The sequence below is a fragment of the Blautia sp. DFI.6.71 genome, from assembly GCF_020593585.1.
GTDB classification, from domain to species: Bacteria; Bacillota; Clostridia; order Lachnospirales; family Lachnospiraceae; genus Blautia_A; species Blautia_A wexlerae.
In genome coordinates, this window is sequence record NZ_JAJDMJ010000001.1 from 1 (window position 1) to 57,671 (window position 57,671).

A 57,671-nucleotide genomic window follows, 5' to 3' on the forward strand; every position below is an offset into this window, starting at 1 on the left:
CCTAAGTTACAGGCGTATCCGCCGATATTTAGTCTGACGCCTAAAGCGTCTGGAAACACGCGACTTCAGTCGTGTGAGGATAAAGTTTTTAATTCACGGTATTTTTGTTTCTGATGAAATGCAGTCATGTGGTATAGGTAAACTTTTATTAGATTATATCAAGAATAAAAAAGTTAGATTACGATTAAATGTATACCAGAAAAATACCAGAGCTCTCTCTTTTTACCAAAGAGAAGAGTTTAATATCCAATGCGAAGGATTCGATGGTACTACTGGTGAAAAAGAATATCCAATGTTGTGGCAGCAGAAATAGAAAGCGATTTTGGGGAGAATTCCCATGGATATTGCCAATATGGTACTGTTTCTTTGCTCTGAAAAAGCAGGCTTTATCACAGGTGAAAACATCTGCATTGACGGTGGTATGACAAAACAAATGATTTATCATGGCGATTGTGGGTGGAGATTTGACATCTAAGTCACGTATTAGAAACACAGAATGTACAAAAGGAGAAGAACTATGAAATTTAAGATGATTCATGAAAATTACAATGTATCAGATTTGGACCGATCTATTAAATTTTACAACGAGGCCCTTGATCTGCACGAAGTGAGAAGAAAGACTACAGATGATTTTATTATTGTGTATCTGAGCAACGATGTAAGTGATTTTGAGTTGGAACTTACCTGGCTTAAAGATCATCCACAGCCGTATAATCTGGGTGAATGCGAATTCCACTTGGCATTCAAGGCAGAGGATTATGAGGCAGCGCACAAGAAGCACGAAGAGATGGGGTGCATTTGCTTCGAAAATGAAGCGATGGGAATCTATTTCATTGTAGATCCAGATGGATACTGGCTTGAGATTCTACCGTAAAGCTGGCTGAGAAATCGTAGAAATCATGTTGATCAGATTTTCAGAGGACTTTAAGGGGGATGTGTTGTCATGAGAACTATAGGTAATATCCTTTGGTTTATATTTGGAGGATTGCTGGGTGGACTAGCATGGGTTTTTGCAGGATGTATATGGTGTATTACAATTATTGGAATTCCGATAGGCCTGCAATGCTTTAAATTTGCAACTTTGGCATTCTGGCCGTTTGGAAAAGAAATCGTGTATGGAACTGGTATGTTTTCATTCTTGGTAAATCTCATATGGATTGTATTTTTTGGCTGGGAAATGGCACTTGGAAATCTGATAGTTGGTTGTATATGGTGTATTACGATAGTTGGAATTCCGTTTGGAAAGCAGTTTTTCAAGATGGCAAGACTTTCTTTCATGCCATTTGGTGCCAGTGTGATAGGGTAGAATACAAAAATTTAAGGAGTCATTTGAGAGAATGATTCAAATGCTATTGGGAATCATAAGTAAAGTTATTAATACATAATAAGAAAAAACAATAGTATTTGTAAGGCGTCAGTGGAGTATTCTACTGGCGTTTTATTTAACATATTGGATTTACGAAGAATGCCTATCAAAGCGAAAAATTGTTAGAACAAGCTGAAATTCCAGAATCTTATTTATGACAAGTGTATTACAAGCACTTGCTGCAAAGCAGATTGAAGTAGAAACAAGAAAACAGCAGAGCCACGAACAGAAGAGTGGAAGAAAGCATTATGAATTTTCCTTATAATTATATGTATTTCGAAGAATTACTTCCGGAAAGTTTTCCCACCGAATTATGAGTCTGTGTAGTATAATTAATAATAATAGTATATTCTGACTTACATTGTTGTAAATAGGAATGATACATAACAAGGAGATGGGTTTAATGTTAAAAAATGGGATATACGAACAGATTGTTAATACGAGAATAAATAAAGAACTGCAGCAGCTTGATCGTGAAAAATATGATATAGAATTAGAAAAACTTGATGGAGAGGATGCAAGACGTATTCTTACCATATACATATCATATGTCATAAATCAGGCTTTGCAATACTTAAGAGACAGTTTCCCGTCATCTAAAGAAAATGAATCGTTACTGGCACAAATTCGTTTATGTAATGAAATCGTTCAGGAAATAGCAGAGCATACGAATGAACCTGAATTTGAGGATAATATCATTCTTGAAAAAGGAGAAGTATTGACCTCATTATATGAAAAAATGAATTCAGCAAGAAGCATTAATACAATCAAAGCTGTGCATCCGGAAACGTCAATTGTAGAGAATGCCTTGTTTACAGGATCTAAAAATGAGCCAAGTATGCTTTCGGAATTGAAGAAAGAAATCTTGTCCTCTGATTCTATTGATCTTTTGGTTTCATTTATTAAGTGGAGTGCAATACGTCCACTTCTTGTGGAATTGACTGCATTCACGAAACGAGAGGGCGTTCGTTTACGTGTGATTGCAACGACTTATACACAGGCTACAGATTATAAAGCGATTGTTGCTCTTGCAGAGCTTCCAAATACGGAAGTGAAGATTAATTATGAAACGAATCATGCACGTATGCATGCAAAATCTTATTTGTTTAAAAGAGACACTGGATTTTCAACTGCATATATTGGCTCATCAAATCTTTCAAATCCAGCTTTGACTGGGGGATTGGAGTGGAATGTGAAGGTGACTGAGAAAGAGTCATTTGATATTGTGAAAAAGTTTTCGGTTTCCTTTGAGAGCTACTGGAATGATGCCTCTTTTGAAACCTTTGACCCTGAAAACCCAGACTGTCATGAAAAGCTGAAAAAAGAATTAACGAGGGCTGCATTTGATAGAAAGTCAAAACGTAGTCTTCAGATTTCGATTCGACCATATGCATATCAGCAGGAAATTTTGGATAATCTTGCTGCAGAACGAGAAGTATACGGACATTATCGTAATCTGGTTTCTGCAGCGACAGGTGTTGGAAAAACAATTATTGCGGCATTTGATTATAAAGCTTTTAAGGAGAAGAACCCAAGAGCACGCTTGTTATTTGTGGCTCACAGAAAGGAGATTCTCGAACAGAGCATTCAGAAATTCCAGGAAGTTTTGAATGACTTTAATTTTGGTGAGTTGTACGTAGATGGTTATAAACCAACGGATATTGAGCATCTGTTTATCAGTATCCAGTCATTCAATTCTGCAAAGCTTTCTCAGTGGACAAGCAAGGACTATTATGACTTTATCATAGTGGATGAATTCCACCATGCAGCAGCTGATTCTTATCAGGAATTACTGGCATACTATGAGCCGAAGATTCTATTAGGATTGACTGCTACTCCTGACCGAATGGATGGTAAGGATATCCTGAAGTATTTTGATGGACGTATTGCATCAAAATTACTGTTGGGTGAAGCGATTGATCGAAATCTGTTAAGTTCTTTTCAGTATTTTGGTGTAACAGATGACACAGATTATAGGAATTTCAAATGGACGCGTGGTAAATATGATGTGTCAGAGCTGGAAAAAGTATATACGGCAGATACAAGACGTTGCGCTTTGATTTTAAACAGTGTAAAAAAATATGTGACAGATATTTCGTCTGTGAAAGGTCTTGGATTTTGTGTCAGTGTTGCTCACGCAAATTACATGGCGAAATATTTTAATGATAAAGGAATCCCGTCCATTGCATTATCTTCGAAAAGTGCAGACGATATTCGAAATGATGCAAAAACAGATTTGTTAAGTGGAAAGATAAACTTTATTTTCGTTGTGGATTTGTATAATGAGGGCGTGGATATCCCGGCTATAGACACCGTCTTATTCTTGAGACCAACAGAAAGTGCGACTGTATTTTTACAGCAGCTAGGACGAGGGTTACGTTTAAGTCCAGGGAAAGATTGCCTTACGGTTCTTGATTTTATTGGACAGGCAAACAAAAAGTATAATTTTGCAATGAAATTTGAGGCAATTGTAGGGAAAGGCCGAAAATCCATTCGCAAACAGGTGGAGGATGGATTCAGCAATCTGCCAAGAGGTTGCTATATCGAACTTGAAAAGTATGCAAAAGAATATATTCTGGAGAACCTGAAGCAGACAGATAATAACAAAAGAGCACTGATTGAAATGGTGAGAACCTTTGAAGAAGATAACGGATTACCGCTTAATCTGGAAAACTTTTTGCTGGAATATAATATGTCTCTGTATGATTTCTATCAGAATACAGGTGCCAGATCTTTGTTCCGCTTAAAAAAGTGGGCCGGCATTATTGAAGATGACAGAGATGTAGATGATAAAATTTACAGTATGATGACCGGATTTTTCCATGTGAACTCAGCCAGACTACTGGATTATTGGATCAGATATATTGACGGTAATAAAGTTGCAAATAGCGAAGAAGAACGCATCATGCGAAATATGCTTTATTATACATTTTATAAAAAGCATCCGGCTAAATGCGGTTTCCAAAGTATCGATGAAGGAATTGAGTCAGTCCTAAAGGAAACTTTTGTAAGAGATGAAGTTCTGCAGATTTTAAAATACAATCGTAAGCATATCAGTTTTGTTGCTGGGAGAAATGAATACTCTTATCTTTGTCCTCTGGATTTACACTGCCGTTATAACACAAATCAGATTATGGCTGCATTTGGATTATTTACAGAGACAGAATCGCCGGAATTCAGAGAGGGTGTAAAACGTTTTGAAAATAAAAAAACAGATATCTTTTTTATTAATCTGAACAAATCAGAGAAGGATTTCTCTCCATCTACTATGTATGAGGATTATGCAATTAACGATAAGTTCTTTCATTGGCAAAGCCAAAGTCAGGATAGGCAAGCGAGTGCAAAAATACAGAGATATATTAATCACAAGAATACAGGTGATATCATATCATTATTTGTTCGTGAATTTAAAAGGATTGGTTCATATACAGCACCATATACTTTTTTAGGAAATGCAGATTATGTGAAGCATGAAGGAGAGAGACCTGTCAGTTTCGTATGGAAGCTGCATAATTCGATTCCTGCGGATATGCTGCCAAAGGCAAACAAGAGCATTGCTTTGTAATTCTATGTGATTAGAAATAAAAAGATGTGCGTACTCTCTTGACAAATTCGGGAACAGGAAAGATATATGCATCCGCACTTGCTATGCGTGAGCTTGGTTTCAAAAGAGTGTTGTTTCTGGTTCATCGTGTGACACTTGCGAAGCAGGCTAAAAAATCTTTTGAAAAAGTTTTTGATAAGAAAGTGACAATGGGATTGGTGGGAGCCAGAAATGCCCGGAAAGAAGATAATCGCGGACGTATGTAGCCGATCACGAAAGTAACGCTGAAAATGCATCATCCAGTGAGAGAAGATTTATTACGGTATTTACAGTCAAATATTACAGCATAAATGATTTGAGGTACGAAACAAATGAAGACAATAAAAGTAGTTGCAGCAGTTATCTGCGACAATATGAAAGAAAAGAATAAAATTTTTGCAACGGCTCGTGGTTACGGTGAGCTGAAAGGCGGCTGGGAGTTTCCTGGAGGAAAAATCGAAGCAGGTGAAACACCTCAGGAAGCATTAAAACGAGAAATCATGGAAGAACTGGATACAGAAATTAAGGTAGGGGATTTGATTGACACTATAGAGTATGATTATCCCACCTTTCACCTTTCCATGGATTGCTTCTGGGCAGAGGTCACAGCCGGTCACCTGGAACTAAAAGAAGCGGAAGCTGCAAAATGGCTTACGAAGGATCAACTGGACAGCGTTGCCTGGCTACCGGCAGATGTCACTTTGATAGAGAAAATTCGAAGGAACATGGAGAACTGATTTTTAATATTATTTTCGGAGGAATAGCTATGATATACACAGTAAAACGAATTGAGGAAGACCTGGACTTTGGTTGTGAAGAGCGACCGAAAGGCATGCCAGTCATGGCAATAGTGACGCTTACGAATTCTTCAGGAGAAGAAATAAGGATAAAAGCAGAGGATGCCATGCTTTATGAATGTAACATCAATGAAGGGGACAAGGTTTGCTTTGATGTGAATAATAAGTTGGAAAAAGTGGCACTTCCGAATTGATGGGAGTGCCGTTAAATGTTATTGATTATCGTTGTTTTTGGAAAGCTGTTTCTGCAATGCAGAAAGCTGAATATCAGGTTAATTCCACAATCATTGAAAGCTATTCGGCCGGAACAGAGACAAAGCCTCAGATTAATCAGGATGCCGTTCGTATCATGAAAGAGATTTATGGAATAGACATGGAAGCAAATGGTCAGTATAGTAAGCTGATTACTGATATCCCAGATGTTGATATCGCAATATCAATGGGCTGTAATGTGGGATGTCCTTTTATTGGAAGGGCATTTGATGATAACTGGGGACTTGATGATCCAACGGGGAAATCAGACGATGATTTTAAGGCTGTGATACGGCGGATTGAGGAGAATATCTTTGAGTTAAAGAAAAGATTGAGCGAGAACAAATAGAATACCTGCAGAACAAAATGGCAGCTTATCAGCTTTATGACACAGGACTTACTGTGACAAAGGAAGATGAGTTGCTTTCCTTATCTATCTGCAAGTATTCCAGTAGGATTCCTGTTTTGGGACGAATGTCCGGAAGGTGGATAACCACTTCCTGTCCTTGCTATTCTCTATCTTCAGCTGGTAAATACAAAAACGATTTAGGAAGTTTGGTCTTTTGGTTGTCGGGATTTTCGTACAGCCATTTGGTGTAAACTGATAACATTAGAAAAAGAAATCAAGGGGGAAGGTGAAGTCATATATATCCAGCGTATTTAAGAAAAGAACTTTCTTTGAGTTAAAGAACTTTCAGTTGGTGTCAGAGCAGAGATATCCTAAGAATCAGACGATTTGCATTTATATATGGAAAGATAAGAATGAGCAGTTATTCTGGCAGACTGGTACTTATAATCAGAAACTGAAACAATTCTCAGTTCGTTATGGAACAACGGTGTATGCCATTAATGAAGATAAAGTAATTGCCTGGAAAAAGATGAATGCAGATGCTGTAGCGTTAGAGATAATGGACCGCAGAAATCAGAAACAGTAATCAAAGGCGAGGGATAAAATGGGAAAAGAACAAATATTTTTGCAGGGACAGGTGATTGTGCAGAATGATAAGGATGTTTTACAGGAAAGATGCACTACAAGGGTTATATCTATGTTATACTTGAGGTGATATTGAAAGTGAAAAACTTACCAAAAGCTACATAACAATATGAATAATTCTTAAAGGCTGACACTTGAGGAGGACTATGGAAATTATGGAAATATCAAAAGCTGATTGGAAGTTATATCGTGAGCGTGTTTCAGACTGGCAGGAACATTATATGGAGCAGCTCATCAAGGAATATGTTGAATTGCTTACATCCCCGGGAAACGCTTCGGATCATTTTGGGGAACTTGAAAAGCGAATAAAACAGGATAAGAAACATCCAGGTGTTTTGATCGAACTTCGTAAGTCGACAGCATTATGGGATATTGCGTATTTTGTCAGAGATAAAGTAATAACGATGAATGAGCTTGAAGGATTCAGTGAGGATCTGATTGATGCTGTAAAACTAATTTTGAGTCGATGAAAAAGATTTCCGGTCAGGATAAATAAGAATTAGAAATAAAATATAGGAGAAAATAAATGGTAAAGCAAATAGTAAGAGACATTTTCTTTTTAGGCCAGCCATCCGAGCCGGCCACAAAAGCAGATATCCAGATTGGAAAGGATCTGCAGGACACACTGCAGGCGAACCGAGAACGTTGCGTTGGCATGGCTGCCAATATGATTGGTGTAAAGAAGAATATTATCATTGTGAATATGGGATTCATAGATGTAGTGATGTTCAATCCAGTGATTGTTTCAAAACGTGACATGTATGAGACGGAAGAAGGTTGTCTGTCGCTGGATGGTGTTCGCAAGACGACCAGATATCAGGAAATTGAAGTAGAATATTATGACTTCAACTGGAAAAAACAGCGGCAGAAGCTGTCTGGATGGACTGCACAGATCTGTCAGCATGAGATCGATCATTTGTCTGGGAAGATCATATAATCGAATGCGGATTGAGAATAGCTGCTTAACTCGACTCAAGTAATGAAGCGGATTGTGAGGTGACGGATATGCTGAAAAACGTACTGATCGTGGTGGACGATATAGAAAAATCCACAGAGTTTTATAAGGACTTATTTGGACTGCAAGTGATTCTTCAGAATGAAGGTAATGTGATCTTATCGGAGGGACTTGTTTTGCAGGATGCCGGTCTATGGGGGAAGACGCTGGATGAGACTTCTACACCATTCAATAACATGATGGAACTGTATTTCGAGGAATTTGATATAGATGGATTGATTGCAAAATATGAATCTGGTAAGTATTCCGTTCGATATGCCACAGAATTGACAGAACTTGCAGGTGGACAGAATCTTGTAAGGCTGTATGATCCGAGTGGTAATCTCATTGAGGTTCGCACTCCATTTATGTTTAATTAAAGGAGAAGATATGCAGATTTTTGTTGATGCAGATGCCTGTCCGGTAGTTGGTATTGTTGAAAAAGTTGCAAAAGAGCACAGTGTTCCTGTAACGTTGTTGTGTGATACCAATCATGTGTTATCATCTGATTACAGTGAAGTGATTGTAGTTGGAGCTGGAGCAGATGCCGTGGATTATAAACTAATCAGCATTTGCCATAAAGACGATATTGTTGTATCACAGGACTACGGTGTGGCTGCAATGGCATTAGGAAAAGGTGCTTATGCGATTCATCAGTCTGGGAAATGGTATACGAATGAGAATATTGACCAGATGCTTATGGAACGGCACTTGAACAAGAAAGCACGAAGGGCATCCGGAAAGAATCATTTAAAAGGACCAAGAAAAAGAACAGCAGAAGATGATGAGCATTTCAGAGAATCCTTCGAGAAAATGATACATATGGCAATGGATAAGGAGAAATAATCACAAACGGAACACAGGAGAATTGGGAGGTGCAGAATGACGGAAAAGAAAAGAACCTATATTGCAATTGATCTTAAGTCATTCTATGCATCTGTGGAATGTAAAGAACGAAATCGGGATCCTTTGACTACCAATCTTGTGGTTGCGGATAAAAGCAGAACAGAAAAAACAATCTGTCTTGCGGTATCTCCAGCCTTAAAGTGTTATGGGATACCCGGAAGGGCCCGTTTATTTGAGGTTGTTCAAAAAGTAAAAGAAGCCAATAGTGCCCGCAGGTGGAAAGCACCGAACAGAACATTTATTGGTTCTTCTGATGACAGCACAGAATTAAATATCAATCCTGCACTGGAGATTGATTATATTGTTGCTCCTCCCCGGATGGCTCTCTATCTGGAATACAGCACCAGAATTTACAGCATTTATCTGAAATATATTGCACCGGAAGATATTTTCCCGTATTCGATTGACGAAGTATTTATGGATGTAACGAATTATCTGCATACTTATAATATGACAGCAAGAGAACTTGCAATGACCATGATACAGGATGTGCTGAAAACGACAGGTATAACGGCAACTGCCGGAATTGGAACGAATATGTATTTATGCAAGATTGCGATGGATATCGTGGCAAAGCATATTAAAGCAGATAAAGATGGCGTACGAATTGCAGAATTGGATGAAATGTCATACCGAAGGAAACTCTGGAGCCACAGACCTCTTACTGATTTCTGGAGAGTCGGAAAGGGATATGCAAAGAAGTTGGAAGAATATGGCCTTTATACGATGGGTGATATTGCCAGATGTTCCATCGGAAAAGAGAATGAATTATATAACGAAGATTTGCTATATAAACTGTTTGGCGTTAATGCAGAGCTTCTGATCGATCATGCCTGGGGATATGAGCCCTGTACCATGGAAATGGTCAAGTCTTACAAACCGGAAACGAACAGTGTTTGTTCCGGGCAGGTACTTCATTGTCCTTATGACTTTGAAAAAGCAAAATTAGTCGTCAAAGAGATGACGGACCAGATGGTTTTGGATCTGGTGGATAAGAAGCTTGTGACGGACCAGATTGTATTGACGGTTGGTTATGATATTGAGAATCTGAATAATGCCGACAGGAAAAAGCAGTATCATGGAGAGGTTACAATCGACCGTTATGGAAGAAGAATTCCGAAACACGCACATGGAACGACCAATCTGAAACGGCAGACTTCCTCAACAAAACTGATAATGGATGCAGTAATAGAGCTATATGACAGGATCGTTGACAGAAACCTGCTTATCAGAAGAATCAATATCACAGCGAACAGGCTTGTGGATGAAAGCTCTGTAGAGAGAGAAGAAGTGTATGAGCAGTTGGATCTTTTTACGGATTATGAGGTGCAAAGGAAAAAGCAGGAAGAGGAAGAGGCTGCGCTGGATCGTGAGAAACGTATGCAGGAGGCAATGCTCAGTATCAAGAAGAAATTTGGAAAAAACGCTGTACTGAAGGGAATGAATCTTCAGGAAGGTGCAACCGCCAAGGACAGAAATGAACAAATTGGCGGACATAAGGCGTAAAGGAGTTGAAAGAGGATGAAAAATAATTCTTATGACGATATCATCAATTTACCGCATCCGGTCTCTAAGAATCATCCGCAAATGCCTCTTCGGGATCGGGCAGCGCAGTTTGCTCCTTTTGCAGCCTTGACTGGACATGATGCTGCGATAAAAGAAACAGCAAGATTAACCGATGAAAGATTGGAACTGAGCGAGGAAGTGATTGCTCAGCTGAATGAAAAAATCAATATAATCAGAAATAATATCGGTATAGAACAGAATGTATCCATAACTTATTTTATTCCCGATGAAAAAAAAGCCGGTGGATCCTATGTTATGTGCTCCGGTATTGTAAAAAAGGTAGACGAATACGAGCATACCATAATCATGACGGATCAAACGGTCATTCCAATCGAACAGATAAGTGATATTAAATGTGAAGAGTGGTAAATGTGAAAAATGTTTCACTGGGAAAAGTGAAAACAGAAAAAATTATTCTGAAAAGTCAGAAAAAAGCTTTTCTATTATCGTATTACATGGTATACTGAATACCGAAATGAATGATATGCAAAATAGGATTTTATGCGTCAAGTGTTCGGTGAATGGGGAGTTGTCACTGAAACGAAAAGTGCGTCTTACGGTATATTATCCGCACCCGTTGCAAACAATATAAGAGGATATCTCATATTGTGTTAGGGAATGTTTTCGACATACATTCTATCACAATTGGAGATATCCTTTTTAATTTGGTCAAAAGGATAATCTCCATTTCAAAAATACAAAGGAGGTTATTTTTTAATGGTTGACAAAGTGAAAATTGAGCAGGCAGTCCGTCTGCTTCTGGAAGGTATCGGTGAAGATATCACACGGGAAGGTCTGATTGATACTCCTGACAGGATTGCCCGCATGTGTGAAGAAATTTACGGAGGTCTTGGTCATGAAGCGGACCAGCATCTGTTAAAGCAGTTTCCTGTAGAAAATAATGAAATCGTGCTGGAAAAAGACATCACCTTTTACTCCATGTGTGAGCATCATTTGATGCCTTTTTATGGAAAAGCTCATCTTGCATACATCCCCAACGGCAAAGTTACCGGTTTAAGCAAACTGGCACGTACAGTAGAGGTTTATTCCAGAAGACCACAGATCCAGGAACGGCTTACCGTTCAGATCGCAGATGCTTTGGAGCGTACTCTGGATCCAAAAGGAATTATGGTAATGCTGGAAGCGGAACATACCTGTATGACCATGCGCGGAATAAAAAAACCAGGAAGCAAAACAATCACTACTGTAACCCGTGGTGCGTTTACAGAAGATAAGGAACTGCAGAAAATGTTCCTTTCTATGGTAAAAGGATGAATAACAATTTTTCAGATATGGATCGTGTCAATCAGATCTGGAGGCATCCGGTTTATCAGGAACATTATAAAAAAATACAGGAACTTGAGAGTGAACGGATCTTCTGCCGTCATACGCCTGAACATTTTCTGGATGTTGCACGGTTGATGTACATTTATGCATTGGAGGAACATCTGGAGCTGCCCAAAGAGCTTATCTATGTAGCAGCACTTCTTCATGATATCGGACGTGCACAGCAATATCAGTACAACATTCCCCATGATATTGCAGGAGTAGAAATCGCACGGGAAATCCTGACAGATCTGCACTTTACAGAACAGGAAAAAGAACTGATTCTGTCTTCCATTGGACATCACCGAAAAGGAGATTCCTGCAGTACGCTGGCAGCACTTCTTTATAAAGCGGATAAGCAGTCCAGAAATTGTTTTTTATGTTCCGCTGCTTCTGAATGCTATTGGTCTGATGATAAAAAAAATATGAAAATTGAATACTGATCTTCTTCATAAGCATAAAAGAAAGGATGGGCTCTGCTCATGAAAATTGGAAACCGTTTTTTTGATACTAAGAATCATACTTACATAATGGGAATTTTAAATGTTACTCCTGATTCCTTTTCAGACGGCGGCAAATGGAATCATATGGATGAAGCTTTGAAACATACAGAGGCAATGATTGCTGATGGTGCAGATATTATTGATATCGGAGGCGAATCTACACGTCCCGGTCATACTCCTGTCAGTGCTGATGAGGAAGCACAGAGAGTTCTTCCTGTTATTGAAGCGGTCAAAAAACATTTTGATATTCCTGTTTCTGTAGATACTTTTAAGAGCAGTGTTGCTGAAAGCTCTATCCAGGCAGGAGCTGACCTGGTTAACGATATCTGGGGATTAAAATATGATCCGAAAATGGCAGCTGTGATCGCAAAATATGATGTGGCCTGTTGTCTGATGCACAACAAATCTAATACAGAATATCAAAACTTTCTCATTGATATGCTCGCCGAAACACAGGAATGTGTTAATCTTGCAAGACAGGCTGGAATTAAAGATGAAAAAATCATGCTTGACCCGGGAATTGGTTTTGGAAAAACATTTGAAATGAATCTGGAAGCAATGAATCACCTGGAGCTTTTTCAGAATCTGGGATTTCCGGTTCTCCTTGGTACATCACGCAAATCCATGATTGGACTGGCGCTGGAGCTTCCGGTAGATCAGCGCGTGGAGGGGACTTTGGCTACCAGTGTAATTGGCGTAATGAAGGGATGCTCTTTTGTCCGTGTCCACGATGTTAAAGAAAACAAGCGTGTGATCCAGATGACAGAAGCAATCCTGGGACGCAGATAAATTACTGGCACAAAACAGATGGTAAATATAAATAACATACAGAAAGGATTTGCTGTTATGGATGAGACCAGATTAGATAAAATAGAAATTAAAGAGTTGGAGGTTTTTGCAAACCATGGTGTATATCCCGAAGAAAATGTTCTGGGACAGAAGTTTGTTATTTCTGCTACACTTTTTACCAGAACACGTCTGGCGGGATTAACCGATGAGTTGTCTGCTTCCATAAACTATGGCGAAGTCAGCCATATGATCACTGATTTCACTAGAAAACATACTTATAAACTTCTGGAATCTCTTGCAGAGAATCTTGCAGAAATGCTTCTTTGCTCTCTTTCCGGACTTGAAAAAATAACTCTGAAGATCGAAAAGCCCTGGGCACCGGTTGGTCTTCCTCTGAAAACCGTATCTGTGGAAATTACACGGAAATGGCATACTGCTTACATTGCTTTTGGCTCTAATATGGGTGATAAAAAGATGTATATAGATAATGGAATCCGTGGTCTGGCAGAGACAAAAGGATGCCGTATAGAGGCAATTTCCGATTATCTTATCACAGAACCTTACGGAGTTACTGATCAGGATGAATTTTTAAATGGAGTTCTGAAAATGCGGACACTTCTTACTCCTGGAGAATTGCTTGTGCGACTGCATCAGTTAGAACAGGAGGCAAACAGGGAACGTATCATCCACTGGGGACCAAGGACACTGGATCTGGATATCCTGTTTTATGATCAGGAAATTATTGATATGCCAGATCTTCATATTCCTCATATTGATCTGCACAACCGCGATTTTGTTCTTATACCAATGAATCAGATTGCTCCGTATCTGCGACATCCTGTGTTAAATCAGACCATTTCGCAGCTTCTGGACAGCCTTCTGAACAAATCTGAAAATACTGCAAAATAAAGTGAACAGTAACCAGTAACGATATTTTGTTGAATGTTCCATTGATATTTACTTTGCCATTTTTTACAAACAGTGCTATGATATATTCAATGGAAATTCTATAAAAGAGAAAACACCTACAGGAGGGCAAAAAATTATGAGAATCAGACGCGAAGAACACATGGCAGGTGGAAATGGTCACGTAATTATCAAAGAAATCCTTGACGCAGAGCAGTTGAACGGTAAATGTGGACTGTATGCACAGGTAACCCTGGAGCCGGGATGTTCACTGGGATATCATGAACATCATGGAGAAAGTGAAACCTATTATATTTTACAGGGACAGGGCGAATACAATGACAACGGTACCTATCGTCCGGTAAAAGCCGGAGATATTACATTCACACCGGACAATCATGGACATGCACTTGCAAATACAGGAAATACAGATCTGGTTTTTATGGCTCTGATCATTAAAGACTGATATAAAAGCAGCAGCACATATTTCTTATGGAAATAATGACTGCTGTTTTTATTACCAGGACAGACTGATTATAATAAAAAATAGTATAAATCAGGTAGCATTTTAGCCGAATCAAGTAAGTCCCCTGCTTCAATTGCGAAAAGTAATAAGCAGTGGGTGGGGACTTGCTTGTATCAGGAGGAGTGCAAGCTCCTTCTGATAAACTGCGAAGCAGTTATTCGATTATGAGCAAGTAGCGAAGCGGATTGCGAATATCCGCTTGATTAATCATTCAAATGGAGAATCAAACTATGTACAGAAAAACAGCAAAGAAGTTACTGAAATTCATAGAGAAAAGCCCCACTGCATTTCAGGCAGTGACGGAGATGACCAAAAGGCTTGACAAAGAAGGCTTTGAAGAATTGAAAGAGGAGGATCACTGGAAGCTTAAAAAAGGCGGAAATTATTATGTGACCAGAAATCATTCTGCGATCATAGCTTTTTCCATTCCGCAGAAGCCTGTGTGGAAGTTTCATATTATGGCAAGCCACAGTGATTCCCCTTCCCTTAAGATCAAGGAGAATCCTGAAATAGAGGTGGAGAATGCTTATATCAAACTGAATGTGGAGCGTTACGGTGGAATGATTCTGTCTCCGTGGTTTGACAGACCTCTGTCGGTAGCAGGAAGGCTGATTGTCCGCCAGGATGGAAAAATCAGAGAGAAGATGGTGGCTGTGGACAGAGATCTGCTGGTCATTCCCAATCTTGCCATTCATATGAACAGGGAAGTAAATGACGGATATAAATATAATGTGCAGAAGGATATGCTGCCTCTTTTCAGCGGTAAGGAAGGAAAGGGTAGATTTATGGAAACTGTGGCTGAGGCCGCAGAAGTAAAGACAGAAGATATTCTGGGACATGATCTGTTTCTTTATGACAGAACTCCGGGTACTCTGTGGGGAGTAAATGAGGAATTTGTCTCTGCACCCAGACTGGATGATCTGCAGTGTGCATTCTCTTCTATGGAGGGATTCCTGCAGGGAAATCGTGAAGAAAGCATTTCTGTACATTGTGTGCTGGATAATGAAGAAGTGGGAAGCAGTACAAGACAGGGCGCTGCTTCCACATTCCTTAAGGATACTCTGATGCGGATCAATATGGGACTGGGACGTACTCAGGAGGAATACTATATGGCACTTGCAGACAGCTTTATGATCTCTGCAGATAATGCCCATGCCCTCCATCCAAACCATACAGATAAGACAGATCCGGTAAATCGTCCGGTGCTGAATGAGGGAATCGTGATCAAGTACAATGCAAACCAGAAATATTGTACAGACGGAGTGTCCGCTGCAATTTTCAAGGATATCTGTGACAGGGCAAAGGTGCCGTACCAGACCTTTGTGAACCGTTCGGATATGGCAGGCGGATCCACGCTGGGAAATATTTCCAATACCCAGGTTCCTGTGAAAACAGTGGATATCGGTCTGGCACAGCTTGCCATGCACTCTGTATATGAAACCACAGGTGCGAAAGATACAGAGAGCCTGGTTAAGGCAGCGACAGTATTTTTTGCATAGCTTGTCGGCACACTGGAAGATAAACGTAAATATAAAAATCAGGAGATAAGAAAGTGAACAGAAAAGCAGTGTTTTTTGATGCAGACGGAACACTCTGCGATATGGAAAAGGGTGTACCCCAGAGCACAAAGGAGGCATTGAAGAAATTAAGAGAAAACGGTCATGACGCATGGCTTTGCACAGGCAGGAGCAGGGCCTTTGTTTCCTGGTATCTGGAAGAGCTTCCATTTACCGGTATGATCAGTGCCTGCGGGGCTACCATTGAAAAAGATGGAGAACGTCTTTTTAATAAAGAGATGCCCCCGGAAGTTGCAAAAAAATCAGTGGAAATCCTGCGCAGATATGGTCTGGTCCCGGTTATGGAAGGTGCAGATTTCATGTATTATGATAAGGATGAATATAATACAGATGTGAACTGGTATACGGATCTGATCACAGAATCTTTAGGATCTAAATGGCGTCCCATCAGGGGAAATGAAGATTGTATGCGCATTAATAAGATCAGTGCCAAAATGATAAAAGGCTGTGATGCAGAAGAGCTGCCTGCAGGGAACTGAGTGAGTATTATGACATTATCCGTCATGAGAGTGGTTCAGGGATTGCGGGAACCACCATTGAACTTGTCCCAAAGGGCTTTAACAAGGCAGTGGGGATCTCGGCAGTGTGCAGACTCTTTGATATTCCATGGGAGGATACGATCGTGTTTGGAGACAGCAATAATGATCTCGCCATGTTTGAATATGCGGCGGTGAAGGTTGCCATGGGAAATGGTTCGGAGAAAATAAAAGCTCTGGCTGATCATATTACACAGGATATGTTCCATTATGGAATCAGAAACGGACTGGAATATCTGAAGCTGATATAAACATAAAAAGCCTGGGCTCAGATCAGTCCCAGGCTTTTGCATATATAGAGCCAGATTGTCATGGTAAAGGAGCTTAACAGAGTGGTAGTCATAACCACACCGGAAGTAAAATCGCCGTCATAATCCATGTTTTTGGCCATGATATAACAGCTTACAGTAGTGGCAGAGCCAAGCATGATAATGATCGCAACCAGCATATCATGGGAAAATCCCAGAAGCACAGCCAGTGGAAGAAATACAGCTTCATATCCCACAAGCTTCAGAAAGCTACATGCGATCAGTGGTTTCGGCCTTGCGAATGCCTTGCCGAATTTCAGTGCGCCACCCATGGCCATCAGCCCAAGAGGAGTCGCTGTTTTTCCGAGATTATCTACGGCAGTATTCAGAATTGTTGGCATTGGCAGATGAAGCAGCGACCATACCATACCTGTCAGGATACCAAGGATAATAGGGTTCGTGGCGATTCCTTTCAGGGTTCGGATAAGCTTTGCGGTATCAAGTTTACCGCCGCCGGGAGCGAACAGTGACAGTGTTATAACTGCCATCACATTATAAAGCGGCACACTTCCGATGATCATAAGCGGTGCCATTCCTGCGTTTCCGTAAAGATTCTGGATAATTGCAATTCCAAGGATCGCAGCGCTGCTCCGGTAAGAAGCCTGGATAAATTCGCCCTGGATATTTCGCGGTTTCAGCAGATAGGAAAGTCCTGTGGAAATTCCGATACTGATCAGTGTGACAAAGAAGCAGAACAATACAAATTTCGTATTCCACACACTGTAGAAATCTGACTTTGCAATATCCAGAAACAAAAGCGCAGGCAGAGCTGCATTAAATACGAACTTATTCAGACGGCTGACAAAGGTGTCATCAAAGAGTCCGATCTTCCGAAAAAAGAGCCCGAGCATCAGGGTGAGAAAAATCGGGATTGTAGCATTAAGACAGAAAATAAGATTCTCCATTTTCATAAATCCTTTCAAAAAAATGATTTCTGTACAAAAAGTACGGTTCATAAGGTGACTGCTATATCACAATAACACCATGATTATAAACGTTTGACAGGAATTGTCAAATTCCGATTTCTGTGTTATTCTGAAAAAAATAGTTGCTGTTCAGTATGCCTTGCAGATTGCGGGAATGATTTTTCAGACACGCTCTAAGAGCAGAGTGAACAATAATAAAATTGCAGACAGTGGAGTGGTGGATCATGAAGTATGGAAAGATAAGGATAGAAGATGGATTTCTGGTTTTTACCAGACATATGATGATAAACAATCTTCCATGTAAAGACATTGTATGGGCATATATGCGAAAAGAGGGAGCAGATGAAGGTGATGACAGACAGCTGAGTGTAAATTATCTTGTAATTGTTACCAGACGTAAGAAGAGATACAAGTTCGATATGACAGAAAAAGAGATTCATGAGTGTATCCGCATTCTTAAGATATTAAACCCGGATATGGCAACAGGTTTCCCGAAGGGCGGCAGGATATCTCTTCATAGTCTGCCGAATACCAGAGATCTGGGTGCGATCGTTACAGCTGATGACAGACACATCCTGCCGAGGAGGCTTCTGAGAAGCGGGGAACTTTATCACATTTCAGAGAGCGATAAGAACAGACTCAGAGAAGAATACAATCTGAAGACGGTGATCGACCTGCGTTCGGCAGAAGAGAGAAAATGTAAACCGGATACTATTATAGCAGAAGTAGAATACTACCATGTACCGGTTGTGGATGAGGATGTGCAGGTTATCAGCAACAGAGAACAGTTTGTGAAAATGCTTGCAGGACTCCCGGATGATATGGAAGAATATATGATCAGACAGTACAGGAATTTATGCATGGATCAGCTGGTGTTGAAACAGTATGCGAAGTTTATCGATATTCTTTTCAGGCAGGAAAAAGGTGCTGTTTTGTGGCATTGCGGAACTGGAAAGGACCGTACAGGGATCGGGACTGCTTTTCTGCTCAGTCTGCTGGGGGTGGAGGAAGATGTGATATATGAAGACTATCTGCGCACAAACCGTTATATGGAGCCCAAACTGGTATATATGCAGAGACTTGTACAGACCTGGCCGGAGGCAGATGAGAAAATGACCGAGAAGCTTCCAATTATATATAATGTAAAAGAGGAGTATCTGGCTGCTGTTTTTGAAACAGTGAAAAAGACTTATGGTTCTATGGAAAAGTTTTTCCAGACCGTATTTTATCTGAAACCGAAAATGATCGAAGAGTTCAGAAATAAATATCTGATATAGGCAGTTGATTTGATGTTTTTACAAAAGTTATCATAGAGATACTATTCACTGGTAATATCCCGCGAAGCGTGTTGCTGGGAACGAAGTGAACAGTAACGTCACAGAAAGACATTTGTTTTTGTGCGAAAAATTTATTGACAAAATCACGATTATTGATATAATGGTAACCATACGAGCTATTTATTATATTAACGTGGTGAAAATGTACACGTTGAAAGCAGGTGGGACATGCAGAAGAGAGTATTATCCCTGTTAGTAGATAATACTGCAGGTGTAACAACCAGAGTATCTGGATTATTCAGCCGCAGAGGCTATAACATCGACAGCATTACCGGAGGTGTAACAGCGGACGAGCGTTTTTCCAGAATTACCGTTGTGTGCAGCGGGGATGAACTGATTCTGGAGCAGATCACGAATCAGCTTGCCAAGCTTGTAGATGTAAGAGATATTAAGATCCTGGAGCCGGACAACAGCGTATGCCATGAATTAATGATGATCAAGGTGGCTGCGAAACCGGAGCAGAGACAGGGACTCATTTCCATAGCGGATGTTTTCCATGCGAAAGTTGCAGACGTAAGTGTGGATTCCATGATATTGGAGATGACAGGCAACCATAATAAATTGGAAGCATTTCTTGAGCTGATGGGTGATTACGAGATTCTCGAACTTGCACGTACAGGAATGACCGGTTTATCAAGAGGTTCGCAGGATGTAACCTATTTCTGATGAAAGACCGGAAGGCTTTTCGGAATGCAGAAAATGGAAGAATATCTCAGAAACAGTACATATTATAGTTTGCTAGGGGAGCATCCCTTAACGATAAATTTTTTTACGATTAGCAGGAGGAAAATAAAATGGCTAACAAGATTTTTTATCAGGAAGATTGTAATTTAAGCTTACTGGATGGTAAAAAAATTGCAATTATTGGATACGGAAGCCAGGGACATGCACATGCTCTGAACTTAAAGGATTCCGGATGTGATGTCATTATCGGTCTTTATGAAGGCAGCAAATCCTGGAAGAGAGCTGAAGAGCAGGGCTTTAAGGTATATACAGCAGCTGAAGCAGCTAAACAGGCAGATATCATCATGATTCTTATCAATGATGAATTACAGGCTAAACTTTACAAAGAATCCATCGAGCCAAACCTTGAAGAAGGCAACATGTTAATGTTTGCTCATGGTTTCAATATCCATTTCGGATGCATCAAACCACCAAAGAATGTTGATGTTACAATGATCGCTCCTAAAGCACCTGGTCACACAGTAAGAAGTGAGTATCAGGCTGGAAAAGGAACACCTTGTCTTATCGCTGTAGAGCAGGATTACACAGGAAAAGCTCAGGATCTTGCACTGGCATATGGTCTTGGAATCGGCGGAGCAAGAGCTGGTCTTCTTGAAACTACATTCCGTGTAGAGACAGAGACAGACCTCTTTGGTGAGCAGGCTGTACTTTGCGGTGGTGTTTGCGCACTTATGCAGGCAGGTTTCGAAACACTTGTTGAAGCTGGTTATGATCCAAGAAATGCATACTTTGAATGTATTCATGAAATGAAGCTGATCGTAGACCTGATTTATCAGTCAGGATTCGCAGGAATGAGATATTCTATCTCCAACACTGCTGAATATGGTGATTACATCACAGGACCTAAGATCATCACAGAAGATACAAAGAAAGCTATGAAGAAAATTCTTTCTGATATCCAGGATGGTACATTTGCAAAAGACTTCTTACTTGATATGTCTGATGCAGGTGCACAGGTTCACTTCAAAGCTATGAGAAAGAAAGCTTCCGAGCATCAGTCTGAGAAAGTTGGCGAAGAAATTCGTAAACTTTACAGCTGGAATGGTGAAGACAAACTCATCAACAACTAATCTGAATATGATTAAATTAAAATCCCCTGCTGAATGGCAGGGGATTTTTTATGTTATAGGAAATTACTCCGTAATGTTCCTATAACATAAAAAAGCCCTCCGGGCAGGATCGCACTGCGACGGAGAGGAATTATGTCGCTGAAGCGACCCGCCGCAGGCGGAGAATCCTGCAAGCAGGATTCTTTCTTGCATGTACTGACTCAATGATGGTTGTTTGTTTTGTATTATGCAATTCTTAAGATTATGCATAATATAACAAGATGCAAATCAATCTCAGCATTTTATAATTCGACAATCTGTCCTTTTTCTACGTCATATCTGCAGTACTTACCATTTCCGGAAATAAATGGCTGATATGTATCTGTCCTGTTATCTTTAAGATATACAATTCCGGTAGCGATCATCTCCACTAATGAAAAGCGTTCGCTGAGACTGGAAATCCACTTATATGTTTTGTTCTTAGATGAACTTGCCATAACCATATTGTAGGCATGTCCGTCTTCGGTGGCTTCCAGAGAAAAATATACTTTCTCTGCCTTATCAGGAGCATCAAAGACCTGACTTGTAATATAGGAAGAAAAATTGGTGCTTACAAAATTTCGGAAAGATTTTATATCATAAGTAATTCCGGATACTTCGTCTGTGATTTTATCTCCGCGTTCCAGACGTGTTTTAATAATCTTTAGTACCTCTACAGTCCAGTTGATAAAAGAGATACTACTGTAATTCATACTTTCCATCAACTGTTCGATTAGTTTGCGTGACAGGATATTGGAGCGTATTGCCTCATCATAAAGTTCTTTGTTCATGACATTTTCCCTCTTTTTTGATTATTTGTAACTATTCAGCAGTCTACTATCCCGCGAGGTGTTTTGGCATGAACATGCCAAAATCCCGAGACATACAAGTCAAAATCCCATCGCCGAAGGCGATTTTTAATGGATTTTGACTCGTAACTGTGAAGGTACTGAACAGTTACGATTATTTTATGTTTGTTATAGTGTTTCCGCACATTTCTATGTTATACTGATTATAAATCTGTTTGTTGTAAAATGCAACAAAAAACGGACGAATAAATAAAAATATTTGTGAACAGTAACGAATATATTGTTGCCTGTATTTTTGTTTCTCGGAAGGATAATGAGATATAAGGAAAATTGAGGAGGATAAAATGGAGATAGAAGAAGAGTTTATTTCGGGATTTTGCAGAACATGTAATGGAGGGCAGACTGTCTGCTGCGAATATACGATGGAAGGAGATAAAAGAACCCTCACATTTATGGATTGTGCACATGACAGATGTGTGAATTATGCTGCCTGTGAAATCTACAAACAGGCACATGAAATGGAACGATAAGAATATGTGAGGGTGTACGAAAAGCAGTGAACTGCGAAATGTATTGCTGAGAACGGAGGGGATAGTAACCCGCAAATGCTGTAATTATCGGATTAACCGGAGTTAGAATCAAACATATATGAAAAATAGGCATCTTTGAATGCAGAATAGTTATTTCTGGAAATAGGGACAGAGGAAATGCCGGTAGTGACCATAGTTCTTGTGAACTGTTTTATGTGCGACAGGTTTACAATATAGCTTCGGTGACATTTAAAGAATCCTTTTGCCGGAGTAAAGACCCCTTCACACTTTGCAAATAATTCGCGGATTTTTAAAGTAGTTCCATTTGAAAGGCAGACCAGAACCTGTTTATTCTGAGCTTCCAGATAATCTACATCATTGAGCGTAATTGAGCAGAATCCGTCTGTAGTATGTGCGATGAAAGTTTCCGCCGGAACATGATAGGTTTTAAAAAAATCATCCATAACAGAAAAAAGTTTCAGAGTATTTACTGGTTTTAAAAGATAATGAAAAGCTTTTACATCATAGGAATCCAGGGCAAATTCTCTGGAAGAAGTCAGAAAAATCACAGGAACAGTCAGTCCCATGCTGCGTATTTCTCTTGCTGTATCTATGCCGTTTAATAATGGCATGATGATGTCGAGAAAGATCAGATCTACCGGAATTGTCCGGAGAGCTGTTAACAGATCATCACCGTTGGAATATGGATACAGGGTAAGTGAAAAATCATTTTTTTCCGCCCAGTGAGTCAGAAGTGAACTTAATTCCCGGGTAAAGAGTATTTCATCATCACAAATTGCAATATTCATAATTTTTATCAAAACCTTTCTGTGAATAAATGTATGTATTGTATCCGGCAGTGAAAATCCTGTGTCAGATGATGATTCGCAGGACAAAGCAATGGTCCACGATAGAAAAATGACACTGTCCATGCAATTGTTCCACATAATAAATAATACTCCTGACACCGATTCCATGCCCGTTTCTGGTAGAAACCGGAACTCCATCTACAAATGCCGGAATTTTTTCTACGGGATTTTCCAGTTGGAACAGAATGTGATTCTTTTTCTGTGAAAGAGTAAGCCGGGCCCATTTTGAAGGTGATTCCAGCTGCTCCAGTGCATGCATGGAGTTTTCCAGCGCATTGGACAGGATTGTACAGAGGGACAGATCGGAGCATGGAAGTTCTTTTCCTGTAGAAACATTGCATATAAGAGACAATCCTCTGTCTGCGAAACGGGAATGATAAATGGAAAGCACAGAGTTCAGCATTTCATTTCCGGAATAGGCGGCGATGATCGTATCGTCATATGCAGAATTAATTTCATGGATGTATTCCTGTGCTTTATCCGGATGTCCGTTTTGCAGCTGGGTCAGAATAATACTCAGATGGTGGCGCATATCATGCCGCAGGATCGCCAGTCTCTGGCTGCTGATCTTTACCTGTTCAATTTCGTTTTGCATGGATTGAAGCTGCATTTCACGAAGATTGCTGTATTGCGTTATCTCCTGTTTATTCTCATATTCCTGAAAGTAGATGATGAGAAATACCAGGTAGGCAATGCAGAATGCAAATCCCATGAACTCAACAACTGCTTTATTTCCGGAATAAAGTAAAGTTGAAAACTTGGTGGAAGCATAATCAAAAACGTAATATACAAATGGCAGGAAACCGATGATGGAAAGCTCACGTGCATTTTTTGTAAAAATTGTTTTTGTAGATCGAAATACATATCGATAAAGAAGGACAAAAGTTAAGGTTGTTGTTAAGATCCGCACAGAATAATAACACCACTGTAATCCTGTTATTGCCAAAGCGAATAATCCGGTCCAGTTGCTTATCTGGCAACACAGATAGGCAGAAAAGACAGAAACAGCGGAAGAAATCAGAGGATACTTATAATGAACGGAGAGGAATAAAACCAATGGAAAATGTACGATCAGAGGATAGGACATATTTGCAAGAGTTTCCCCAAATAATGCCAGATCAATTACATATAACAGTCCCTGCCCTGAAAATAACAGAAACATAGTCAGGATATTTTTTCTGATTGGTTTGATCCCAAGAAAAAATGCAGAACAGTAAATTCCAAAGAGCATGGTAGTGACACCATGAACAGCAGATAAAATCTGTTCAGACATAACAGCACCTCCGTCTGATAAGGATTAATAAAATTTATCATCAAAATGTTGTATATATATCAAGTATAAAAGATTTCAAATTTAAAGACAACCTTTTTCCATACCATTCACACCATATAATTACTGTTCGCGTGAAAGAGAAAAAATGTTGTTGTTCTGTGTTATAATCAGTCTATAAAGGAATATCGAAAAAAATTACGAGGAAGGAGATGAAAGAGACAGCATATTTAACGATATACCGGCGCTGGATGAAAAAAGAAAAACAGAAGAAAAACAGACCTGATGGAAAAGTACCATGCAGGTCTGTTTTTATATCATTCTTTCCTGTTTTTACTTATTTACATCAATATAACTGTACAATGTATATTTGGAGATTCCGAAATAATTTGCAACCTTATCTCCGGATTTGGTAATAAGGAAAGCACCTGCATCATTTAAGAACTGAATAGCAGTAACCTTATCCTCCTTATTCATTAAAGGAACAGGTTTGCCTACCAGAGCTACAGATTCTTCGATCAGATGATCAAGAAGATCATTGACATTATGAGTGATCTCTTTGGGCTTCTCTTCCTTATTTTCCGGAGTGACAAGAGAATGAAGGGCAGATTCGATCATAGTAAGCTTGGTAATGTCATAATTGATTCCGAAAACATAATGAAGGGTACCATCGTCATCATGAATGTAGGAAGTGCTGCACTTCAGGATCTTGCCGTCTGCTGTTTTCATCAGATAACCGGTATGGTCTTCGGGGGTTGCTCCTTTTTCCTGATTGCGGATCGCATCAAAAACAGCATTGGATGGTCCGTCTCCGATATCTCTGTTTGTAACATGACCATTTACGATGTAGACGATGGAATGTTCCGGCTCCGAAGTTTTCAGATCATGGATTACTACTTCACAGTCAGGTCCGAACTGGGAAGCAAGATCAGCAGCGATTTGTTTTAACACAGTAAGTCGTCCCATTTGATTTCCTCCTATTAATATAACTTTTAAACGGATCATAACCGAATCAGGCAGGGGCTTCTATAGTCTGAGCAGTAACAGTCATTCGATTATGAGCATGTAGTAAAGCGGATAAATTTATCCGTCAAAACGTTCAGTGCAGATACATGGAAACTGCACATTTTTTATATTCTATCATAAAAAAAAGGAAATAAAAAGAGCCTAAAAAAAATAAATGTGAATACCTTAAAAAATTTGTGATTATAATCATAAATCATTGAAGTGATATAGGAATCGTGGTATATTTTAAACATGAGAATTGCGATAAGTTAGAGCGTGTCTGAAAAAGGCTTTCTGCAAGATGTGCGTCACAATTTGTGGGATATTTTGCCCGGATGAGGGCGCCGTAGTGGGCTACGGCAACTGAATTCGGGTGAAATATCCCGCAAAGTGGGGCGTTCAGATTGTGGGAATGATTTTTCAGACACGCTCTAGGGGTAAAATACTTTTTGTCCCTAACTTATAATAAAGAAAGGGGTGTCAGAAACAGTGAAAACTTTACTGAAGAATGGTACAGTAGTATCGGGGGATATGTCTGTTATAGAAGATGTTCTTATAGATGGAGAGAAGATTGTAAAAGTAGGCCGGAATCTGGAAGCAGAGGATGCACAGGTAGTTGATGTAAACGGTAAGCTGCTTTTTCCGGGATTTATAGACGGACATACACATTTTGACCTGGAAGTGGCAGGAACAGTGACGGCAGATGATTTTGAAACAGGAACAAGAGCTGCCATTGCAGGAGGAACAACTCTGGTGATCGATTATGCGTCTCAGGATAAAGGTGGTCATACGCTGAAGGAAGGCCTTGAGAAGTGGCATAAGAAAGCAGATGGGAAATGTTCCTGTGATTATTCTTTCCATATGTCTGTTGTGGAATGGAATGAGGAAACTGAGAGAGAAATACAGGATATGATCAATGAAGGGATTACCAGTTTTAAGCTTTACATGACTTATCCGGCAATGATCGTAGATGACGGTGACCTTTATAAGATTATTAAGAAATTAAATGAATACGGATGTTTTGCAGGGGTACATTGTGAGAATGCAGGGGCAATCGATGCGTTGATCGCAGAAGCCAAAAAAGAGGGACGTCTGGGACCTGAGAATCACCCGTTGGTGCGTCCGGATATTATGGAGGCAGAGGCAGTTCACCGCCTTCTTGTGATCGCAGATGCAGCAGATGCTCCTGTAATGGTAGTACATCTTACCAACCGGAAAGCATTTGAAGAAGTGATGCGTGCCAGAATGAACGGACAAAAGGTATATGCGGAAACCTGTCCGCAGTATCTGCTTCTGGATGACAGTGTATATTCAAAACCGGATTTTGAAGGTGCCAAATACGTGTGTGCACCTCCAATCCGTAAGAAAGCAGATCAGGACTGCCTGTGGAAAGCACTGGCGAATGATCAGATCCAGACGGTTGCAACTGACCAGTGCAGCTTTACAATGGAGCAGAAAGCTCTTGGTAAAGATGATTTCACGAAGATTCCGGGAGGGCTGCCGGGAGTACAGACGAGAGGAACTCTGCTTTATACATACGGTGTACGCACAGGCAGGATCACGCAGGAACAGATGTGCCGTCTGTTAAGTGAGAATGCAGCTAAACTTTACGGAGTGTATCCCAATAAGGGCGTGATACGTGAGGGAAGTGATGCAGATATTGTTGTATTTGATCCTGAGAAGGAAAACGTTATCTCTGCAAAGACACATCTGTATCATACGGATAATAATCCATATGAGGGATTTAAGCTTCATGGAGATATTGACAGCGTATATTTAAGAGGAGCTCATGTGGTGCAGGATGGAAAAGTAATTCTGGAGAAAACAGGAAAATATATTAAACGCGGTAATAAGCAGTGAATATAAAGAATAACAAGAGGTGACAGAAAATGAAACATGAAGTAAATGCAATGGGAAAACAGTGCCCGATTCCGGTAGTGATGACAAAGAAGGTTATTGATAATGCGGCAGTCGGTGATGAGATTGAAATTCTGATCGATAATGAAACCGCAGTGAATAATCTGAGCAGACTTGCAAATAAAACAGGCTGTACGTTTGTATCTGAAAAACTGGGAGACAAAAAGTATCAGGTGAAGATGGCAGTAAAGACTGAACAGACAGGTGGTACCTTGGAAGAAGAGGAATTTGTCTGCGAAGCACCGCATAAAAAAGTGACGGTAGCGGTAATCTCCTCAAATGTTATGGGAAATGGTGATGATGAACTGGGAAAGATTTTGATCAAAGGATTTATCTATGCCCTTTCTCAGATGGAAACACATCCGGATACAATCCTTTTCTATAATGGAGGTGCAAAACTTACAACAGAAGACTCTGAAAGTCTGGAAGATCTGAAAAAGATGGAAGAAGAGGGCGTGGAAATCCTGACCTGCGGTACCTGCCTGAAGCATTATGGACTGATGGAGAAACTGATGGTTGGAAAAGTTACCGATATGTATACGATTGCAGAGCGTATGACAGGTGCAGATAAGGTGATTCGTCCGTAAGAAAATGAAGGCCATCATATCTGAGAAAAAAGACAGATATGATGGTATTTTGAACTTTTATTGCAATTTCTGTTCTCTGATATTGTGGTATCTGGCATATCCGGTAAGAATCAGAGTCAGGGCACCATCGCCTGTTACGTTACAGGCTGTCCCAAAACTGTCCTGAAGGGCAAAGATAGTCAGCATCAGAGCTGTAGCAGAATCGCCGAATTTCAGGATACCGGTGATAATACCGAGAGATGCCATAACAGTGCCTCCCGGTACACCCGGAGCACCAATGGCAAAAATTCCAAGCAGGACACAGAAAAGAACCATGGCCCCCGGCGCAGGAACTGCACCATAAAGAATTTTGGAGATTGCCATACAGAAGAATACTTCTGTGAGGACAGAACCACAGAGATGAATATTGGCAAACAGCGGAATACCAAAATCTACCAGATCCTTTCGGAGAGGTTTTGCCCTGTGTGCGCATTGGAGGGCGACCGGCAGTGTGGCAGCAGATGACATGGTACCTATGGCTGTGAGGTAGGCGGGACCATAATGTTTCACAACTTTCAGAGGATTTTCTCTGGAATAAATTCCTGCAAGTATATATAGAAGAGCTATCCAGATAAAATGTCCGATCAGAACAATGACGATTACCTGAAGGAATACAGGAAGCTGTCTGGTGATTGTTCCTTCGTATGCCAGTGAACAGAAAGTCAGTCCGATGAAGTATGGGAGAATCGGAATAATGACTCTTGATACAATAGCCAGTATGATCTTCTGGAATTCTTCAAGAAAAGAAGAAATCAGACTGGCTTTTGTCCATGCAGATGCAAGTCCCAGCATAATGGCCAGTACAAGTGCACTCATGACAGGCATTATCTGTGGAATGGAAAGTTCAAAAACTACATCCGGCAAAGCTTTGAGATGACTGGCAGTGGAGCTGAAGGATAAATGTGGGATCAGCAGGTATCCGGATAATGCAGAGAATAAAGCAGCTCCCAGTGAGGAAGCATAAGCAATACTGACTGCAACACCTAACATTCTGGAAGCATTGTTTCCGAGTCTGGTAATAGATGGTGCGATAAATCCAATGATGATCAGCGGAACAGAAAAGCTGATCAGCTGACCAAGAATATACTTCGATGTTACAACCACATTCAGTACTGCAGTCGTAATGGCAGATTCATCTATTATATTAAGAAGAAGTCCGATACAGATTCCAAAAGCCACGCCGACAAGCAGTCTGAAGGGCAGACTGTGTAGAAAAAAGTTTTTTTTCATAATAATCCCCCTTTTTCTGTCAATTATAATATATAATGATGTCATGGTCAAAAGGTATTTTATATCGAAACAGGAGAGAGTTATGTACAGAAAAATTTATCAAATTTTGGAAGAAACAGGAAAAGTAAAAACAGCAATGGTTTTAAACGGGAATCATAAGGGCGAAAAATGTCTGATAAAAGAAAACCATTGTTTATCATCCGATGAAAATACAGCAGATTTCTGGAAAAAATATGAAGCTGATCTGGCGGAGTGCCAGGAGACAAAAGTTGTTCATATGGGAGATGTAGATTTCTTTGTGGAAATTTATGTGAAAAATCCGCAGCTTATCATTTTTGGAGGCGGACATGTTTCGCAGCCTGTTGCAAAAATCGGAAAAATGCTGGGATTTCATGTGACTGTTATGGATGACAGAGAAGATTTTGTGACTTCAGAGAGATTTCCGGATGCCGATCGGCTGATCAAAGGCAGCTATGATAAACTTTCAGACAAAATACCGGCCTATGAAAATGCTTATTATGTGATCGTGACAAGAGGTCATCTCGGAGACAGTGCCTGTGCCAGACAGATCCTGAGACGCCCTTATACTTATCTGGGAATGATCGGCAGTAAAAATAAGGTAAAACTGACCAGAGAAAAATTACTCGGAGAAGGTTTCAGCGAAGAACAGCTCAACAGTATCCATGCACCGATTGGATTGCCGATCGGAGGACATATGCCGGCAGAGATTGCTGTAAGTATTGCTGCGGAGATCGTTCAGGAAAAGAACAGGTATGATGTTTCTTATATTGATGGAGCTGTGGAGGATGCTGTCAGGAAAAAAGAAAATGGAATTATGATCACGATCATATCCAAGAGTGGTTCTTCTCCAAGAGGGACAGGAAGTAAAATGTTTATTGATAAAGACGGGAATTCATATGGAAGCATCGGAGGCGGAAATGTAGAATTTCAGGCTTTGAAATATGCACCAGAAGCGCAGCATGGTGAAATCAGAAAATATAATCTGTCTAACCAGGGCGGTGCGAATCTGGGAATGATCTGTGGCGGCGAGGTGGAAGTCCTTTATGAATTGTTGTAGATAAACACAGAACCTACAGCGTTACTGTTCACATATCACTATCCTGCGAGGTGTTTTGGCATGAATATGCCAAAATCCCGAGACATACAAGCCAAAATTCCATTGCCACAGGCAATCTGGAATGAATTTTGGCTACGTTACTGAGAACGGAGTGAACAGTAACCCTGCAGCAATTCCGCGCAAATGGAAGAAAGCAGACAAAGCAGGACAAAACGCATACTTGAATTATCTGTAAGAATCGTGTATATTAATACATAAAGCGAACACAGAAAACACGAGGGGACAGAGCGTGTTTGATAAAGGAGGAAACTACTTATGAAGAAATCACTTTGGCTGGTTCTTGTACTGGGACTTGCATTTGCTGCTCAGGGATGCGGATTTGATCCTACTATTGATTCCAGCGTTATGATCGTTAAAGTAACACCAACACCGGAAGTCACACCTACTCCTGAGGCTTCAGAGGCAACACCAACACCGGAAGCAACACCGACGCCGGCAGCAGAGCAGACAGCCAGTGGTGTAAAAGTAGAAGTGAAATCCGATACCTATTATGCGTCATCAGAATTAAATCTTCGTTCTGATGCAAGTGCAGATGCAGATCTGATTTCAAGTGTGGCAGCCGGAACTCAGCTGAACAGTACAGGTGTATGCGAGAATGGATGGATTCGTGTGGATTATAATGGACAGACCTGTTATGCAAGCGGAGATTTTGTGACAACAACAGCTCCGGCAGCAGACGCAGGTGAGACTGCAGCAGATACATCAGCAGATACGTCTTATGATGAAAGTGCAGAATAATCTGATGATATAAAAATTTGTATCAGTCCTCTTTAAATATATTTCTATGAGAGGTACAATAAAGGCTTTTTTGGAAAAATGTTGACAGAAATGTATAAGTAAAAGCAGAAGCTGCAGAGGATAATGACCTGTCAGCTTCTGCTTTTTTTGTCTGAAAAATACGATAGAAATCTTTTTCGGTGTGTTGTTTATGAGGATTGCTATAATACTGTAGAATGTTACTGTGGATAAATAAGTCTGTCCGGCTTGATATCATAAAGAACCTCATCCAGAAATTTTTCTGCCAGATATTTTGCCATAGGCAGATTCATATCCAGATAATTTCCGCAGTCTTTTGCAGATGCTCCCGGAACTTCACCTTCAAAATCACGTATAAATTCAAAAGTCTCGATCATAAGCGGAACGATATCCTTGGACTCATAATCTCCATTTAAAAGAAGATAATTGCCTGTACGGCATCCCATCGGTCCCCAGTAGATCATTTTAGAGCCGAACTCTTTATGATTTCTCAGGAATGTTGCTGCCAGATGCTCGATCGTGTGAAGTTCAGCAGTATTCATCACAGGTTCTTCGTTAGGAGAAGTCATACGGATATCGAAGGTAGTGATCATACTGTCGCCAACCGGATCCTTACGTGAAACATAAATTCCAGGCTGTAATTTGATATGGTCAATGGTAAAACTTGTTATTTTTTCCATTTTGGATTCCTCGCTTTCTTTTGCAGATATATTCTGACTGTTCATCAGTCTGTTGTTCCGGTTTCACTGCAAAAAGGGAAGGTACAGAACTGAACAGCCATATACATTTTAACAGGCAATCAGAAAGAAGTAAACACAGGAAACATTCACAATCTGAACATTTTGTGAAAAGAGTTGTTTTTTTTCTGAGATAGGTTATAATCAGATTGTTGTAAATGATTTCGGAGGTAAAGGAAAATGAAAAGAAAATTACTGGCAGCACTTTGTGTTACAGCTATGTCAGCAGGTTTACTGGCAGGATGTGGCAGCAGTGATAAAACAGAAGAGAGTACAAAAACAGAGGAAACAGCGAAAGAGGAGACTTCTTCTCAGGAAGAGACGGAGACAAAAGCTGCTTCTTCTGACAGTGATAATGTAGCAAGTGAAGAAGAGGCAGAAAAAGCCGGATTTTCTGATGGTTCTGATGAAAAGAGTGATTCTGCTGATACAGATTCTGAAAATAAAGATTCTTCAGACAGCAGTACAACCAGTGTGCTTCTGGATACTTCCAAAGAATTGACAGGAATTCATCACGCAGAGATTGAAGTAAAGGATTACGGTACGATTGATGTGGAACTGGATGCAGATACAGCACCGATCACAGTGACAAATTTCGTGAAACTCGCACAGGAAGGTTTTTATGACGGACTGACATTCCACCGTATCATGGATGGATTCATGATCCAGGGTGGTGATCCCAACGGAGACGGAACAGGTGGATCAAAAGAGAATATTAAGGGTGAGTTCAGCAACAATGGAGTAGACAATGATATTTCCCACACAAGAGGGACTATTTCCATGGCAAGAGCCAGTGATCCGGACAGCGCAAGCTCGCAGTTCTTTATTGTTCAGGCAGACAGTACATTCCTGGACGGAGATTATGCAGGATTTGGCCATGTGACAGAAGGCATGGATATTGTTGATAAGATCTGCGAGGATGCAAAACCGACAGACGACAATGGAACAATCCCGTCAGATCAGCAGCCGGTTATTGAGAAGATTACCATTACAGATTAAGTAAAACAGAAATCGAAGTATAAGTGCCCGGAGAGCAAACTAAAATTGAAGAAAAGGCATAACAAGAAGCAGCAGGAGAGATATGAAAAATCTTTTCTGCTGCTTTTTGGAACAGATACAGTTAATTTTTAATTATCAGCACTGGTATCGGTGGGTTGTTGGGGCGATTATAATATTCGCTTTTGATTACCAGATATTGATGGGGATCAAGGTTTTTCAGCCAGTCAAGGATCTGATCCCGCTCTTCAAATCCGGAATCGCCGCCACTGTAGATGCAAAGAGAAATCATTCCGCCTTTTTTCAGAAGGGTTAAAGCCTGGGTCAATGCCTGAATGCTGGTTTCACCTCTGGTTGCAAGTGAATGATCTCCACCGGGAAGATAACCAAAATTAAATACAATGCAGCTTACACTGTCTGGTGTGGCATATTCTGCCATATTTGCGTGAGATTCCAGAAGCAGTCTGTAATTTTCCGGAACATGTCCGGCGTTCAGTCTCTTTTGGGTTGCAGTCAGTGCCTGCTCCTGAATATCAAAGGCAAGAACCTTTCCTGATTCTCCGCATAGCTGCGAAAGCAGAAGCGTATCATTTCCGTTTCCCATTGTAGCATCAATACAGAAGTCTCCTTCCTGTACCTGCTGTCTGATAAAAGCTGCGCACCATTGCGTGATCTGATAATTCTTCATATATTCCTATATTCCTCCACAAAGTCATACACCGGATTTATATGTTGATATCAGTATATTATAATAATCCGGTCTGTCAGTTAAGTCAGGTAGAGTCCAGCACAAATTATGGATATCTGACTGATTATTATTATAATGCAGGAAATCTTTATAAACAACGGTTAAGTGTAATCTTGCTGAGGTTCACCGTTACTGTTCACACACCACTATTCCGCGAGGTGTTTTGGCATGAATATGCCAAAATCCCGAGACATACGAGCCAAAATTCCATCCAGATTGTTTCGCAAATAAAACAAATCACTTATTGCATTTTTGATAATAATTAGTCTATAATAAATAGAATTGTAAAAGTCAGAATCCTGTTATCAAAGATGAATTATGATAGATTTTGACATGTAAGTATAAAGACGTAGAAACAGCCAGAAATAATATGGTTCGGAGAAAGAGGTAAAGGAAAATGACACTGGAAGGAAAAACAGTATTACTGGGAGTGACAGGCAGCATTGCGGCGTATAAGATTGCATATCTGGCAAGCGCGCTGAAGAAACGTCATGCAGATGTTCATGTGCTGATGACAGAGAACGCTACGAATTTTATCAATCCGATCACTTTTGAAACTCTCACAGGAAATAAATGTCTGGTGGATACCTTTGACCGGAATTTTCAGTTTCAGGTAGAACACGTATCGATTGCAAAGAAAGCAGATGCGGTGATGATCGCACCGGCAAGTGCCAATGTGATCGGTAAACTGGCACATGGGATCGCAGATGACATGCTTACTACCACGATCATGGCATGCAAATGTAAAAAATTCATTTCCCCGGCCATGAATACCAATATGTTTGAGAATCCTGTAGTACAGGATAATTTAAAGATTCTGGAGCATTACGGATATGAAGTGATCGCTCCGGCGTGCGGATATCTGGCATGTGGTGACACAGGAGCGGGAAAAATGCCGGAACCTGAGACATTACTTGCCTATATTGAGCGCGAAGCTGCCTGTGAGAAAGATCTGAAAGGAAAGAAAATCCTTGTAACTGCAGGTCCTACACAGGAATCTGTTGATCCTGTTCGTTATCTTACCAATCATTCTTCAGGAAAAATGGGCTATGCTATTGCGAAAGCTGCCATGCTCCGCGGTGCAGATGTCACGCTGGTCAGCGGACGTACTTCAATTGAACCTCCCATGTTTGTAAATCTGGTGCCTGTTGTGACTGCAAGGGATATGTATGAAGCTGTAACTTCTGTCAGCAACGAACAGGACATTATTGTTAAAGCTGCTGCTGTGGCAGATTACCGCCCTTCCAGGATCAGTGAAGAAAAAGTTAAGAAAAGTGACGGACAGATGTCCATAGAACTGGAAAGAACAGATGATATCCTGAAGTTTCTGGGAGAACACAAACGGGCCGGACAGTTTCTCTGCGGATTTTCCATGGAGACACAGAATGTGATCGACAATTCCAGAGCCAAGCTGGCAAAGAAAAATCTGGATATGGTGGCTGCCAACAATGTGAAAGTGGAGGGTGCCGGATTTCAGGGAGATACCAATGTGCTGACACTGATCACACAGGATGAAGAAATCTCTCTTCCGCTTATGAGCAAAGAAGACGCCGCTTTTAGAATCCTGGATAAAATCCTTTCGATGATGATGCAGGATTCTGTCTGTTAAAGGAACAGGACGATTAAGAAATTGGAGATAAATAATTATGATTTTAGCAATTGACGTTGGAAACACCAACATTGTAGTTGGATGTATTGATGACCTGAAAACATATTTTATAGAACGCCTTTCTACCAACCGTACAAAGACGGAACTGGAATATGCGGTGGATTTAAAGAATGTTCTTGATATCTATCATATAAAAAAAACAGAGATTGAGGGCTGTATTATTTCTTCTGTAGTGCCGCAGATCACAAATATTGTGAAACTTGCCGCAGAGAAAATTCTTAAGAAAAATGCAATTGTTCTCGGACCCGGTGTAAAGACAGGACTGAACATTATGATGGATAATCCGGGACAGCTTGGCGCAGATCAGGTTGCTGATGCAGTGGCAGGAATTGCCGGTTATCCGGTGCCGTTGATCCTTATCGATATGGGAACTGCAACCACAGCGTCTGTTGTCAACAGTAAGAAGCAGTATGTAGGCGGAATGATTCTTCCGGGTGTAGGGGTTTCCCTGGATGCACTTACTGCGAGGGCTTCCCAGCTCAGCGGAATCAGTATTGATGCGCCAAGACATGTGATCGGGAAAAACACGATCGAATGTATGAAGAGCGGGGTTCTTTACAGCAATGCAGCAGCTCTGGATGGAATTATTGACAGGATCGAAGAGGAACTGGGGGAGAAGGCAACTGTAGTGGCAACCGGTGGTCTGGCAAAGAAAATCGTTCCTCATTGTAAGAGAGAAATCATTCTGGACGAGGAACTTCTTCTGAGAGGTCTTCTGATCATTTATGAGAAAAATAAGTAAGAATGTATATGCATTCATATCAAAACAGTTCATCAGACATAAAACTGATGAACTGTTTTGTTTGCAGTAATTTATGGGATTGCTATAAATGCATTATTTTAGAGAATTGCTATAAAAGGCAGAAATAAAATCAATAGGAAGCGGAGCAGTAAAAAGCATGACCTTTCCGGTTATAGGATGAGTAAACTCCAACTGATAAGAATGAAGGGGCTGACGGTTTATCCGACGGTAATCAGGATTATATAAATAATCTCCGGGCAGAGGATGCCCGATATATTTCATATGCACACGTATCTGGTGTGTGCGCCCTGTTTCCAGATGAAGTTCGGCCAGAGAATATTCTTTTCCTGCCGCCAGCCGTTCATAATGAGTTATTGCAGACTCCCCGGTTCCGAAATTTACTTCTCTGGTGATCACGGAGCCTTCCATTCGTGCGATAGGAGCGTTGATCGTTCCGGAGTCAGGAAGAAGCCCGTCTACAAGTGCGAGATAAGTCCTGAGAATCTGACGTTTTTTCATCTGAACTGACAGAATCGCTGCGCTGAGGGGATTTTTGGCAAGGATCAGAGCACCGGTGGTATCCCGGTCCAGCCGGTTGATACAGCGGTAAACAAAATCCTCTCCTTTTTCTGCAAAATACCAGGCGATTCCATTTGCCAGAGTATTTTCATAATTTCCCGCAGAAGGGTGCACAGGCATATCTGCAGGCTTGTTTATCACAAGGATATCCTCATCTTCATAAATGATATTCAAATCCATCTTTGTACGGATAATGTTTTCTCCTGATTCGGTTTCAGGAACAGTGATGATCAGATGATCCTGCGGTTTAAGCACTGATCGTCCGAAACCACGTTCACCATTGAGAATGATGGTGTTGGGAGTGTTCTTCATTGAGCTTAATATGTGGCGGGAAAACCCCTCTTTTTTTAGAAAGTCCAGAATCGTGACCGGAGTTGTATTTTCGGAGATAATATATTTAAGGATTCTTTGCATATGATCTGTCTGCTTTCTTGATTTGTATAAGATTTAAGAATTGCGGGCTGATATGCCCTGCCTTATTTTTAACAGATTTACTGTATCAGATTTTGAAGAACATAACAAGAACAATTATCAGATTTCCTGAAAAATTACTGTTCACTCTGTTTACAGTAATGTAGCCAAAACTCATTCCAGATTGCCTGCGGCAATGGAATTTTGGCTTGTATGTCTCGGGATTTTGGCATATTCATGCCAAAACACCTCGCGGAATAGTGGCGGGTGAACAGTAACCCTGAAAACGTTAAAAAATACATTTTATTCTATTGCATCACAGAAAATTAAGCGTATAATCAAAAAAAGAAAATAGATTCAGGTGGAAAAAATGAAAGAACAGCAACATATTTTTACAAACAAAATGCTCCGAACCCTGTTGATACCGGTTATTTTTGAACAGGTACTGAATTCCCTGATGGGAACTGTGGATACCATGATGGTCAGCAATGTAGGCTCTGCTGCAATATCCGCAGTATCTCTGGTGGATTCCATCAATGTATTGGTGATCCAGGCGTTCTCAGCGCTGGCAGCAGGCGGTGCAATCCTCTGTTCACAGTACATAGGTCAGAAAAATCATGAAATGGCAAATAAATCAGCAAGACAGGTATTATTTATCATTACTGCCATATCCGTAGCAGTGACTGCTCTGTGCCTGCTGTTTCGTGTGCCGCTGTTAAAACTGATATTCGGAAAAGTAGAATCAGATGTTATGACTGCCTCTCAGGTGTATTTCTTCTATACGGCGTTGTCTTTTCCGTTTATAGCACTTTATGATGCGGGAGCATCCATATTCCGGTCCCAGGGAAATACCAGAGGGCCAATGACAGTATCGGTTATTTCAAATGTGATTAATATCGGCGGAAATGCGGCGCTGATCTGGGGATTCAATATGGGAGTGGCAGGAGCTGCCATCGCAACTCTTGCATCCAGAGTCTTCTGTGCTGTAGTGGTACTCTGGCAGCTTCGTATGGACAGACAGCCTATTGTAGTCAGAAATTACAGACAGATCCGTCCGGATGGAAAAATGATCAGAAGAGTTCTGGCTCTGGGAATCCCGTCCGGTATAGAGAACAGCATGTTTCAGCTTGGAAAGCTGGCAATACAGTCTTCCGTATCTACACTGGGGACGGTAGCCATTGCAGCTCAGGCAATGACGAATATCCTTGAGAACCTTAACGGTATTGCAGCTATCGGTGTAGGAATCGGTCTGATGACTGTAGTAGGACAGTGTCTGGGAGCGGGCAGAAAGGATGAGGCAGTTTACTATATTAAGAAATTAAGTGTCCTTGCAGAAATCATTGTTGTTGCAAGCTGTCTTTTGGTGTTTGCCTTAACCATTCCGGTCACAAAGCTGGGTGGTATGGAACCGGAAAGTGCAAGAATGTGTTTCCATATGATATCCTGGATAACGGTTGTCAAACCTATTGTATGGACCCTGGCGTTTATTCCTGCTTATGGCCTCAGAGCAGCCGGAGATGTAAAATTTTCCATGATCACATCCTGTATCACTATGTGGACATTCCGTTTTTGCCTTTGTGTATATCTGATCCGTTTCAGAGGCTTCGGCCCAATGGCTGTATGGCTTGGAATGTTTACTGACTGGACAGTGCGGGGAATCGTATTTTCTCTTCGCTTCCACAGCAGGAAATGGCTGAAGCATAAGGTAGTATAATAAGGTGGTATAGCCATGAAATGCGTTGACTTTTACTGCTCAAAATTATATAATGATTCTCGGAAATAATTCTGGAAAAGCATTACAGGAAGTCAGGTGAAATTCCTGCGCAAGTCCGTTACTGTAACAGCCAGATACTGTCTGCTTTTCATTGTAGAGAGGAAATATGATCTGCGGCAACCAGAGGATATTTCGGGAAAAGAACTTTCAGGAGGGATTTTGTTGCACACAGAAATCCCTCCTTTTTATGTAGATGTTATATAAATGACATTATAGTAATCTGCAGACAGGATGTGACAACAATGCAGCAAAGGAGGCGTCATGAAAAACGGACTGGAAGATTACTACGTGATACGTGGCAATAAAAAAATGAGGTTTGGCTATACAACAGGCTCCTGCGCAGCAGCTGCATGTAAGGGTGCTGCAAAGATCCTGCTGGGTGGTGTCATGCAGAAGGATGTCACCTTGATGACTCCTAAGGGAATCATGCTTACACTGGAACTGAAAGACATCCGGATTGAAGGAAATCAGGTGACCTGTGCAATTCAGAAGGATGCAGGAGATGATCCGGATACTACAAACGGAATACTGGTTTATGCTACGGTGCAGAAAACAAAAGAACCGGGAATCATCCTCGACGGAGGCGTTGGTGTGGGAAGGGTAACAAAAGCCGGGCTTTCCCAGAAAATCGGGGAAGCAGCCATCAATCCTGTGCCAAAGGCCATGATTTTGCGTGAAGCTACAGAAATTGCTGAGAAATATGATTATGAGGGCGGACTGAAGATCATCATCTCCGTTCCTGAAGGTGTGGAAATTGCAAAGAAAACCTTTAATCCACGTCTGGGAATTGTGGGAGGAATCTCCATTCTGGGAACTTCCGGGATTGTAGAGCCTATGAGCGAAGCTGCTCTTGTACAGAGTATCAATGTAGAGATGAAGCAGCATTTTTCCCAGGGAGAAGAATATCTTCTGGTAACACCGGGAAATTACGGGGCAGATTATCTGCGGGAGCATATGGATCTCCCTTATGAAAAAAATATCAAATGCAGCAATTATGTAGGTGAGACCATTGACATGGCAATTGATATGGGAGTTAAGGGAATCCTTTTCATTGCTCATATCGGAAAGTTTGTAAAAGTTGCAGCAGGGATCATGAATACCCATTCCCACAGTGCAGATGCCAGGATGGAAGTGCTGGCATCCAATGCGATCCGGGCAGGAGCATCGTTGGAGTGTGCAAAGGAAATCCTGAATGCATCTACTACAGATGAAGCAATAGACATTCTGGAAAAATATCAGATACTTCAGAAGACCATGAAAGAGATCCTGGACAGGATCCAGTTTTATTTAAATCACAGATCCTATGAGCAGATCCTTCTGGGGGCAGTGATCTTTAATAATACTTATGGGTATCTGGGACAGACTGCAGATGCAGAGAAGCTGATAAAGCTGATTAATGCACAGAATGATGAGGCACAGTAAAGATCCTATCGCAAAGGCGATTTTAACCGAATCAAGTAAGTCCCCTGCTTCAATTGCGAAAAGCAATAAGCAGTGGGTGGGGACTTGCTTGTATCAGGAGGAGTGCAAGCTCCTTCTGATAAACTGCGGAGCAGTTATTCGGTTATGAGCAAGTAGCGAAGCGGATTGCGAATATCCGCTTGAATGGATTTTGACTCACAACTGTGAAAGTATTGAACAGTTGGAATAAATTTATAATAAGGAGAATGACAGATTATGGTACATTTCGTAGGAGCAGGTCCGGGAGCACCGGATCTTATCACAGTAAGAGGAAAACAGTATCTGGAGGAAGCAGATGTGGTGATCTATGCAGGATCACTGGTAAATCCAAAGCTTCTGGAATATACAAAGGACATCTGCACCATCTACAACAGTGCAAAAATGACACTGGAGGAAGTAATCCATGTGATCGAGAAGGCAGAAGCAGAGGGAAAGACAACTGTCCGACTTCATACCGGAGATCCATGTATTTACGGTGCGATTCGTGAGCAGATGGATATTCTGGATGAGAAAAATATTGCTTATGATTACTGTCCGGGTGTCAGTGCATTCTGCGGTGCTGCAAGTGCCCTGAATCTGGAATATACTCTGCCGGATATTTCCCAGAGTGTGATCATTACACGAATGGAAGGCAGAACTCCGGTTCCGTCCAAGGAAAGCATTCAGTCATTTGCAGCTCATCAGGCAACTATGGTTGTATTCTTAAGTACAGGAATGCTGGAAGAGCTGAGCAGACGTCTTATTGAAGGCGGTTATACAGCAGATACACCAGCAGCCATTGTATATAAGGCAACCTGGCCGGAACAGAAGACCTTCGTCTGCACAGTGGGAACACTGGCAAAAACGGCTGCAGAAAATAATATTACAAAAACAGCTCTGATGATCATCGGAGATACAGTTGCAGCAGCACACTATGACCGTTCCAAGCTGTATGATCCGGAGTTTACCACAGAATTTCGTGAAGCTGTGAAATCAAAAACACATCACTCATAGAATCTGGTAACCTTAAGGAATTGCTATCGTTTATGAGATTACTGTAAACAGGAGAAAGAGAAGGAATATAACAGTGAAGGTTGCACTTATATGCTTCAGCCTTACCGGTCAGCAGACCGGGGAGAGATTATGCCGGGGGCTGGAAGCTGCCGGTATGACAGCAGAACTGGATAAAAAAAGTAAATATCTTCTGGATTCTATTCAGATCAGTACCTCTGCATGGGCAGGAGAGAAATTTTCTGATTCAGATGCACTGATCTTTATCGGTGCCACCGGAATTGCCGTCCGCAGCATTGCGCCTTATGTAGCGTCAAAGAAGTCAGACCCTGCGGTGCTGGTTGTAGATGAATGTGGAAAGTTTGTCATTTCCCTTCTGTCCGGACATCTGGGCGGTGCCAATGAACTGGCGCTGAAAACAGCAGAAATTCTGGAAGCAATACCAGTGGTCACAACAGCCACAGACCTGCATCACCGTTTTGCAGTAGATGTTTTTGCAAAGAAAAACAATTGCAATATTTTTAACATGAAAGCAGCAAAGGAAGTCTCTGCTGCACTTCTGGCAGGAAAGAAAGTTGGATTTTACAGTGAGTTTCCGACGGACGGCGAACTGCCGGAGGGGCTGGTCCGGTGTGACGAATATGGGAATCCTGTCAACAGTACGGATGACAGATCAGAAGAGGAAACACAGAAAAGCTCTGATTTTAATGGAACAGGGACAGACTGTACGAATATAGACTGCGGAGTTGCGGTTACAGTACATACTTCCTGTAATCCTTTTATTTCTACCACACAGGTAGTTCCGAAATGTCTGACTCTGGGTATGGGCTGCAGGAAAGACAAGGATGCCCGTGGAATCGCAGAGGCAGCGCAGAAGGTGCTGGACAGATCCGGATTTCATAAAGAAGCATTTGAGCAGATCGCAAGCATCGATCTGAAGAAAGAAGAAAAGGGAATCCTGTCATTGTCACAGGACTGGCAGATTCCTTTTGTGACTTATACAGAAGAAGAATTAAAACAGGTGCCTGGAGAATTTACTCCCTCACCTTTTGTAAAAAAGATCACAGGTGTGGATAATGTCTGTGAGAGAAGTGCAGTCCTTGCCAGTGGAAATGGCAGGCTGCGGCAGAGAAAAACAGGAGAAAATGGTGTGACCACAGCAGTGGCTGCCAGGGAATGGAGGATACATTTTGAGTAAAATATATGTAATCGGAATCGGACCGGGAGCTTATGACCAGATGACAGGAAAAGCGATCCGCGCCATGAATGAAAGTGATGCGATCATCGGATATACCGTATATGTAGACCTGGTGAAGGAATATTTTCCGGGAAAAGAATTTATGACTACACCAATGAAAAAGGAAGTGGACCGCTGTGTCCTTGCTTTTGAAGAGGCAAAGAAAGGCAAAACTGTTTCCATGATCTGCAGCGGTGATGCCGGGGTTTACGGTATGGCAGGTCTGATGTATGAGGTTGGTGTCAATTATCCGGAAACAGAACTGGAGATCATTCCGGGTGTGACAGCTGCAACAGGTGGAGCTGCTGTTCTGGGTGCACCTCTGATCCATGACTTCTGTCTGATCAGCTTAAGTGACCTTCTCACACCATGGGAAAAGATAGAGGCAAGACTTCTGGCAGCAGCTCAGGCAGATTTTGTTGTATGCCTTTACAATCCGTCAAGTAAAAAACGTCATGATTACCTGCAGAAAGCCTGTGATCTGATGATGAAATACAAATCACCGGATACCATCTGCGGAACAGTTTCCAATATCGCAAGAGACGGCGAGGAAGCTCATGTAATGACATTAAAAGAACTGAGAGATACACAGGTGGATATGTTTACCACAGTATTTATCGGTAATTCTCAGACAAAGGAAATCAGCAATAAGATGGTAACACCGAGGGGATATAGGAATGTATAAAGTTCTTGTTTTTGCGGGAACAACAGAAGGATACGAAATCTGTCGGTTTCTGGCAGATCATAAGATAGAGACAAAGGGATTTGTTGCCACAGAATATGGTAGCAAATCTCTTACAGAAAATGAATTTCTCACTGTTCAGACCGGAAGACTGGATGCAGCGGACATGGAAGAGGTCTTTTTACAGGAGAAACCGGAAATGGTGCTGGATGCCACCCATCCTTATGCTGCTGAGGTGACTGTAAATATCAGGACAGCCTGTGAAAATACGCAGACAGCATATTACAGGGTGCTGAGAGAAGCAGGAGAACATGAGGACAGAGCAGTATATGTGGACAGTGTTCAGGCGGCTGCAGATTATCTGGATCAGACCCGGGGAAATGTACTGCTGACAACAGGAAGCAAGGAGCTGGCCGGCTTCACAGGCATGAAGGATTATCAGAACCGTCTTTATGCAAGAGTCCTTTCTCTGCCCAATGTGATGAAAGCCTGTGCAGAGCTGGGATTTGAGGGAAAACATCTGATAGGAATGCAGGGGCCTTTTTCCAGAGAGCTGAATGCTGCAATGCTCAGACAGTATGACTGCAGATATCTGGTCACAAAGGATACAGGAAAAGCAGGTGGATTTCAGGATAAGATTGATGCTGCCCTGGAATGTGATGCAGTTCCTGTGATCATCGGGCGTCCTCTGAAGGAGGAAGGAATGTCTGTGAGAGAATGTAAGAGATTTCTTACAGAACATTTCAGCTTAGCCCACAGACCGCATATTACATTGCTGGGAATTGGAATGGGAAGTCAAAAGCTTCTTACTGTCCAGGGGAAGAACAGCTTGGATCAGGCGGATCTTCTGATCGGTGCCAGGAGGATGGTGGATTCTGTGAAACGTCCGGGACAGGATGTGTTTGTGGAATACAGAAGCCGGGAGATCAGGGATTATATTGATGCACACCCGGAGTATGACAATATTGTGATCGTCCTTTCCGGAGATGTGGGATTCTACAGTGGAGCCAGAAAACTTCTGGAAGTACTGTGTCAGGACAGTGCGGATCTGAGAGTACAGAGAAAGAACGGATCAGAGAAGAGTGAGGAAGAACGGGATAGTTCAGCACAAAATAATACAGAGATAGAGATTCAGTGCGGGATTTCCTCAGTTGTATATTTTATGTCCAAAATAGGATTGTCCTGGGATGATGCCAAAATCGTCAGTGCACATGGAAGAGGCTGTAATCTTATCTCACATATCTGTTATACAGAGAAAGTTTTTTCCATACTCGGAACTTCAGACGGTGTAGCAGTTCTGGCAGAGAAACTGGTAAAATACGGGATGGGTGATGTGCTTCTTTATGTGGGAGAAAATCTGTCCTATGAAAATGAGAAGATTTTTGCAAAGCCTGCCAGCGAACTGACAGAATATAAGGGTGATCCTTTGTCCGTCATCTGTGCAGTAAATGAAAATGCAGGAACACGTCTGGAGACGCATGGGATCAGAGATGAGGAATTTATCAGAGGCAAAGCGCCTATGACAAAGGAAGAGGTGCGTACGGTATCCCTTTCCAAACTGCGTCTGACCGCTGATTCCGTCTGCTATGATGTGGGCGCAGGAACAGGCTCACTGTCAATAGAGATGGCACTTCGTGCTCATCAGGGACAGGTCTGGGCAATCGAGAAAAAGGAAGAAGCAGTTGAACTGATCCACCGGAATAAGGTGAAATTTGCAGCGGATAATCTGGAGATCGTGGAAGGACTTGCACCGGAGGCTCTGACAGATCTTCCGGCACCAACCCATGCTTTTATCGGAGGCTCGTCAGGAAATCTGAAAGAGATCGTGAAGCTGCTGGTTGAAAAGAACCCTCAGGTCCGGATCGTGATCAACTGTATCACTCTTGAAACTGTGTCTGAAGCATTGGAAACAGCGAAAGAGTTTGGATTTGAAGAAAATGAAATCGTGCAGCTTGGTGCGGCACGTTCAAAAGCAATCGGACGTTATCATATGATGATGGGAGAGAATCCCATTTATATTATTACACTTCAGAATCCCGGAAAATAACAAATGATGCAGATATCAGGGATTACAAATTAACAGTTAAGGAAATACAGATTAACAGTTAATAGATTGGAATGCCCTGAAATTGTTGAAAAAATATAGGACAGAAACAGAGGAGAACAGGGATGGATATTCCAAGAATACTTCTTGCGGCAGGAGCCAGCGGCAGTGGCAAAACACTGATCACCTGCGGACTTCTGCAGGCACTGGTCAATCGAAAAATGAAAGTGGCATCTTTTAAATGCGGACCGGATTATATAGATCCCATGTTTCATTCCAGAGTCATCGGGACGAAATCCCGTAATCTGGATACCTTTTTTACAGATGCCGAGACAACCCGATACCTGCTTGGAAAAAATGCAGCAGACTGTGATATTGCAGTAATGGAAGGTGTTATGGGCTATTATGACGGCGTGGGTGGAATATCCACGAAAGCAAGCGCCTATGACCTGGCAGATACTACAGATACTCCGGTCATCCTTGTGGTAAACAGCAGAGGGATGAGTATTTCCCTGGCAGCTTATATTAAAGGTTTTATGGAGTACAAAGAGAAAAGCCATATCAAAGGTGTGATCTTTAACCAGATGTCTCCCATGCTTTATCCCAGAATGAAGAAGCTGGTGGAAGAACAGCTTGAGGTGGAGGTTCTTGGATATGTGCCAAAGGTAGAGGACTGTGTGATCGAGAGCCGTCATCTGGGTCTTGTGCTTCCTGAGGAGATTTCTGATCTGAGGGAACGCTTGCAGAAGCTGGCCGGAATATTGGAAGATACACTGGAGATCGACAGGATCCTTGCACTTGCCCAAAATGCAGAGGAGCTGCAGGTGCCGGAATCTCTGATACAGAAAGACAAGACATATGGATATTGTCTGCCACAGAAGCTGCGTATCGGAGTGGCAAAGGATGAAGCCTTTTGTTTCTTTTATGAAGACAATTTTCGTCTCCTTCAGGAAATGGGGGCAGAGCTGGTTGATTTCTCGCCAGTTCATGATGAACATCTTCCTGCAGATCTGGATGGGATTCTTCTTTATGGCGGTTATCCGGAATTAAATGGAGAGGCACTGGAACGCAATGCATCCATGAAAGAAGAGATTGCACAGGCAGTTAAACAGGGCATGCCATGTATGGCAGAATGCGGAGGCTTTATGTATCTTCATGAGCAGATGGAGGATATGGGCGGAGTGTTCCGGAAAACCTGCGGAGTGATCCCCGGAAAATGTTTCCGCACTCCCAGACTGACCAGATTTGGATATATCACATTAACTGCCGGGAAGCCTGTTTTCGGCAGAAGTGCAGAGGAGATCGGTGAGATTCCGGCTCATGAATTCCACTATTTTGATTCAGAGAACTGTGGAAGTGATTTCCATGCAGCGAAGCCTATGAGCAAAAGAGGATGGGACTGTATGCACAGCAGCAGTAACCTGCTGGCAGGATATCCTCATATCTATTATTATGGAAATCCCCAGATTCCCAGGGCTTTTCTCATGAAATGTCTGGAATATCATAATTCAAAAGAATAATGAGCCGGATTTAGAGGTGGTAAAATAGTAGTAAATTACCGAATTCCGGGCGTTTCAGAAATATTGAAACATCCGGAAGGCATCAAGGAGTTTTATAATTATGTTATATTACAGTATGCCTGCCCTTGCAGCAGGCTTCATACTTGATCTTATGATAGGAGATCCCAGATGGCTGTATCATCCGGTATGTCTGATCGGAAATCTGATCGCATTTCTGGAAAAAATACTCCGAAAGATTTTTCCGAAAACAGATAAGGGCGAACTGGCTGCAGGTACAGTGGAAGTGATCCTTGTCTGTCTGTTAAGCGGTGGAATCCCATTTCTGATCCTGCACATTCTCTATGGAATCTCAGTATGGGCGGGATTCGCACTGGAAACCTTCTGGTGCTATCAGCTTCTGGCAACGAAATCTCTGAAAACAGAGAGCATGAAAGTCTATGACAGACTGAAAAACGGGACTCTGGATGAGGCCCGTTATGCAGTATCTATGATCGTAGGCCGTGATACCCAGTCATTGACAGAGGAGGGTGTTACAAAGGCGGCAGTAGAGACTGTGGCAGAGAATGCTTCAGACGGTGTTATAGCACCGATGCTTTATATGGCAATCGGCGGAGTGTGGCTGATGTTTCTTTACAAGGGAATCAATACCATGGATTCCATGCTGGGTTATAAGAATGATAAATATCTGTATTTTGGCCGCTGCGCTGCAAAACTGGATGATGTGGCCAATTATATTCCAGCCAGACTTTCAGGATGGCTGATGGTGGCAGCCTCTGCATTTGTAAAAATGGATGTGAAAAATGCAGCGAAGATCTACCGCAGAGACAGAAGAAATCACGCCAGCCCCAACTCTGCACAGACAGAGGCAGCAATGGCAGGTGCGCTGGAGATACAGCTTGCAGGCAATGCTTACTATTTCGGAAAGCTTTATGAGAAACCAACCATAGGAGATGGAATCCGCCCTGTGGAGGTGGAGGATATCAGACGTTCCAATCGCCTGCTTTATGCAACAGCGATCCTGGGGGCTGTGATATTTCTTCTGATCGGAAGCGCGGTGCGATATTGTTTCTTTTTATAATTCCGGTAACGTGGATTGCTGAATAGTTATTAATATAAAACATGTATAGTAAGACAGGAGACAACTGATGACAAAACATATACATGGCGGTGATGTTTATAAATATGATCACTGTCTGGATTTCTCTGCAAACTGTAATCCGCTGGGAACACCGCAGAGTGTAAAGCAGGCGATCATAGACAGTGTAGAGGACCTGAGTGATTATCCCCGTGTAGGATGCGGACCTCTGAAAGAGGCAATCGCAGATTATGAACATACAAAAAAAGAATATCTAATCTGCGGGAATGGAGCCGCAGACCTTATTTTTTCCCTCAGCAGGGCATTGAATCCAAAGAAGGCCCTTCTTCCTGCTCCTACCTTTGCGGAGTATGAACAGGCACTGGTCAGTGTTGGCTGTGAGATCAGCAGATATTATCTGAAAGAGGAAAATGATTTCTGTATACAGAAAGATTATCCGGATGTTCTGAAAAGAGAAAAGCCGGATATTATTTTCCTGTGTAATCCCAATAATCCTACAGGGATCACCATACCTCAGGACCTTCTGGAAGAAATCCTGGAAACCTGTGCCATGCAGGGAATATTTATGGTAGTAGATGAGTGCTTCCTAGATTTTGTAAAAGATCCGGAGAAACATACGCTGAAGGGAAAACTGGAAAAATATCCGGGACTTTTTATTCTTAAGGCATTTACCAAAAGATATGCGATCCCCGGTGTGCGGCTGGGCTATGGATTCTGTTCGGACGGGGAAGTACTTGACCGGATGGAGGCAGTCACCCAGCCCTGGAATGTGTCTACCATGGCACAGCAGGCAGGAATGGCAGCACTAAAGGAATCAGAATATGTGGAAGCAGGACGGCAGATCATTTTCCGTGAATCTGCATGGATGAAGGAAAAGATGAGACAGCTTGGGCTGACGTTATATCCTTCTGAAGCAAATTATATATTCTTTTACGGACCTGAGGAGCTCTTTGAAAGATGTGTTGCAAAGGGGTTCCTGATCCGGGACTGCAGTAACTATCCGGGGCTGAAAAAAGGATATTACCGTGTGGCAGTGAAGCTGCATGAACAGAATGAAAAGCTGATAGAGATACTGGAAGAAGTGCTTTCATAAGTATTTATACAGGAGAAAAGGGGAAACAAAAAATGGCAAAAGCAATTATGGTGCAGGGGACAATGTCCAATGCAGGAAAAAGCCTTCTGGCAGCAGGGCTTTGCAGGATTTTTAAACAGGATGGATACAGGGTGGCGCCCTTTAAATCCCAGAATATGGCACTGAACTCTTTTATTACAGAAGAGGGGCTGGAGATGGGCAGAGCTCAGGTGATGCAGGCGGAGGCAGCCGGAATTAAGCCTTCTGTGCTGATGAACCCCATTCTTCTGAAGCCTACCAATGATGTAGGCTCCCAGGTGATCGTAAACGGAGAAGTCCTGGGAACCATGAGTGCCAGAGACTATTTTAAATATAAGAAAAAGCTGGTGCCGGATATTATGAAAGCCTATGATAAACTGGCATCAGAAAATGATATCATTGTGATCGAGGGAGCAGGAAGCCCGGCAGAGATCAATCTGAAAACAGAAGATATCGTAAATATGGGAATGGCAAAGATGGCAAAGGCACCGGTACTTCTGGTGGGAGATATTGACAGAGGCGGTGTTTTCGCACAGCTGATCGGTACAGTGGAGCTTCTGGAAGAGGATGAAAGAGAGATGGTAAAGGGTCTGATCATCAACAAATTCCGCGGCGACAAGACCATCCTTGATCCGGGAGTGCAGATGCTGGAGGAGAGAAGCCATATCCCTGTAGTGGGAGTGGCTCCGTATCTGGATATTCAGGTGGAGGATGAGGACAGCCTCACAGAAAGATTTGACAGAAAACAGGAAGTGGATCTTATTGATATTGCGGTAATCCGGGTGCCAAGAATCTCCAATTTCACAGATTTTAATCCACTGGAAAGTATCCCGGGAGTTTCCCTGAGATATGTACAGCATGTCAGTGAACTGAAAAATCCGGATATGATTATCCTTCCAGGAACAAAAAATACAATGGAAGATCTGCTGTGGATGCGGGCTAATGGTCTGGAAGCTGCAGTTTTGAAGGAAGCTGCAAAGGGTAAGATCATCTTTGGAATCTGTGGTGGTTATCAGATGCTGGGTGAGACCTTAAGTGACCCTCATCATGTGGAAGCCGGAGGAACCATCAAGGGAATGGGACTGCTTCCTATGGATACTGTTTTTGCAGAAAAGAAAACCAGAACCAGAGTTTCCGGCAGATTCCTGGAACTCGGGGGAGAGCTTCAGGCACTTTCCGGCACAGAACTGGAGGGTTACGAGATCCATATGGGAGAAACTGTGTTAAAAGGCGAGGCCGGACACAGTGTATCCATTGAAGATCAGGTGTCAGGAGAATGTAAGGAAGACGGTGCATACTGTAAAAATGTCTGTGGAACCTATGTCCATGGAGTTTTTGACAGGGAAGATGTGGCAGAGGCTGTTGTACGTGTCCTGGGTGAGAAAAAGGGAATCGATGTATCTCAGATGACAGGAATTGATTTTGCAGCATTTAAAGAAACCCAGTATGATATTCTGGCAGCAGAACTGAGAAAACATCTGGATATGAAGAAAATCTACGAAATTCTGGAGCAGGGGATCTGATCCGGAACTGTATGGTGAGCCATACTAGATAAGCCAATGAGTGATAGATGTAACTATTGTATACGGGAATTTATGGAATTTGGGAGATAAGGAATGAAAGTAGAACTGGAGAATGTAAAACCAATGGATATAGAGAAACGCAGCTTTGAGATCATCACAGAGGAACTTGGAGATAAAAAGCTGGTTCCCGGAACAGAGCTGATCGTAAAAAGATGTATTCACACAAGCGCAGACTTTGATTATGCAGAGAATCTCTGTTTCTCTGAGAATGCAGTTGAGAAAGCAATTGCTGCTATCAAAGACGGTGCCTGCATTGTGACAGATACACACATGGCAGAGTCCGGGATCAACAAGAGAGTCCTTTCCCGTTACGGCGGAGAAGTATTCTGCTTTATCTCTGACGAGGACGTAGCTGCCACAGCCAAAGCCAACGGAACCACAAGAGCTACAGCCAGCATGGATAAGGCTGCTGCCATGGGAAAGAAGCTGATCTTTGCTATCGGAAATGCCCCCACTGCGCTGGTACGTCTCTATGAACTGATTGAGGATGGCAAGCTGGATCCTGAGCTGATCATCGGTGTGCCGGTAGGCTTTGTAAACGTGGTTCAGTCCAAGGAACTGATCATGCAGGCAGACGTACCTTATATTGTAGCCAGAGGAAGAAAGGGCGGAAGCAATGTTGCCGCATGTATCTGTAATGCATTGCTTTATATGATTGATAATAACAGAGGGTATTGAGATACCAGAAAACAAAAGAAGAAGGTAAACTCCGTATTATTGTTAAGTAAGAAATGAATTGTGAAATTGTGCAGCAACTTGTTGCACAATTCAAAAATCGAAAGTGAGGAAACAAAGCCGTTTGAACGGCTTTGGATTTCCTCTATGGAAGATGCGACAATCAAGGAAGGCTTTGAAAATCTCAGCTGGAAAAGCTGAGTTAAATAATATTTTTTAACAGCTTACATGCCGGGACGAAATCTGCCACAGGCATGGATGAGCAGGAGAGGATCAGGGTAATCTTACCGGGAGCCTCTCTCAGAAGCTGCAGGCGCAGACCATTGGTCTGTGCCTTTTTTTGAAGCTCCTGCCAGGTAAGAGTTGTGGACAGAGTCAGGGCCAGGCTGGTACCTGCGGCTCCGGTCTGGATCTGGGAATCTTTTCCAAATACTTCCCGCACAGCACTGCGGAGTGCTTTCAGCTTTACAGAATACAGACGTTTCAGCTTACGGGTCTGTGCTGCCAGGTGACCATCCCGGATAAACTGGCACAGAGCAATCTGCTCTGCCTTTGATGCTGTCTGATTATATTGGTCTGCTTTTTTTCTGTACAGTGCAGACAGCTCTGGAGGCAGGACCATAAAACTGATACGGATGGAGGGCAGCAGAAGTCTGGAAAAGGTTCCCAGATACACCACATTCTGACCGCCTGCCAGACCAAAAAGAGAAGGGGTCGGCTTCTGCAGATACACAAATTCATTTTCAAAATCATCCTCAATGACCAGACTGCCATGTGCAGCAGAGTAATTCACCAGCTCCAGGCGTCTGGAAACAGGCATAATATCACCCCATTTTGTCATATGTGCAGGAGAAACATAAATAATATCACAGTCCTTATTCCTGTAATCTACCTGAAATCCATAGTCATGAAACACAGTGCTTCCCTGTACAAAGGAAGGATTGGGAAAAGAAACAGTCTGGCGTTGCTCAAGGAGCGGGCAGAGGATGTGCAAAAGACTCTGAATACCTGCACCGATCACAATATCCTCCCCACTACATAGCACGTTTCTACGTTCTCTCACATAATCGGCAAGTGTATCTCTCAGGTCAGCCTCACCCTGAGGCTCTCCATAAGACAGTAATCGTTCATCCTGGCGAAGGGCGCTTTTGATATAACGTCTCCAAAGGTCAAAACGGAAACTCTCCCGATCTACTCCTGAAGAAGCAAAATCAAACCGGCAAGGTGTCTGAGTATGTTTCTCTGTTTTTCTGACAGATGTGTATTGTCTGTCAGCTATATCTGTCACATAGTATCCGCTCTGGGCTTTGGAAATAATATATCCCTCCGCAGCCAGCTGCAGATAGGCATTTTCAATGGTAGTGCGGCTCAGCTTTAGTTCCTGTGAACATTTTCGGAGGGAGGGCATCCTGCTTCCGGGCGGGAGCTTTTTCTCCATGATAAGTTCCCTGTAATAGTGGAACACCTCCAGATACAGGTGCTCCTTTTTTTTATTCTTATCTAAAATCAATTCCATATGTAAAACTCCGATCCTTCAAACATGCTGATGGCATTCTTGAATTGCTATAGGGTTAAAAATAAACTGACCCTTAAAAAAACATTAAATCTGGCTATATTCATATATCCACTGTGATGCTATATTAATACAAAGCATAAAAGAAAGCAAGAGGAATAAAAAATTGAAAAAAATTGCAGTAATTCATGATCTGTCCGGTCTGGGGAAATGCTCTCTTACAGCAGCGATTCCTGTAATTTCTGCCATGGGAGTCCAGGCTTGTCCGCTGCCTACCGCAATATTGAGTAATCAGACAGGATATGGATCTTATTTCTGGGATGATTATACAGACCGGATGGAATTGATCATGGATGAGTGGAAAAAAACGGGATTTACACCGGATGGTGTTTATACAGGATTTCTGGGAGATGCCAGACAGGTGGATCTGATCCTGAAATTTGTAGATATGTTCTGCACAGAGGGAACACATATCCTGGTTGATCCGGTTATGGGAGACAGAGGGGAAACATACAAAACCTATTCAGAGACTCTCTGTGAAAAAATGCGGACTCTGGTCAGAGAAGCTACAGTGATTACGCCGAACATGACAGAGGCACTTCTTCTTCTGTATGGAGAAGACGGAATGAAAGAAAGAGTGAAAGTGTTTTCTGATATGGAAGAAACACAGTTGCTTAAGGAAATAGAAACATCCGGCAGAGAACTGACTCAGCGTTTTGGGCTGGAAGCAATTGTGATCACAGGAGTAGAGGTGTCCGGCAGTGACGGCAGAGCACGAATGGGAAATCTGGTTCTGGAGAAAGAAAAAGCAGACTGGTGTTTTTCTGTAAAAGAGGGCGGCAGTTATTCCGGAACAGGAGATCTTCTGGCATCTGTACTGAGTGCGGGAATGGTGAGAGGGATTCCCATGAAAGCATGTGTGGAGAAGGCTGTTGAATTTCTGAGCGGAGCTATTCACGATGCAGTGGAAGAAGGAACTGACAGAAATGACGGAGTCTGCTTTGAAAAATATCTGGGGATACTGACACAGATATAAGACAGGAAATCATAGTACATCGAAAATTAAGTTTCTGCTATATTGACGCAGGATGATTTCTTCATCTGCAAGGCGGAGGAATGAGGCGTAGCGGTGGCTACGGCGATTGACGACAACGCCGCAGATGAAAAATCAGACAAGTCAATATAGCAGTTACTTAATATTCGATGTACTAGATACCAAATGCCGGACAGTTAAGTAAAATATATAACAGGAGGGACCATATTATGTCTGAATTAACAGCAAAAGAAAACATCAAAACGGCCGATACAGTGAAAAGGATCACAGCCACAGCGGTAATGGCAGCATTGACTACTTTAATGACAGCTTATATTTTCCACATTCCGGTAGGGGTGAACGGAGGATATGTACATCTGGGCGACACGATGATCTATCTGGCAGCAGCATTTCTGCCACTACCTTACGCATGTGCGGCAGGAGCGATCGGAGGTGGCCTGGCAGATCTTCTGACAGCACCTGTATGGGCGCCTGCAACCATAATTATCAAAATGCTGATCTGTCTTCCATTTTCTTCTAAGGGAACAAAGCTGGTCACAAAGAGAAATGTAGTTGCATTATTCCTTGCATTTGCCATCTCAGCAACAGGATACTATATTGCAGAAGGAATTATGTTTGGATTTACAGTATCCTTCTTTACCTCTGTCAGCGGAAGTATTGTACAGTCAGGTGGAAGTGCCATTATGTTTGTGATCATCGGTACTGCACTTGATAAAATCGGATTTAAGACGAATATTGCGAAATAATACGAAAAATGAAACAACTGAATTTAACCGGATCAAGTAGTGAAGCGGATGATTTTATCCGCTTGACACTGAGGAGAATATAAAATGACAACAGATATCATATACAGATATAAAAACCAGGTGTATTTTAACATCACCAATAAATGTCCATGCAGATGCACTTTCTGCATCCGAAATACAGAGGATGCCATCGGTGAGGCATCCAATCTCTGGTTTGAACATGAACCTGCATTGGAAGAGATTTACAAAGCCATTGATGAGTTTGATTTTTCAGACTGTAATGAAGTGGTTTTCTGCGGATACGGAGAACCGACCATGGCTCTTGAGAACCTTATAGCAGTAAGCAAATATATCAGGGAAAGATACCCATTCCGGATCAGGCTGAATACCAACGGCTTATCTGATCTGATCCACAAACGTTCTACTGCAGAAGAAATCTGTCAAGCTGTAGACAGTATATCCATCAGCCTGAATATGCCGGATGCAGCTTCCTACAATGAAGTAGTCAGTCCAGCATACGGCGAGAAGTCCTTTGACGCCATGCTGAAATTTGCAAGAGACTGCAAGCAGTATCTTGATGATGTACGCTTCACAGTTGTAGATGTGATTGGCGAGGAAAAAGTAGAGCAGAGTAAAATCCTGGCTGCTCAGAATGGGATTCCGTTAAGAGTAAGAAAATATTCACCGTGATACAGAATAGAAAATTTCTGTTTTTGACTTTTGAGTTTGTCTGAAAACTACAGCAGTCATGCACCTTACCGTGTGTGGCTGCTTATTTTTTATGTTATAGGAAATTACTCCGTAATGTTTCTATAACATAAAAAGCCTTCCGGGCAGGATGAAGTCCCCTTCTTCGAAAATTGCAAAAAGTAATAAGTAATAAGCAATAAGAGAGTGCACTTGACATATGATATTCTTTATACTATATTATATTTAACAATTAGGTTAAATGTTAAATGAAAGGCTGTGATGAACTATTGGGATTACAGGATACATTGAAAGCACTGGCAGATCCAATACGACGTGAGATTCTAAATTTGTTAAAGGGCGGACGGCTTTCTGCAGGAGAGATATGTGAACATTTTTCAGTGACGGGGGCGTCTATATCCAGACATCTGGCAATATTAAAGGATGCTGATCTGATCAGGAGCAAAAGGGAAGGAAAATTTATTTATTACGAACTAAATACTTCTGTATTGGAGGATGTTATGTTGTGGATCACAGACTTAAAGGGGGTATCGGATTATGAAGGAAATGATTAAAAAATATAAAGGTACATTGATCTGTTCTGTACTGGTAATGCTTGCAGGAATTTTGGTGGGTTTTACGATGGCGCAGAGCATATGGATAAACGTGTTTTTTGTAGTGACAGATTGTATACTGGTGACAATCATCTTTTATGACAACAGGAACAGACAGCAGAGCAGCAAGGTTATAGGGATGGTCATATGGATGATACCTGTTACCGCGTTAATCTATAATGGTATGGCAAGACTGATCAGTATGGATGCGGACAGTGAGAATCTGTTTATGGCAGTAATTTACTTTGGAACAGGATTACTGTTTATGATCATAGGAAATTATTTGCCAAAGGTGAAACAGAATAACACCATAGGAATCAGGGTTGTATGGACATTGCAGGATGAAGAAAACTGGAGTGCAACTCATAGATTCAGTGGAAAATTATGGGTGGCATCAGGTGTCTTATGTATGCTTTGCGGCCTTTTTGGAGAAAGCATTGCTGCTTTGGTTTTGTATATTGTGAGCATTATGGCTGCTGCAATTGTCAGCATTCTTTATTCTTATCTTTTTTATAAGAAAAAAATGGCAGCCGGAGAAAAATTAAAAATCCAGTATAACAAGAAGACAATCGTGATATATGTAATCGTATCAGTTTTTGTCATAATATTTACTATATGGACTTTGTTCTGGGGTGGTATTGATATCAGTTTCCATGATAATGATTTTACTGTTGAGGCACAGGGATGGAGTGATTATACAGTGGATTATGAGCAGATTGACAGTATCTCATACAAAGAAAATTTATTTCAAAATGGGAATGATCGCAGAACAAATGGTATGGGAAACCTGAAGTATGGTATGGGAAATTTCAGAAATGATATTTATGGAGATTATATCCGCTACACCCATGCATCCTGCCACTCATATGTAGTTATGGATATAGGCGGAAAAATATTGGTGGTAAATGGCGCAGATGAATCAGAAACAAAGAAAATTTATGACACTCTCAGAGAGAAATGTCAGATGAATTAGTGTGTGTTTAATCGAATCAGACAAGTAGCAAAATAACAGGTATTGCGGGTATCATGGAACCATGAAGGTGATTTCTATGATAAACAGACAGTTCTACATCAATAGGATTATGCCATATGCTGATACGTCTTGTGTAAAAGTATTGACTGTCTTTATACAATCTTAATACGGAATCATAGACTTTTATACTATCTTTGAAAGCAATTGTATATAATAAAACGCATTATGAAGATATTGCTATAGAATCATTAGTAAGGAGTTATGATCATTTATGCCGGAAAAAATGTGTAAGAAAAAACACCTGACGTCTTTTCAGCTGATTATTCTGGGATTTGCAGGTGTGATCCTTTTGGGAAGTATTTTGCTGATGCTTCCGGTTTCCTCTTTGGACAAAGTGCCGACGCCATTTCATGAGGCACTTTTTACAGCCACTTCGGCAGTATGCGTTACAGGACTTGTAGTAAAGGACAGCGGAAGTTACTGGTCTGTATTCGGACAGACAGTTATTCTTGCGCTTATACAAATAGGTGGACTTGGAGTAGTGACCGTAGCGGCAGCGGTTTCGCTTCTTTCAGGGAAAAAAATATCTCTCATGCAAAGAAGTACAATGCAGGATGCAATTTCAGCACCTAAAGTTGGAGGAATTGTCAGACTGACAAGGTTCATTTTAAAGGGGACTCTTTTGATTGAAGCAGCAGGAGCTATGTTATTGCTGCCGGTTTTTGCATCAGATTATGGCTTAAAGGGAATCTGGATGGCAGTCTTTCATTCTATTTCTGCTTTTTGTAATGCAGGATTTGACATTCTGGGAACAGCAGATAATGCCTTTCCGTCTTTGACAGGGTATTCTGGAAA

Annotated in this window: 60 protein-coding genes, 4 pseudogenes and 1 riboswitch (1 of these 65 running past the window's edge); of the genes and pseudogenes, 53 read left to right on the top strand and 11 right to left on the bottom strand. The window is 41.7% G+C overall.

All coding sequences use genetic code 11. From position 1 onward, the window contains the following. Positions 1-91: 91 nt before the first annotated feature. The 24 genes and pseudogenes from LJE12_RS00005 to LJE12_RS00120 form a co-directional block, all read left to right on the top strand. A pseudogene (locus LJE12_RS00005) lies at positions 92-313 on the top strand (GNAT family N-acetyltransferase); the annotation flags it as partial. Positions 314-337: 24 nt separating this feature from the next. Further along, positions 338-475, top strand: a complete 138-nt coding sequence (locus LJE12_RS00010; protein WP_330366528.1) for an SDR family oxidoreductase — start codon at positions 338-340, stop codon at positions 473-475. 42 nt (positions 476-517) lie between these two features. After that, positions 518-874 carry a VOC family protein gene (locus LJE12_RS00015; protein WP_020993711.1) on the top strand — a complete coding sequence of 119 codons (357 nt, stop codon included), beginning with the start codon at positions 518-520 and terminating at the stop codon, positions 872-874. Positions 875-943: 69 nt separating this feature from the next. Further along, positions 944-1,306, top strand: a complete 363-nt coding sequence (locus LJE12_RS00020) for a YccF domain-containing protein (RefSeq protein WP_118613169.1) — start codon at positions 944-946, stop codon at positions 1,304-1,306. A gap of 463 nt (positions 1,307-1,769) precedes the next feature. Further along, on the top strand, positions 1,770-4,931 hold the full coding sequence (locus LJE12_RS00025) for a DUF3427 domain-containing protein (protein ID WP_227226129.1): 3,162 nt from the start codon (positions 1,770-1,772) through the stop codon (positions 4,929-4,931). A 26-nt stretch (positions 4,932-4,957) separates the two neighbouring features. After that, positions 4,958-5,143, top strand: a pseudogene (locus tag LJE12_RS00030) (DEAD/DEAH box helicase family protein); the annotation flags it as partial. Positions 5,144-5,281: 138 nt separating this feature from the next. Next, entirely contained in the window at positions 5,282-5,686 is a 405-nt protein-coding gene (locus tag LJE12_RS00035) for a (deoxy)nucleoside triphosphate pyrophosphohydrolase (protein WP_019163307.1), read from the top strand. 29 nt (positions 5,687-5,715) lie between these two features. Continuing rightward, the gene (locus tag LJE12_RS00040; RefSeq protein ID WP_118588032.1) at positions 5,716-5,940 is read left to right on the top strand and encodes a hypothetical protein; all 225 of its coding nucleotides are present in this window, start codon (positions 5,716-5,718) and stop codon (positions 5,938-5,940) included. A 56-nt stretch (positions 5,941-5,996) separates the two neighbouring features. Continuing rightward, positions 5,997-6,347, top strand: coding sequence for an arsenate reductase/protein-tyrosine-phosphatase family protein (locus LJE12_RS00045; RefSeq protein WP_227226131.1), 351 nt, complete (start codon positions 5,997-5,999; stop codon positions 6,345-6,347). A 286-nt stretch (positions 6,348-6,633) separates the two neighbouring features. Continuing rightward, the gene (locus LJE12_RS00050) at positions 6,634-6,933 is read left to right on the top strand and encodes a hypothetical protein (protein WP_227226133.1); all 300 of its coding nucleotides are present in this window, start codon (positions 6,634-6,636) and stop codon (positions 6,931-6,933) included. Between the two features lie 214 nt (positions 6,934-7,147). After that, on the top strand, positions 7,148-7,462 hold the full coding sequence (locus tag LJE12_RS00055; protein WP_118613378.1) for a multidrug transporter: 315 nt from the start codon (positions 7,148-7,150) through the stop codon (positions 7,460-7,462). Between the two features lie 56 nt (positions 7,463-7,518). Further along, entirely contained in the window at positions 7,519-7,929 is a 411-nt protein-coding gene (locus LJE12_RS00060; protein ID WP_227226135.1) for a peptide deformylase, read from the top strand. 68 nt (positions 7,930-7,997) lie between these two features. Next, the gene (locus LJE12_RS00065; protein WP_118613174.1) at positions 7,998-8,366 is read left to right on the top strand and encodes a VOC family protein; all 369 of its coding nucleotides are present in this window, start codon (positions 7,998-8,000) and stop codon (positions 8,364-8,366) included. 10 nt (positions 8,367-8,376) lie between these two features. Further along, positions 8,377-8,832, top strand: a complete 456-nt coding sequence (locus LJE12_RS00070) for a YaiI/YqxD family protein (protein WP_118613175.1) — start codon at positions 8,377-8,379, stop codon at positions 8,830-8,832. A 36-nt stretch (positions 8,833-8,868) separates the two neighbouring features. Further along, positions 8,869-10,398 carry a Y-family DNA polymerase gene (locus LJE12_RS00075; RefSeq protein WP_118613176.1) on the top strand — a complete coding sequence of 510 codons (1,530 nt, stop codon included), beginning with the start codon at positions 8,869-8,871 and terminating at the stop codon, positions 10,396-10,398. A 15-nt stretch (positions 10,399-10,413) separates the two neighbouring features. Next, a complete protein-coding gene (locus LJE12_RS00080) occupies positions 10,414-10,827 on the top strand; it encodes a hypothetical protein (protein WP_118588022.1) in 414 nt (137 codons plus the stop codon). Between the two features lie 116 nt (positions 10,828-10,943). Beyond that, positions 10,944-11,040: riboswitch (THF riboswitch) on the top strand. A 135-nt stretch (positions 11,041-11,175) separates the two neighbouring features. Further along, positions 11,176-11,733 (top strand): GTP cyclohydrolase I FolE, encoded by a 558-nt coding sequence (gene folE / locus LJE12_RS00085; protein WP_008704861.1) that lies wholly within the window; start codon positions 11,176-11,178, stop codon positions 11,731-11,733. Next, positions 11,730-12,227 (top strand): HD domain-containing protein, encoded by a 498-nt coding sequence (locus tag LJE12_RS00090; protein ID WP_227226137.1) that lies wholly within the window; start codon positions 11,730-11,732, stop codon positions 12,225-12,227. Before folE ends, LJE12_RS00090 begins: the two co-directional genes overlap by 4 nt. 39 nt (positions 12,228-12,266) lie before the next feature. Further along, entirely contained in the window at positions 12,267-13,076 is an 810-nt protein-coding gene (folP, locus tag LJE12_RS00095) for a dihydropteroate synthase (RefSeq protein ID WP_161275962.1), read from the top strand. 57 nt (positions 13,077-13,133) lie between these two features. After that, positions 13,134-13,985, top strand: coding sequence for a 2-amino-4-hydroxy-6-hydroxymethyldihydropteridine diphosphokinase (gene folK / locus LJE12_RS00100; RefSeq protein WP_227226139.1), 852 nt, complete (start codon positions 13,134-13,136; stop codon positions 13,983-13,985). 136 nt (positions 13,986-14,121) lie between these two features. Beyond that, complete coding sequence (locus LJE12_RS00105; protein ID WP_022381443.1) at positions 14,122-14,448, top strand: cupin domain-containing protein; 327 nt, start codon at positions 14,122-14,124, stop codon at positions 14,446-14,448. Positions 14,449-14,738: 290 nt separating this feature from the next. Continuing rightward, on the top strand, positions 14,739-16,007 hold the full coding sequence (locus LJE12_RS00110) for a M18 family aminopeptidase (RefSeq protein ID WP_173697706.1): 1,269 nt from the start codon (positions 14,739-14,741) through the stop codon (positions 16,005-16,007). Between the two features lie 53 nt (positions 16,008-16,060). Next, positions 16,061-16,564 (top strand): HAD-IIB family hydrolase, encoded by a 504-nt coding sequence (locus LJE12_RS00115; RefSeq protein ID WP_227226140.1) that lies wholly within the window; start codon positions 16,061-16,063, stop codon positions 16,562-16,564. A gap of 89 nt (positions 16,565-16,653) precedes the next feature. Further along, positions 16,654-16,872, top strand: a complete 219-nt coding sequence (locus tag LJE12_RS00120; protein ID WP_320055393.1) for an HAD family hydrolase — start codon at positions 16,654-16,656, stop codon at positions 16,870-16,872. Between the two features lie 17 nt (positions 16,873-16,889). Here LJE12_RS00120 and LJE12_RS00125 read toward each other — a convergent pair whose 3' ends face one another. Next, positions 16,890-17,834, bottom strand: coding sequence for an AEC family transporter (locus LJE12_RS00125; protein WP_020993719.1), 945 nt, complete (start codon positions 17,832-17,834; stop codon positions 16,890-16,892). A 245-nt stretch (positions 17,835-18,079) separates the two neighbouring features. On the opposite strand from LJE12_RS00125, the gene LJE12_RS00130 reads away from it, so the two are divergent. The 3 genes from LJE12_RS00130 to ilvC all read left to right on the top strand — a co-directional run bounded on the left by LJE12_RS00130 (position 18,080) and on the right by ilvC (position 21,006). Next, positions 18,080-19,132: a tyrosine-protein phosphatase gene (locus LJE12_RS00130; protein ID WP_020993720.1), complete on the top strand. Its 1,053-nt coding sequence runs from the start codon at positions 18,080-18,082 to the stop codon at positions 19,130-19,132. A gap of 228 nt (positions 19,133-19,360) precedes the next feature. Next, on the top strand, positions 19,361-19,858 hold the full coding sequence (gene ilvN, locus LJE12_RS00135) for an acetolactate synthase small subunit (RefSeq protein ID WP_008704845.1): 498 nt from the start codon (positions 19,361-19,363) through the stop codon (positions 19,856-19,858). A 128-nt stretch (positions 19,859-19,986) separates the two neighbouring features. Then, the gene (gene ilvC, locus LJE12_RS00140; RefSeq protein WP_008704844.1) at positions 19,987-21,006 is read left to right on the top strand and encodes a ketol-acid reductoisomerase; all 1,020 of its coding nucleotides are present in this window, start codon (positions 19,987-19,989) and stop codon (positions 21,004-21,006) included. A 281-nt stretch (positions 21,007-21,287) separates the two neighbouring features. On the opposite strand, the gene LJE12_RS00145 is transcribed toward ilvC, so the two are convergent. Further along, positions 21,288-21,815: a hypothetical protein gene (locus LJE12_RS00145; protein ID WP_173697707.1), complete on the bottom strand. Its 528-nt coding sequence runs from the start codon at positions 21,813-21,815 to the stop codon at positions 21,288-21,290. A gap of 362 nt (positions 21,816-22,177) precedes the next feature. Here LJE12_RS00145 and LJE12_RS00150 point away from each other — a divergent pair, with 362 nt between their 5' ends. Further along, positions 22,178-22,363: a hypothetical protein gene (locus tag LJE12_RS00150; RefSeq protein ID WP_008704840.1), complete on the top strand. Its 186-nt coding sequence runs from the start codon at positions 22,178-22,180 to the stop codon at positions 22,361-22,363. A 92-nt stretch (positions 22,364-22,455) separates the two neighbouring features. Here the strand turns inward: LJE12_RS00150 and LJE12_RS00155 are convergent, their stop codons facing one another. From LJE12_RS00155 to LJE12_RS20400, 4 genes and pseudogenes are all read right to left on the bottom strand, one after another. Next, on the bottom strand, positions 22,456-23,172 hold the full coding sequence (locus LJE12_RS00155; RefSeq protein ID WP_173697708.1) for a LytR/AlgR family response regulator transcription factor: 717 nt from the start codon (positions 23,170-23,172) through the stop codon (positions 22,456-22,458). Positions 23,173-23,236: 64 nt separating this feature from the next. Then, positions 23,237-24,505, bottom strand: coding sequence for a sensor histidine kinase (locus LJE12_RS00160; protein WP_173697709.1), 1,269 nt, complete (start codon positions 24,503-24,505; stop codon positions 23,237-23,239). Positions 24,506-24,835: 330 nt separating this feature from the next. Beyond that, the gene (locus tag LJE12_RS00165; RefSeq protein WP_020993722.1) at positions 24,836-25,468 is read right to left on the bottom strand and encodes a helix-turn-helix transcriptional regulator; all 633 of its coding nucleotides are present in this window, start codon (positions 25,466-25,468) and stop codon (positions 24,836-24,838) included. Positions 25,469-25,721: 253 nt separating this feature from the next. Continuing rightward, a pseudogene (locus LJE12_RS20400) lies at positions 25,722-25,871 on the bottom strand (DUF6783 domain-containing protein); the annotation flags it as partial. Here LJE12_RS20400 and LJE12_RS20405 point away from each other — a divergent pair. The 3 genes and pseudogenes from LJE12_RS20405 to yedF all read left to right on the top strand — a co-directional run bounded on the left by LJE12_RS20405 (position 25,809) and on the right by yedF (position 28,011). Further along, positions 25,809-25,973: pseudogene (locus LJE12_RS20405) on the top strand (DUF6783 domain-containing protein). The pseudogenes LJE12_RS20400 and LJE12_RS20405 sit on opposite strands and share 63 nt — an antisense overlap. A gap of 23 nt (positions 25,974-25,996) precedes the next feature. Next, positions 25,997-27,367 carry a dihydropyrimidinase gene (gene hydA / locus LJE12_RS00170; RefSeq protein WP_173745086.1) on the top strand — a complete coding sequence of 457 codons (1,371 nt, stop codon included), beginning with the start codon at positions 25,997-25,999 and terminating at the stop codon, positions 27,365-27,367. 29 nt (positions 27,368-27,396) lie between these two features. Beyond that, on the top strand, positions 27,397-28,011 hold the full coding sequence (gene yedF / locus LJE12_RS00175; RefSeq protein ID WP_022381449.1) for a sulfurtransferase-like selenium metabolism protein YedF: 615 nt from the start codon (positions 27,397-27,399) through the stop codon (positions 28,009-28,011). A 57-nt stretch (positions 28,012-28,068) separates the two neighbouring features. Here the strand turns inward: yedF and LJE12_RS00180 are convergent, their stop codons facing one another. Continuing rightward, positions 28,069-29,280: a dicarboxylate/amino acid:cation symporter gene (locus LJE12_RS00180; RefSeq protein ID WP_022381450.1), complete on the bottom strand. Its 1,212-nt coding sequence runs from the start codon at positions 29,278-29,280 to the stop codon at positions 28,069-28,071. Between the two features lie 82 nt (positions 29,281-29,362). On the opposite strand from LJE12_RS00180, the gene LJE12_RS00185 reads away from it, so the two are divergent. Further along, a complete protein-coding gene (locus tag LJE12_RS00185; RefSeq protein WP_008704827.1) occupies positions 29,363-30,358 on the top strand; it encodes an XdhC family protein in 996 nt (331 codons plus the stop codon). 315 nt (positions 30,359-30,673) lie between these two features. After that, positions 30,674-31,156, top strand: coding sequence for an SH3 domain-containing protein (locus tag LJE12_RS00190; RefSeq protein ID WP_022381452.1), 483 nt, complete (start codon positions 30,674-30,676; stop codon positions 31,154-31,156). 218 nt (positions 31,157-31,374) lie between these two features. Here LJE12_RS00190 and LJE12_RS00195 read toward each other — a convergent pair whose 3' ends face one another. Next, positions 31,375-31,854 (bottom strand): S-ribosylhomocysteine lyase, encoded by a 480-nt coding sequence (locus LJE12_RS00195; protein ID WP_118613380.1) that lies wholly within the window; start codon positions 31,852-31,854, stop codon positions 31,375-31,377. Between the two features lie 237 nt (positions 31,855-32,091). On the opposite strand from LJE12_RS00195, the gene LJE12_RS00200 reads away from it, so the two are divergent. Next, complete coding sequence (locus tag LJE12_RS00200; protein ID WP_022381454.1) at positions 32,092-32,910, top strand: peptidylprolyl isomerase; 819 nt, start codon at positions 32,092-32,094, stop codon at positions 32,908-32,910. A 121-nt stretch (positions 32,911-33,031) separates the two neighbouring features. Here LJE12_RS00200 and LJE12_RS00205 read toward each other — a convergent pair whose 3' ends face one another. Continuing rightward, positions 33,032-33,595, bottom strand: a complete 564-nt coding sequence (locus tag LJE12_RS00205; RefSeq protein ID WP_022381455.1) for a class I SAM-dependent methyltransferase — start codon at positions 33,593-33,595, stop codon at positions 33,032-33,034. Between the two features lie 457 nt (positions 33,596-34,052). Between LJE12_RS00205 and coaBC the strand changes: the two genes are divergently transcribed. Beyond that, positions 34,053-35,264, top strand: coding sequence for a bifunctional phosphopantothenoylcysteine decarboxylase/phosphopantothenate--cysteine ligase CoaBC (coaBC, locus tag LJE12_RS00210; RefSeq protein WP_173679304.1), 1,212 nt, complete (start codon positions 34,053-34,055; stop codon positions 35,262-35,264). A 37-nt stretch (positions 35,265-35,301) separates the two neighbouring features. Further along, entirely contained in the window at positions 35,302-36,066 is a 765-nt protein-coding gene (locus LJE12_RS00215; protein ID WP_025576961.1) for a type III pantothenate kinase, read from the top strand. Between the two features lie 93 nt (positions 36,067-36,159). Here the strand turns inward: LJE12_RS00215 and LJE12_RS00220 are convergent, their stop codons facing one another. Beyond that, the gene (locus LJE12_RS00220; protein WP_022381458.1) at positions 36,160-37,059 is read right to left on the bottom strand and encodes an RluA family pseudouridine synthase; all 900 of its coding nucleotides are present in this window, start codon (positions 37,057-37,059) and stop codon (positions 36,160-36,162) included. Positions 37,060-37,426: 367 nt separating this feature from the next. Between LJE12_RS00220 and LJE12_RS00225 the strand changes: the two genes are divergently transcribed. From LJE12_RS00225 to LJE12_RS00275, 11 genes are all read left to right on the top strand, one after another. Further along, a complete protein-coding gene (locus tag LJE12_RS00225) occupies positions 37,427-38,770 on the top strand; it encodes an MATE family efflux transporter (RefSeq protein WP_055053399.1) in 1,344 nt (447 codons plus the stop codon). 321 nt (positions 38,771-39,091) lie between these two features. Then, entirely contained in the window at positions 39,092-40,252 is a 1,161-nt protein-coding gene (gene cbiD, locus LJE12_RS00230; RefSeq protein WP_227226142.1) for a cobalt-precorrin-5B (C(1))-methyltransferase CbiD, read from the top strand. 255 nt (positions 40,253-40,507) lie between these two features. Further along, positions 40,508-41,284 (top strand): precorrin-4 C(11)-methyltransferase, encoded by a 777-nt coding sequence (gene cobM, locus LJE12_RS00235; RefSeq protein WP_022381461.1) that lies wholly within the window; start codon positions 40,508-40,510, stop codon positions 41,282-41,284. Positions 41,285-41,357: 73 nt separating this feature from the next. After that, positions 41,358-42,479 carry a cobalt-precorrin 5A hydrolase gene (locus tag LJE12_RS00240; protein ID WP_173743044.1) on the top strand — a complete coding sequence of 374 codons (1,122 nt, stop codon included), beginning with the start codon at positions 41,358-41,360 and terminating at the stop codon, positions 42,477-42,479. Further along, positions 42,472-43,203 (top strand): precorrin-3B C(17)-methyltransferase, encoded by a 732-nt coding sequence (cobJ, locus tag LJE12_RS00245; protein ID WP_055053402.1) that lies wholly within the window; start codon positions 42,472-42,474, stop codon positions 43,201-43,203. The genes LJE12_RS00240 and cobJ overlap by 8 nt, the downstream gene beginning before the upstream one ends. Then, a complete protein-coding gene (cobK, locus tag LJE12_RS00250; protein ID WP_227226144.1) occupies positions 43,196-45,247 on the top strand; it encodes a precorrin-6A reductase in 2,052 nt (683 codons plus the stop codon). The genes cobJ and cobK overlap by 8 nt, the downstream gene beginning before the upstream one ends. 122 nt (positions 45,248-45,369) lie before the next feature. Further along, positions 45,370-46,764: a cobyrinate a,c-diamide synthase gene (locus LJE12_RS00255; protein WP_227226146.1), complete on the top strand. Its 1,395-nt coding sequence runs from the start codon at positions 45,370-45,372 to the stop codon at positions 46,762-46,764. Positions 46,765-46,864: 100 nt separating this feature from the next. Continuing rightward, entirely contained in the window at positions 46,865-47,842 is a 978-nt protein-coding gene (gene cbiB, locus LJE12_RS00260) for an adenosylcobinamide-phosphate synthase CbiB (protein ID WP_118593056.1), read from the top strand. Between the two features lie 67 nt (positions 47,843-47,909). Beyond that, complete coding sequence (locus LJE12_RS00265; protein WP_118593057.1) at positions 47,910-48,953, top strand: pyridoxal phosphate-dependent aminotransferase; 1,044 nt, start codon at positions 47,910-47,912, stop codon at positions 48,951-48,953. Positions 48,954-48,985: 32 nt separating this feature from the next. Continuing rightward, entirely contained in the window at positions 48,986-50,494 is a 1,509-nt protein-coding gene (locus LJE12_RS00270) for a cobyric acid synthase (protein WP_227226148.1), read from the top strand. Between the two features lie 93 nt (positions 50,495-50,587). Next, entirely contained in the window at positions 50,588-51,232 is a 645-nt protein-coding gene (locus LJE12_RS00275) for a precorrin-8X methylmutase (RefSeq protein ID WP_008704797.1), read from the top strand. A gap of 199 nt (positions 51,233-51,431) precedes the next feature. On the opposite strand, the gene pdxR is transcribed toward LJE12_RS00275, so the two are convergent. Further along, entirely contained in the window at positions 51,432-52,745 is a 1,314-nt protein-coding gene (pdxR, locus tag LJE12_RS00280) for a MocR-like pyridoxine biosynthesis transcription factor PdxR (protein WP_227226150.1), read from the bottom strand. A 163-nt stretch (positions 52,746-52,908) separates the two neighbouring features. Between pdxR and LJE12_RS00285 the strand changes: the two genes are divergently transcribed. The 6 genes from LJE12_RS00285 to LJE12_RS00310 form a co-directional block, all read left to right on the top strand. Then, entirely contained in the window at positions 52,909-53,778 is an 870-nt protein-coding gene (locus tag LJE12_RS00285) for a pyridoxamine kinase (protein WP_118613213.1), read from the top strand. Positions 53,779-54,005: 227 nt separating this feature from the next. After that, positions 54,006-54,542, top strand: coding sequence for a TIGR04002 family protein (locus tag LJE12_RS00290; protein ID WP_118613215.1), 537 nt, complete (start codon positions 54,006-54,008; stop codon positions 54,540-54,542). 84 nt (positions 54,543-54,626) lie between these two features. Next, complete coding sequence (locus LJE12_RS00295) at positions 54,627-55,232, top strand: TIGR04100 family radical SAM protein (RefSeq protein WP_118613217.1); 606 nt, start codon at positions 54,627-54,629, stop codon at positions 55,230-55,232. A 266-nt stretch (positions 55,233-55,498) separates the two neighbouring features. Then, a complete protein-coding gene (locus LJE12_RS00300; RefSeq protein WP_196801867.1) occupies positions 55,499-55,804 on the top strand; it encodes an autorepressor SdpR family transcription factor in 306 nt (101 codons plus the stop codon). Further along, positions 55,788-56,816 carry an SdpI family protein gene (locus LJE12_RS00305; protein ID WP_118613219.1) on the top strand — a complete coding sequence of 343 codons (1,029 nt, stop codon included), beginning with the start codon at positions 55,788-55,790 and terminating at the stop codon, positions 56,814-56,816. The genes LJE12_RS00300 and LJE12_RS00305 overlap by 17 nt, the downstream gene beginning before the upstream one ends. Before the next feature lie 271 nt (positions 56,817-57,087). Continuing rightward, on the top strand, positions 57,088-57,671 hold the 5' end (the start) of the coding sequence (locus LJE12_RS00310) for a TrkH family potassium uptake protein (protein ID WP_118613221.1). The gene runs 754 nt beyond the window's last position; only the first 584 of its 1,338 coding nucleotides appear in the window; its start codon is at positions 57,088-57,090; its stop codon lies off the right edge, out of view.

Coding starts and splice junctions, on each gene's coding strand:
- LJE12_RS00305 (WP_118613219.1), top strand. CDS start 55,788: ATGAAGGAAATGATTAAAAAATATAAAGGTACATTGATCTGTTCTGTA.
- LJE12_RS00300 (WP_196801867.1), top strand. CDS start 55,499: ATGAAAGGCTGTGATGAACTATTGGGATTACAGGATACATTGAAAGCA.
- LJE12_RS00075 (WP_118613176.1), top strand. CDS start 8,869: ATGACGGAAAAGAAAAGAACCTATATTGCAATTGATCTTAAGTCATTC.
- cobK (WP_227226144.1), top strand. CDS start 43,196: ATGTATAAAGTTCTTGTTTTTGCGGGAACAACAGAAGGATACGAAATC.
- LJE12_RS00010 (WP_330366528.1), top strand. CDS start 338: ATGGATATTGCCAATATGGTACTGTTTCTTTGCTCTGAAAAAGCAGGC.
- LJE12_RS00025 (WP_227226129.1), top strand. CDS start 1,770: ATGTTAAAAAATGGGATATACGAACAGATTGTTAATACGAGAATAAAT.
- LJE12_RS00055 (WP_118613378.1), top strand. CDS start 7,148: ATGGAAATATCAAAAGCTGATTGGAAGTTATATCGTGAGCGTGTTTCA.
- LJE12_RS00165 (WP_020993722.1), bottom strand. CDS start 25,468: ATGGGACGACTTACTGTGTTAAAACAAATCGCTGCTGATCTTGCTTCC.
- ilvN (WP_008704845.1), top strand. CDS start 19,361: ATGCAGAAGAGAGTATTATCCCTGTTAGTAGATAATACTGCAGGTGTA.
- ilvC (WP_008704844.1), top strand. CDS start 19,987: ATGGCTAACAAGATTTTTTATCAGGAAGATTGTAATTTAAGCTTACTG.
- LJE12_RS00180 (WP_022381450.1), bottom strand. CDS start 29,280: ATGAAAAAAAACTTTTTTCTACACAGTCTGCCCTTCAGACTGCTTGTC.
- LJE12_RS00015 (WP_020993711.1), top strand. CDS start 518: ATGAAATTTAAGATGATTCATGAAAATTACAATGTATCAGATTTGGAC.
- folK (WP_227226139.1), top strand. CDS start 13,134: ATGGATGAGACCAGATTAGATAAAATAGAAATTAAAGAGTTGGAGGTT.
- LJE12_RS00265 (WP_118593057.1), top strand. CDS start 47,910: ATGACAAAACATATACATGGCGGTGATGTTTATAAATATGATCACTGT.
- pdxR (WP_227226150.1), bottom strand. CDS start 52,745: ATGGAATTGATTTTAGATAAGAATAAAAAAAAGGAGCACCTGTATCTG.
- cbiB (WP_118593056.1), top strand. CDS start 46,865: ATGTTATATTACAGTATGCCTGCCCTTGCAGCAGGCTTCATACTTGAT.
- LJE12_RS00290 (WP_118613215.1), top strand. CDS start 54,006: ATGTCTGAATTAACAGCAAAAGAAAACATCAAAACGGCCGATACAGTG.
- LJE12_RS00150 (WP_008704840.1), top strand. CDS start 22,178: ATGGAGATAGAAGAAGAGTTTATTTCGGGATTTTGCAGAACATGTAAT.
- LJE12_RS00255 (WP_227226146.1), top strand. CDS start 45,370: ATGGATATTCCAAGAATACTTCTTGCGGCAGGAGCCAGCGGCAGTGGC.
- LJE12_RS00145 (WP_173697707.1), bottom strand. CDS start 21,815: ATGAACAAAGAACTTTATGATGAGGCAATACGCTCCAATATCCTGTCA.
- LJE12_RS00160 (WP_173697709.1), bottom strand. CDS start 24,505: ATGTCTGAACAGATTTTATCTGCTGTTCATGGTGTCACTACCATGCTC.
- yedF (WP_022381449.1), top strand. CDS start 27,397: ATGAAACATGAAGTAAATGCAATGGGAAAACAGTGCCCGATTCCGGTA.
- LJE12_RS00045 (WP_227226131.1), top strand. CDS start 5,997: ATGCAGAAAGCTGAATATCAGGTTAATTCCACAATCATTGAAAGCTAT.
- LJE12_RS00020 (WP_118613169.1), top strand. CDS start 944: ATGAGAACTATAGGTAATATCCTTTGGTTTATATTTGGAGGATTGCTG.
- LJE12_RS00185 (WP_008704827.1), top strand. CDS start 29,363: ATGTACAGAAAAATTTATCAAATTTTGGAAGAAACAGGAAAAGTAAAA.
- LJE12_RS00195 (WP_118613380.1), bottom strand. CDS start 31,854: ATGGAAAAAATAACAAGTTTTACCATTGACCATATCAAATTACAGCCT.
- LJE12_RS00090 (WP_227226137.1), top strand. CDS start 11,730: ATGAATAACAATTTTTCAGATATGGATCGTGTCAATCAGATCTGGAGG.
- LJE12_RS00105 (WP_022381443.1), top strand. CDS start 14,122: ATGAGAATCAGACGCGAAGAACACATGGCAGGTGGAAATGGTCACGTA.
- LJE12_RS00295 (WP_118613217.1), top strand. CDS start 54,627: ATGACAACAGATATCATATACAGATATAAAAACCAGGTGTATTTTAAC.
- LJE12_RS00205 (WP_022381455.1), bottom strand. CDS start 33,595: ATGAAGAATTATCAGATCACGCAATGGTGCGCAGCTTTTATCAGACAG.
- LJE12_RS00225 (WP_055053399.1), top strand. CDS start 37,427: ATGAAAGAACAGCAACATATTTTTACAAACAAAATGCTCCGAACCCTG.
- LJE12_RS00200 (WP_022381454.1), top strand. CDS start 32,092: ATGAAAAGAAAATTACTGGCAGCACTTTGTGTTACAGCTATGTCAGCA.
- LJE12_RS00190 (WP_022381452.1), top strand. CDS start 30,674: ATGAAGAAATCACTTTGGCTGGTTCTTGTACTGGGACTTGCATTTGCT.
- cobM (WP_022381461.1), top strand. CDS start 40,508: ATGGTACATTTCGTAGGAGCAGGTCCGGGAGCACCGGATCTTATCACA.
- LJE12_RS00220 (WP_022381458.1), bottom strand. CDS start 37,059: ATGCAAAGAATCCTTAAATATATTATCTCCGAAAATACAACTCCGGTC.
- LJE12_RS00155 (WP_173697708.1), bottom strand. CDS start 23,172: ATGAATATTGCAATTTGTGATGATGAAATACTCTTTACCCGGGAATTA.
- cbiD (WP_227226142.1), top strand. CDS start 39,092: ATGAAAAACGGACTGGAAGATTACTACGTGATACGTGGCAATAAAAAA.
- LJE12_RS00040 (WP_118588032.1), top strand. CDS start 5,716: ATGATATACACAGTAAAACGAATTGAGGAAGACCTGGACTTTGGTTGT.
- LJE12_RS00270 (WP_227226148.1), top strand. CDS start 48,986: ATGGCAAAAGCAATTATGGTGCAGGGGACAATGTCCAATGCAGGAAAA.
- folP (WP_161275962.1), top strand. CDS start 12,267: ATGAAAATTGGAAACCGTTTTTTTGATACTAAGAATCATACTTACATA.
- LJE12_RS00065 (WP_118613174.1), top strand. CDS start 7,998: ATGCTGAAAAACGTACTGATCGTGGTGGACGATATAGAAAAATCCACA.
- LJE12_RS00125 (WP_020993719.1), bottom strand. CDS start 17,834: ATGGAGAATCTTATTTTCTGTCTTAATGCTACAATCCCGATTTTTCTC.
- folE (WP_008704861.1), top strand. CDS start 11,176: ATGGTTGACAAAGTGAAAATTGAGCAGGCAGTCCGTCTGCTTCTGGAA.
- LJE12_RS00035 (WP_019163307.1), top strand. CDS start 5,282: ATGAAGACAATAAAAGTAGTTGCAGCAGTTATCTGCGACAATATGAAA.
- LJE12_RS00215 (WP_025576961.1), top strand. CDS start 35,302: ATGATTTTAGCAATTGACGTTGGAAACACCAACATTGTAGTTGGATGT.
- LJE12_RS00080 (WP_118588022.1), top strand. CDS start 10,414: ATGAAAAATAATTCTTATGACGATATCATCAATTTACCGCATCCGGTC.
- LJE12_RS00060 (WP_227226135.1), top strand. CDS start 7,519: ATGGTAAAGCAAATAGTAAGAGACATTTTCTTTTTAGGCCAGCCATCC.
- LJE12_RS00110 (WP_173697706.1), top strand. CDS start 14,739: ATGTACAGAAAAACAGCAAAGAAGTTACTGAAATTCATAGAGAAAAGC.
- LJE12_RS00275 (WP_008704797.1), top strand. CDS start 50,588: ATGAAAGTAGAACTGGAGAATGTAAAACCAATGGATATAGAGAAACGC.
- LJE12_RS00070 (WP_118613175.1), top strand. CDS start 8,377: ATGCAGATTTTTGTTGATGCAGATGCCTGTCCGGTAGTTGGTATTGTT.
- coaBC (WP_173679304.1), top strand. CDS start 34,053: ATGACACTGGAAGGAAAAACAGTATTACTGGGAGTGACAGGCAGCATT.
- LJE12_RS00130 (WP_020993720.1), top strand. CDS start 18,080: ATGAAGTATGGAAAGATAAGGATAGAAGATGGATTTCTGGTTTTTACC.